Source organism: Glycomyces sp. NRRL B-16210, from assembly GCF_000719515.1.
GTDB lineage: Bacteria > Actinomycetota > Actinomycetes > Mycobacteriales > Micromonosporaceae > Glycomyces.
The window spans coordinates 227,587-282,764 of sequence record NZ_JOGR01000006.1 but is presented as its reverse complement, the minus strand read 5'-3'; the positions used below and the strand labels follow the sequence as shown (position 1 = coordinate 282,764).

The following is a 55,178-nucleotide window of genomic DNA, read 5'->3' as shown; positions in this document are numbered from 1 at the left end:
ACGCGGCCAGGCGCACGATCACCGTGCAGCAGGCCGAGATCGAGAGCCTCGAACTCCACTTGGACCGGATCCTTTCCAGCGTCGAGGAGTAGGGAACCCGCCGTGAGCTACAGCAACTGGGGGCCGAGCTACGGCGACCCGTCGCACCCGACCACCGGTGAGCTGCCGCGCGTGGGCGACGGCCGGGGCACCGACGAGCTGCGGACGGTCCAGGTCGACACGGTCGCCGAGGAGCCGGAACCGGAGCCCGCGAGGCACCGCTACAGCTGGGAAGCCTCGGCGCCGAGGGCGGGGGCGCATTCGGAGCCGGGGAGCTGGTCGGTCCCGCGCGTGGGCCGGGAGGGCGCGGCGAGTTTCACGGGGCCGCAGCAGCGGGTCCGCGCCGAGGAGGCGGTCCGCCCTGACGACACGACGCAGTTCGCGAGGGTGGGCGACGGGCTGCGAGGCTCGGTCGGTCCGGTCACCGTGCAGGTGGACCGGGTCCGCACGGGCGGGGGCGTGCACGGGGACACGCAGTTGTTGCCGACGGCGGCGTTCATGCGCCCGCGGCAGGAGGAGATGCCCGAGGCGGTCGAGTCGCCGCAGCAGGAGCCGGGCACCGGTTCGATGCCGGCGATGCGGCGCCAGATGGGCCCGGACTGGACCCAGACGCCGCTGAGGCTCCTCGCAGCGGCGGCAGTGGCGACAGCGGTCCTGGGCCTGTCGGCAGCAAGCCTGATCTCCATAGGAGCCTGGATCAACCCCTGACAACAACAAAGGCCCGAAGCGCACCGCGCCCCGGGCCCCGCTGGTCATACGGCATGAACCGAGTCAGTCGAAGAGGTCCTCGACCCGGGAGGCGCTGAAGGCAGTGGTGAACCAGCGGTCCGCCTGATCCGAATCGGTGCAGGCCAGAATCCGCACACGAGCGGCATCCGGAACCTCGATACCTCTCATTCTCAGCAGGTCGAGCACCGACTTGGCCTTCCCGCGCGCTTCGCCACGCGCTTCGCCACGTGCTTCACCGCGCGCTTCGCCTTTGAGTTCCAGCTTGCCGGCCGGGCTCTCCAGGTACTCCTGGTACGTCATGCTCATGTATTCCTCCAGTACGTTGCATGCTTCGGTCGAGAGAAGTTGCATCGCCCATCCAGCATACTGCTGGCGGTCGGCCTCGGAAAGCTCGTTGAGCCTCCGGCCGAGCGTGTGGGCGATCGGCACGGCCTGTGGGCCCTTGCCGCAAGCCGCCTTGAGGATCAGGATCTCCACGGCGTCCATGGGGTCCTCATCCGTGTCCGCCTCCATGAAGTCCTCCGGGTCGATGACATCCGCGAAGAGCGTGAAACCCGGTGGTCCGACCTCGATCGGGCCCCTCGCCCAGGCGGCCGTCGCCGTATCGGTGCAGAACACCAGCAGTCGCACCGGGCACTTGAGACGGGCCCGGAGAATCGTCAGGTACATCGGCCAGCTGTACTGCTTCCGATTGTCCTGGCTCCGTTGGACCTCGGTGATGACCGCGAAGACGGGCACCCCCGCCTCGTCGCGGAACACGGCCGCGTTGTCGCAGTTGAGTTCGAGCGGATCGTTGTTGGTGAGCGCCTCGGACTCGGAGAGGGCGCCTGCGTACGGCGGCAGTGCCGCCCCGAGCGTTTTGACGAGCAGCTTCGCGGCCAGTTCCGGACGGGCCTGGAACAAGCGGATGGGGACTTCATGGGAATGGGTGACCATGACATGAAACGGTATTGAAGCTCAACACGCGATTCGTGTTTCGACACTCCGACTCGAACCCGCGCGCGGATATGACTCCTGTCACTAAGCAGGACAATGCATCTGGGCCCGGACCGCCAAGCGGTCCGGGCCCAGATGCGTTGTCCTGTCTAGACGATGATGCCTGCGGCCACGGTTCGGTTGTCGGCTTCGTCTATGACTATGAAGCCTCCTGTGGAACGGTTGCGGCGGTAGTCGTCGCACAGCAGCGGCTTGGTCGTGCGGAAGGTGACCCGCCCGATCTCGTTGAGCCGCAGCTCGTTCGCCGACTCGTCGCGGTGGAGCGTGTTCACGTCGAGCTGGTACTGCACGTCCTTGACGATCGCGCGCACGTCCGCGGTGGTGTGCTTGATGGCGTACTTGCCCCGCACCCGCAGCGGCCTCGCCTCGTCCATCCAGCACACCATCGCCTCGATGTCCTGCGAGACCCGCGGCTGGTTCCCCGGACGGCACAGCATGTCGCCGCGCGAGACGTCGAGCTCGTCCTCCAGGCGCACCGTCACGCTCAACGGCGGGAAGGCCTCGTCCAGAGGTCCGTCGGCGGTCTCGATCGAGGCGATCTTCGAGGTGAACCCGCTCGGGAGCACCGTGACGTCGTCGCCGGGCTTCATGACGCCCGAGGCGATCTGGCCCGCGTAGCCGCGGTAGTCGTGGTTGTCGCTCGAATGCGGCCGGATCACGTGCTGGACGGGGAAGCGCACGTCCACGAGGTTCCGGTCCGAGGCGATGTGGACCTTCTCCAGGTGGTGCAGCAGGCTCGGGCCCTGGAACCACGGCATGTGCTCGGAGCGGTTGACCACGTTGTCGCCCTTGAGCGCCGAGATCGGGATGACGGTGAGGTCAGGGACCTCGAGCTTGGTCGCGAACGCCTTGAACTCGTTCTCGATCTGCTTGAAGACCGCCTCGTCGTAGTCCACCAGGTCCATCTTGTTGACGCACAGGACCATGTGCGGCACGCGCAGCAGCGAGCACAGGAACGCGTGGCGCCTTGACTGCTCCACCAGGCCCTTACGGGCGTCGACCAGGATCAGCGCCAGGTCGGCGGTCGAGGCGCCGGTGACCATGTTGCGCGTGTACTGGATGTGCCCGGGCGTGTCCGCGATGATGAACTTGCGCTCGGGCGTGGAGAAGTAGCGGTAGGCCACGTCGATCGTGATGCCCTGCTCGCGTTCGGAGCGCAGGCCGTCGGTCAGGAGCGCGAGGTCGGTGTACTCGTCGCCGCGCCCGGCGCTGACGGCCTCGACGGCGTCCCACTGGTCGTCGAAGAGCGCCTTCGAGTCGTACAGGAGCCGCCCGATGAGGGTCGACTTGCCGTCGTCCACCGAACCGGCCGTGGCGAAGCGCAGCAGCTCGTGCGTGTCCTCGCGCGAGACCCTGCTGTCCTCGGGGGGCGACATGGTGTCCGTCATCAGAAGTAGCCTTCCCGTTTCCGGTCTTCCATCGCGGCCTCGGAGGTCTTGTCGTCCCCGCGGGTCGCGCCGCGCTCGGTCACGCGCGTGGCCGCGACCTCGGCGATGATCTCGTCGATCGTGGTCGCGTGCGAGCGCACGCCCGCGGTCAGGTTCGCGTCGCCCACGGTGCGGTAGCGGACGGTCTCCTTGAAGACCGTCTCGCCCTCGCGGAGCTTGATGAACTCGTTGACGGCGTAGAGCATCCCGCCGCGGTCGACCACTTCGCGCTCGGAGGCGAAGTACACCTCGGGCAGCGGGATCGACTCCGAGCCGATGTAGCGCCACACGTCGAGTTCGGTCCAGTTCGACAGCGGGAAGACGCGGATCTGCTCGCCGGGGTGCACCCGGCCGTTGTACAGGTTCCACAGCTCGGGCCGCTGGTTCTTGGGGTCCCACTGGCCGAAGTCGTCGCGGAAGGAGAACACGCGCTCCTTGGCGCGGGCCTTCTCCTCGTCGCGGCGGGCCCCGCCGAACAGGGCGTCGAACTGGTACTTCTCGGCCGCTTCGAGCAGGACCGGCGTCTGGATGCGGTTGCGGGTCCCGTCCGGCGGCTCGGTGACCATGCCGCGGTCGATCGCGTCCTGCACGGAGGCGACGAGCAGTTGCACGCCCGTCTCGGCCACCCGGCGGTCGCGGTAGTCGATGACCTCGGCGAAGTTCTGCCCGGTGTCGACGTGCATAACCGGGAACGGCACCGGCGCGGGCGCGAACGCCTTCTGCGCCAGGTGCAGCATCACGATCGAGTCCTTGCCCCCGGAGAAGAGCAGCACAGGGCGCTGACAGGTGGCCGCGACCTCACGGAAGATGAAGATCGCCTCGGCCTCCAGCGCGGCGATGTGGCTGATGCGGTAGTCGCTCACCGGCGCAGTGCTCCTCTCAGCTCGACCCCGTACGGGGTTGCGTGTCGTTCTCGGTGACCCGGCCCTGAAGGCCGGGTTGGTCAGTGCGATCCTGCGACGGCCTTGAGCACGGGCTCGGCCAGGTCGGGGCGACAGACCAGCAGGTCCGGCAGGTACGGATCGGGGTTGTTGTACCGCAGCGGATCGCCGTCGATCCGCGAGGCGTGCCAGCCAGAGGCGAGCGCCACGGCCACGGGGGCGGCGGAGTCCCACTCGAACTGCCCGCCGGAGTGCACGTAGGCGTCCACGGCGCCGGTGACGACGGCCATGGCCTTCGCCCCGGCCGAGCCCATGGGGACGAGTTCGGCGCCGAGCGCCTCGGCCGAGGCGTGGGCCTCGGCGGGCGGGCGGGTGCGGGAGACGGCGATGCGCGGCCTGCCGGAGCGGGCCGCGGGGACCTCGTGGCGGACGTCGGTGCGCAGGAGGGTCCCCTGCGCGGGGAGCGCGACGGCGGCCGCGGTGAGGCCGAGGCCCCGCTGCCACAGGGCGACGTGCACGGCCCAGTCGTCGCGGCCTTCCTCGGCGTACTCGCGGGTGCCGTCGAGCGGGTCGATGATCCACACCCGGTCGGCCTCGAGTCGCGCGGTGCCGACGCGGCCCTGCTCGCCCTTGCCCTCTTCGGAGAGCACGGCGTCGCCGGGGCGCTCGGCGGCGAGGCGCCCGAGCAGGTAGGCGTCGGCCTCGCGGTCGCCGGCGGCCTTGAGCGCGCGCGGGTCGTCGAAGCCGAGTTCGGACCGGAGCGCCAGCAGCAGCTCCCCCGCGCCGGCGGCGAGGTCGGCGGCGAAGCCCACGTCGGCGGCAGCGGCGGCCTCGGACGTGGCTGTCGGGACTCCGGTCGCTGACGCGGAGTCGGGGGCTTCGTGCATGCCGGAAAGTCTACGCTGCGGCCCTTCCCCGTCCAAATGTTGGGCGAGGTGGTCCCGGTATACGGGAGACATTTTTCGCTTTCTGACGAGCAGGGTCCGGAACGTGCGAAAGGCTCGCGCCGGTCTCAGTAGGCGCCCTGGGGGCGCAGGATCGCGGTGACGGTGCGCAGCAGGATCACGAAGTCGAGCGTGAGGTTCCAGTGCTCGACATAGCGCAGGTCGAGGCGCACGGCCTCCTCCCACGGCAGGTCCGAGCGGCCCGAGACCTGCCACAGGCCGGTCATGCCGGGCTTGACGGCCAGGCGGCGGCGCATGTCGGCCTCGTAGGCGGCGACCTCGGTGGCCAGCGGCGGGCGCGGCCCGACCAGGCTCATGTCGCCGCGCAGCACGTTCACCAACTGCGGGAACTCGTCGATCGAGAAGCGGCGCAGGTACTTCCCGACGGCGGTGATGCGCGGGTCGTCCTTCATCTTGAACAGGACGGCGTCGCACTCGTTGCGGTCGGACAGGTGCGCCAGGCGCCGCTCGGCGTCGGTGTACATGGTGCGGAACTTCCAGATGGTGAACGGCTGCCCGTCCTTGCCGATGCGCTCCTGCTTGAACAGGGCCGGCCCCGGCGAGGTGCAGCGGATGAGGAAGGCCGTGGCGAGCAGCAGCGGCGAGAGCGCCAGGAGCAGTCCGGCGGCGCCGATGCGGTCGACGGTGCCCTTGGCCCAGCGGCGGACCCCGGTGAGACGCGCGTGGTCGAGGTGGAGCATCGGCAGGCCGTCGACGGGGCGGACGGTGGTGCGGTCCCCCGCCACGTCCACGAGCGCGGAGGCGACTATGAGGTCGACCTCGCTGCGTTCGAGCTTCCAGGCCAGGCGCCGCAGCGCGGTGCCGTCGATCTCGGGGCAGGACAGGACGATCACGGTGTCGGCGCGCTCGGCGGACACGGCCTCGGCGATGCGGTCGAAGCTGCCGCGCACGCGGGTGTCGAAGTCCAGCAGCGCCCCCCGCGGCCGTTCGGTCGGCAGGCACGCGGCGACGACGTTGAGGCCGTGGTAGTGCTCGCGGCGCAACTGCACGATGAGCGCGGCCACCGAGGACTCGTGCCCGACCAGGACCACCCGCTTCATACATCGCCCGCCGCGGCGCATCCGGTGCAGCCATTTGCGCCAGCCGAAGCGGGCGAGGATGGAGACCGCCGCGGCCGTGGGGATCGCGATGAGGACGAACACGCGCGAGGTCGGCACTTCGAGTCCGTAGGAGACGATGGCGACCGCGGCGGTCAGGGCCACCGCGGCGTGGACGACGCGCTGGTACTCCTCGGTGCCGACGAACAGGTACCGCTTCTCGAAGGCCCGCGAGAGGCCGAGGACGGCGACCCACACGGCGGGCAGCGCGATGAGCGCCAGCGCGTACACGCGGCTGTGCTGGTCGAGATGGCCGAAGCGGGCGAGGAAGGCGAGGCCGGCGCCGAGGAGCCCGGCGGCGATGTCGGAGCCGATGATCCCGGCGAAGTACTTGCGCTGCCAGGCGGGCGGGCCGCCGTAGGGGCGGGTCCCCTGGGGACCGATGGAGTAGACGCGCCCCCGCGCCTGCGTGTCCTGCGCGCTCCCGTGCGCCTCTGCAACCGTCACAACCGAACTAACGACTCAGTGGACGAAGAGTGACGGTGATGTCACGCTAAGGAGTACATGAGGATGCGTCCACTGAGGGCGGCGTATTCGGCAGGTTGAAAAGGGCGGGCCTAGGTGGGCGCGTTGAAGGCGTTCTGCGCCATGACGAAGCCCTTTTCGACGATGGCCTCGACGGCGTCGGCGGCGAGCTCGATCTGGAGGTCCACTTCGGGGCGTTCGGCCTTGGCGAAGTCCTTGAGGACGTAGTCGGCCGCGTCCTGGCGGCCGGGCGGGCGGCCGATGCCGAAGCGCACCCGGGCGTAGTCCTTGGTGCCCAGGACCTTCGAGAGCGAGCGCAGGCCGTTGTGGCCGCCTTCGCCGCCGCCGCGCTTGATCCGCAGCTGCCCGAAGGGGATGTCGAGCTCGTCGTGGACGGCGATGACCGATTCCGGTGCGACGCCGAAGTACTGGGCGAGCGGCCCGACGGCCTCGCCCGAGAGGTTCATGTAGGTCAGGGGTTTGACGAGGATGAAGCGAGGCCCGCCTACCCCCAGGCGGGCCTCGCAGACTTCGGCGCGGGCCTTGCGGGCCACGGCGAATCGGCCGCCGACGCGTCGGGCGAGCGCGTCGGCGACCATGAAGCCGACATTGTGACGGTTCGCGGCGTACTTCGGTCCGGGGTTGCCCAGGCCGGCCACGAGCGTCGGGGTGTCGGTCATCGTCGTCTCGACTACTCGGCGGCTTCGCCCTCGGCGGCCTCGTCCTCGGCGTCGGCTTCGCCGCGGGGCTCGCTGACGGAGGCGACGACCTGGTCGCCGTCGGTGAGGATGACGATGCCCTCGGGCACGGTGATCTCACGGACGTAGCGCTGCGAGCCGATCGCGAGGCCCTCGATGCTGACCTCGATGGTCTCGGGGATCGCGGTGGCGGCGACCTCGACGGTCAGGGTGTTGAGCTCGTGCACCACGAGCCCGCCCTTCTCGCCCTCGCCGACGTAGTTGATCGGGATGTCGGTGGTGATGGTCTCGCCCTGGCGCACGATCAGGAGGTCGGCGTGGACGATGTCGTCGCGGAGCGCGTCGCGCTGGATGTCCTTGGGGATCACCAGGACGCGGGAGCCGTCGGAGACCTCGACGCTGATGAGCTGGTTGGCGCCGCCCTTGCGGATGGCGGCGGCGAACTCGAGCCCGGGAAGGGAGATGTGGGTCGGCTTCTCGCCGTGGCCGTAGACCACCGCGGGAACCTTTCCAGCCCGGCGCGTACGGCGGGCACCGCCCTTCCCGAAGTCAGTGCGAGGCTCGGCGCTGATACGAACTTCGGACACGGAAATACTCCCCTGTTTTTCAAGCAACATTTCATGCGGCGCTCGACGCTCACGTCGGCATTCAGAAGGGCGGTCAGCCCTGAAAGAGACCTACGCCTCGCGTCGATTACGGCGCCCTCTGGAGGACACCCTCGCCGTCGGCAACCCCACCAGAGTACTACGCGCGTCGGATCGGGCTTGACACGGGCGTCGCGGTGTGACCTACGAAAGACCGCCGAAGAGGGTCGTGACCGAGCCGTCGTTGAAGACCTCCCAGATGGCCTTGGCGACCAGCGGGGCGATGGAGAGGACGGTGAGCTTCTCGAGGTCGGCGGCTTCTTTGGGCAGCGGCAGCGTGTTGGTCACGATGACCTCGCTGACGGGGGCGGCGGCGAGGCGCTCGGCGGCGGGGCCGGACATGATCGGGTGGGTGGAGGCGATCACGATGTCCTCGACGCCGGACTGGTGGAGCATCTCGGCGGCCGAGCAGATGGTGCCGGCGGTGTCGATCATGTCGTCGATGAGCAGGCAGGTGCGGCCCTCGACGTCGCCGACCACCTTGTGGGCGACGACCTGGTTGGGCTTGAGCGGGTCGCGGGTCTTGTGCACGAACGCGATGGGGCAGCCGCCGAGGCGGTCGGACCAGCGCTCGGCGAGGCGCACGCGGCCGGTGTCGGGCGAGACGATCGCCATCTGGCGGTCGGCGTACTTCTCTTCCACGTAGCGCGCGAGGATGCCCATGGCGAAGAGGTGGTCCACGGGGCCGTCGAAGAAGCCCTGGATCTGGGCGGTGTGGAGGTCGACGGTGAGGATGCGGTCAGCGCCGGCGGTCTTGAGCAGGTCGGCCATGAGGCGCGCGGAGATCGGCTCGCGGCCGCGGTGCTTCTTGTCCTGGCGTGCATAGGGGTAGAACGGCAGCACGACGGTGATGCGTTTGGCCGAGCCGCGCTTGAGCGCGTCGATCATGATGAGGGTCTCCATGACCCATTCGTTGATCGGCGCGGGCATAGACTGGACGACGAAGGCGTCGCATCCGCGTACGGACTCCTGGTAGCGCACGAACAGTTCGCCGTTCGCGAACGAGTAGGCGCTCATCGGGGTCGGCGCGACCCCGAGGTGCTTGCCGATCTCCTCAGCCAGCTCCGGGTAGGCGCGCCCGGAGAACAGCATGAGCATCTTGGAGTTGGAAGCGGACATGCTCGCCATTGGGCTCCCCCATAGGTCGTCTCACCTGAACCTGTGACGGCTCCAGTGTCCCCTGCCCGGTCCGCAGGCGCGAGGGGACCGGGTCTTTAAGTGTCGCGTCACCCTCCGGACACTCCCTTGGCGCGCTTCGCGGCCTTGTCGGAGACCGTGCCGGGGCGCTTCATGGCGACCCAGCCGGGGAGGGAGGCCTGGCGGGCGCGGGCGACGCCGAGGTCGCCGGGCTCGACGTCCTTGACGATGGTGGAGCCGGCGGCGACGTAGGCGCCGTCGCCGACCGAGACGGGGGCGACCAGGACGCTGTCGCAGCCGATGAAGGCGGCCTCGCCGATCTCGGTGCGGTGCTTGTTGACCCCGTCGTAGTTGGCGGTGATGACCCCGCAGCCGATGTTGGCCTTGGCGCCGACGGTGGCGTCGCCGAGGTAGGCGAGGTGGTTGGCCTTCGCGCCGGGGCCGATCTCGACGTTCTTGGTCTCGACGAACGCGCCGACCTTGGCGTCCTCGGCGAGTTTGGAGGCCGGGCGCAGGTGCGCGAAGGGGCCGACGTGGGCGCCTTCGCCGACGGTGGCCTGGTCGGCGTGGCTGCGCACCACGACCGCGCCGGCGCCGACGATGGTGTCGGTCAGGGTCGTGTCGGGGCCGATCTCGGCGCCGGTGTCGACGGCGCTGGCGCCCTTGAGCTGCACGCCGGGGTGGATCAGGACGTCGGGGGCGACCTTGGCGGTGGCGTCGATCCAGGTGGTCTCGGGGTCCTCCATGGTGACGCCGGACTTCATCAGCTCGGTGTTGATGCGGCCCTGGAGGATGCGGCGCAGGGCGGCGAGCTGGGCGCGGTCGTTGCAGCCGAGGACCTCGGTGGGGTCGTCGACGACGACCGCGCCGATGGCGTGCCCGGCCTCGCGGGCGAGTTCGAGCACGTCGGTGAGGTATTCCTCGCCCTGGTCGTTGGCGGTGTCGAGGCGGGCGAGCTGGGCGCGCAGGACCTCGGCGTCGAAGGCGTAGATCGCGGAGTTGACCTCGTCGATGGCCAGTTCCTCGGGGTCGGCGTCGCGGTGCTCGACGATGCGCAGCACGCTGCCGTCGCCGTCGCGCACGATGCGGCCGAGGCCGTGCGGGTCCTCGACCACGGCGGTCAGGACGGTGGCGGCGTTGCGGTTCTTCTCGTGGACGGCGAGGAGTTCGGCGAGGGTCTCGGCGCGCAGCAGCGGGGTGTCGCCGGCGGCGACGAGGACGGTGCCGGTCAGGTCCGGGTTCGCCTCCATGGCGACGCGCACGGCGTGGCCGGTGCCGAGCTGCTTGTCCTGGAAGACGGTCGCGGCCTCGGGGGCGTGCTCGGCGAGGTGGGCGCGGACCTGGTCGGCGGCGGCGCCGACAACCACGATCTGGCGCTCGGGCCCGGCGGCCTTGACGCTGCGCAGGACGTGCCCCAGCAGCGAGCGGCCGAGCAGCTCGTGGAGGACTTTGGGACGGGTCGACTTCATGCGGGTGCCCAGGCCAGCGGCCAGGATGATCGCCGAACGCTCACTGCTCATGATGGGCCATGGTAGTCGGTTGCGGGGAGGTGTACGGGCCCGGTCGACCGACGCGCCCCGAAGGGGTTCATTACCGAATCGTTACGCATGGAACACGTTCTCCACACCGCTGAGACTTGTGCGATCTGCATCACGCGTCATATGTTGCAGTCAACAACAAATACTGGAGGCACCTCTCATGCACTTTCTGAGAACGCACAGTCCGAAAGCCGGCCGCTCCTTCGGCCGGGCCGCGATGGGCACGGCCGCCGCCGCGGCGCTCGCCCTGACCCTGACCGCCTGCGGCGGTGGGGACGACGACGCCGACGGCGGCGGCGACGGCGACACCCCGTTCATCGGCGTCATCCTCCCCGACTCGGCCTCGTCCGACCGCTGGGAGACCGCCGACCGCAAGTACCTCGAAGCGGCCTTCGAGGCGGCGGGGGTCGACTACGACATCCAGAACGCCCAGGGCAGCCGCGAGGACTTCCAGACCATCGCCGACCAGATGCTCACCAAGGGCGTCAACGTCCTGGTCACCGTCAACCTCGACTCCGGCACCGGGGCCACCGTCATCGAGAAGGCCAGGTCCCAGGGCGTGGCCACCATCGACTACGACCGCCTCACCGAGGGCGGCGGCGCCGACTACTACGTGAGCTTCGACAACGAGCAGGTCGGCGTGCTCCAGGGCCAGGGCCTGGTCGACTGCCTCGAAGGGGTCGAGAACCCGCTCATCGCCGAACTCAACGGCTCCCCCACCGACAACAACGCCACGCTGTTCAAGAACGGCTACGACTCGGTCCTCGACCCGCTCTACGAGGACGGCACCTTCACCAAGGGCCCCGACGAGTGGGTCCCCGACTGGGACAACGCCCAGGGCGGCACCCTCTTCGAGCAGATGCTCACCGACACCGGCACTGAGATCGACGGGGTCCTGGCGGCCAACGACGGCCTCGCGCACGCGGTCATCACCGTCCTGGAGCGCAACAGCCTCAACGGCACCGTGCCCGTCACCGGGCAGGACGCGACCGTCCAGGGCCTCCAGAACATCCTGCTGGGCGACCAGTGCATGACCGTCTACAAGGCCGTCGAGAAGGAGGCCAACGCGGCCGCCGAGCTGGCCGTGGCCCTCGCCAACGGCGAGAAGCCGGAGACCGACGCCAGCGTCGTCGACCCCGTCTCGGGCGACGAGGTCGCCTCGGTGCTCCTCGACCCGGTCGCCGTCACCGCCCACAACATCCAGGCGGTGGTCGACGACGGCTACGTCGACGCGGCCGAGCTGTGCGCCGACGACTTCGCCGCGCTGTGCGACGAGCACGGGATCGGTTAGGGGCTGCACGTGCTGCTCGAACTCACCGGACTCTCGAAACGCTTCGGACCGGTGGAGGTCCTCTCCGACGTCGATCTGTCGATCGACGCCGGAGAGGTCTGCGCCCTCGTCGGCGACAACGGCGCCGGCAAGTCCACCCTCGTCAAGTGCGTGGCCGGCATCCACGGCATCGACGGCGGCACCATCAGCGTCAACGACGAGGTGCGCACCATCTCCGATCCGCGCGACGCCGCCGCGCTCGGCATCGAGGTCGTCTACCAGGACCTCGCCCTGTGCGACAACCTCGACGTGGTCGAGAACCTCTTCCTCGGCCGCGAGAAGCGCCGGGGCCTGGTCCTCGACGACGACGCCATGGAGCAGCTCGCCGCCGAGACGCTCAAGTCGCTCGCCGTGCGGACCATCCGCAACCTCCGCCAGCCGGTCGCCAGCCTTTCGGGCGGCCAGCGCCAGACCGTCGCCATCGCCAAGGCGGTCCTGTGGAACTCGCAGCTGGTCATCCTCGACGAGCCGACCGCCGCGCTCGGCGTGGCCCAGACCCGCCAGGTGCTCGAACTCATCCGGCGCCTGGCCGACCAGGGCCTGGCCGTCCTCTACATCTCCCACAACCTCAACGACGTCTTCGCGGTGGCCGACCGGATCGCCGCGCTGTACCTGGGGCGCATGGCGGCCGTGATCGACGCGGCCGACGCGACCCAGTCGCAGGTGGTCGAGCTGATCACCAGCGGACGGTCCGGAACGTCGGGTCTCATCGACACCAACGGCACGAACGGAGCCCGGCAGTGAGCGCGCCTGTGCAAGCGGAAGACGCCGAGGCCCCGCCGGGGGCCGGCACCGAGCCGGGCGCGGTCCGCGCCGTGCTCGACCACGTCAAGGGCTACTGGTCCGAGGTCCGCTCGGGCGAGGTCGGGGCGCTTCCGGCCGTGGCCGGGATCATCGCGCTGTGCGCGTTCTTCGGGGCCTCGCAGCCGGTGTTCCTGTCGGTGGGGAACCTCGCGAACCTCTTCGGGCAGGGCGCGGCCGTGGCGTGCATCGCCATGGGCCTGGTGTTCGTGCTCGTCATCGGCGAGATCGACCTGTCGGCGGGGTTCGCCTCGGGCGTGTGCGCCTCGATCATGGCGGTGGTCCTCACCAACTGGGGGATGCCGTGGCCGGTGGCCATCGGCGCGGCCATCGCCACCGGGGTGGTGATCGGGCTGGTGCTGGGCACGCTCGTGGTCAAGCTCGGCATCCCCTCGTTCGTGGTGACGCTCGCGGCGTTCCTGGCCTTCCAGGGGATCGTGCTCATGATCCTCAAGGAGGGCACGAACATCACGATCCACAACGACACGGTCAAGGCCGTCGCCGGCGGGAACCTGGAGCGGTGGCAGGGCTGGGTGCTCCTGGTCCTGGCGGTCGCCGGTTACGCGGCGCTGCAACTGAACCGGTGGCGCCGGCGGGTGGGCCGCTCGCTCGTGCACGAGCCGCTCGCGGTGGTGCTGGCGCGGATCGCGTCGCTGACGGCCCTGCTGACGGCGACGGTGTTCCTGCTCAACCTGGAGCGCTCGGCGAACCCGCAGATCATCTCGCTCACGGGCGTGCCCGTGGTGGTCGTGATCCTGGGCGGGCTGTTCGCGGTGTGGACGTTCGTGCTGCACCGCACCAGGTTCGGGCGACACCTCTACGCGGTGGGCGGCAACGCCGAGGCCGCGGTGCGCGCGGGCGTCAACGTCGACCGGGTGCGGATCGCCGCGTTCGTGATCTGCTCGGCCATGGCCGCGGTCGGCGGCATCGTCGCGGCCTCGCGGGCGGCGTCGGTGGACCCGAACACCGGCGGCTCCAACGTGCTGCTCTTGTCGGTGGGGGCGGCCGTCATCGGCGGCGCGAGCCTCTTCGGCGGCAAGGGCACCGTCCGGGCCGCGCTGCTGGGCGGAGCGGTCGTGGCGATCATCAACAACGGCATGGGCTTGATGGGATTGAGCTCCGGCGTGCGCTTCGGCGTGACCGGGGCGGTGCTGCTGCTCGCCGCGGGCGTCGACGCCATGTCCCGGGGCCGGGGCAAGCTGTTCGGCAGGCACTGAGCGGTGGCTCGGCCAGGGACCGAGGAGCTGCGCAGGCGCAACCGGGCGGCACTGCTCGAACAGCTCCACCGGCATGGTCCCCAGACGCGCGCCGAACTCACCGAGGCCTTGGGGCTCAACAGGTCCACGATCGCCACGATCGCCGCGGACCTGGCGGAGTCGGGCCACATCCAGGAGACGACGGGCCGGTCGACCGGTTCGGCCGGCCGGCCTTCGACCCTGGTCGCCTGCGTTCCCAAGGCCGAATCGGTGGCGGCGGTGGAGATCCGCGCCGACCGGGTCCGGTTCGCGCTGTACGGACTGGGCGGGGAGGTGCTGGAGCGGGCCGAGACGCCTCTGCTGACGGGGGTGGAGGCGTCTGCGGCCGCCGCCGCGGCGGCCGCGCTGGTGGAGGGCGCGGGGGCCGAGGCGGTCGCGGCGGTGCCGGGGCTGGTCGACGCGGGCGAGGTGGCGCATTCGACGGAGCTGGGTTGGGCCGGCAGCGATGTAGCGGCGGACCTGGCGGACGCGACCGGCCGGGAGTGGCTGGTGGTGGACACGGCGACGGCCGCGGCGGTCGGCGAGTGGACTCGGGGCGACGCCTTCGAGGCGACGAAGCTGCTGTACCTGCACGGGGGCCGGGGCGTGACCGCTGGGCTGGTGGTGGAGGGCCGGTCGCAGCGCGGCGGGTCGATCCAGTTGGGGCACATAGTGGTGGAGCCGAACGGTCAGGAGTGCGCGTGCGGGCTGCGGGGGTGCCTGGAGGCGGAGATGGAGGCCTTCGGGTACGCCGAGGACATCGAGCGCGCCACGATGGCGGCGGGCATGGGCGACGCGTCGGCGAAGGACGGGCTGCGCAGGTCCGGTCAGGACCTGGGGCGGGCGCTGGGCGCGGTGGTGACCGCGACGGGCCCGGACGAGATCCTGTTCGGCGGCTGGCTGCGGGAGCTGTACCTGTCGGCGGCGGCGCCGGTGCGGTCGGCGCTGGCGGAGACGACGCTGCCGCATCTGCGTTCGCGGCTGCGGCTGCGCACGCCGGTGCTGGGCCAGGAGGGCCCGCTGATCGGTGCGGCGGAGACGGGCTTCGCGGCCCTGTTCGACCGGATGCGGTGAGCGCGAATGCGACCGGAGCTCGGGACTTGTTCGAGACCGGCACTGTCGGACCCGCCGGGGATGTTTGAAATGGGGCCCCCAGGTGTCCGTTTTGAAGGCTGATGCCCTGGTTCGCGAAGGGGTGTGGATGGCTGGCCCGCCAGGACTCGAACCTGAAATGACTGAACCAAAATCAGTAGTGTTGCCAATTACACCACGGGCCACCGCGGGCGGCGTCGATCGAATCGACCGTCCCGCGCGGAGCCATTCTAGCAGCAGGGCGACACCGGCCCGTTCCCGTCCGTACCCGGCCGCCGCGCCATAGGGTGGGCCCATGCCTCGATCCGTCTCCAGGAGCCGTTGGGCGGCAACCGTCCTCAGTGCCGCCGCCCTCGCTCTCGCCGGCGCCTGCCAAGGCCCGCCGGAGTCCTCGGAGGAGACCGGCGCGGTCGACGCGCCGCCGAGCCTGGCGGTGATCGTCGCCCGCGACTCCACGGTGGTCGCGGTGTGGGACGGCGAGGCCCGCCCGCTCGAAGGCTCCTTCGCGACCCCGGGCCAGCGCGTGCTGTGGTCCCCCGGCGGCGGCCTCATGACCGTCAACGTCGGCGGCGGCTTCTGGCAGTGGGCCGGTCCGGACGGGCCCGCGCTGCACCACGAGTGCGGCCCGGGCTGCCAGGGCGTCTACCTCGGCGACGACCAGTTGTTCGCGTACGGCGACGGCGAGATCCGGTGGCTCCCGGCCGACGGCTCGGACGGGACCGAACCGGTGCCGGTCGAGGCCGAGCAGGCCCGCGGCGGCAGCGTGTGGGGCGCGGTCGAGGGCCGCATCCTGGTCGGCGAGGAGGGCCCGCAGTCGCGCACCGACACCGAGGACCTGTGGCTCCTCGACCCGGGCACCGGCGAGGCGGCCGCAGTCGGCGACCTCCCGTCAGGGCAGGGGCAGTGGACGCAGCGGACGGCGCTGAGCGCCGGCGGCGGCGCCCTCGCGGTCGAGTACGAGGGCGACGGCCAGGACGGGTGCCCGGTCAACGAAGGCGTGGTCGTGGTCGACACCGCCTCGCTGGAGGCGGGGCCGGTCGTGGCGCCGCCCGAGGCGAGCCGCGGCGGGCAGGTGCTGACCTGGGACCTGTTCTTCAACGGCGGCAAGCTGTACGCGGTCTTCGCCGAGCTGTACGACGGGTGCCTCGAAGACGAGCCGATGGGCCTGTGGCGCCTCGACGGCGACTCCTGGGATCGGGTGAGCGAGGGCGGTTTCTACGCCGTGCGCCCGCTGGAGGGGCTCGACGGCGGCGCGGCCGCTCTCGTGGTCGACGCCGACTTCACCTGCAAGGTCGTGGCGCTGCCGGGCGGCGAGGTGCGCACCGACCTGGGCGCGTGCGGGCCCGAGGTCTGGTCGACCCCCACGTTCGGCGAAGTGGACTTGTCGGGGCTTTCAGCGCGCTGAGGGGTTCGGGTCCGACCACACGTGCGCGGGCACCTGCCCGAGGACGGCGTGGAGGAAGTCCGCGTAGTGGAAGACCTGGTCGAGGTCGTGCCCGCCGGTCCGGAAGGTCATGAGCCAGGAGCCCTCGAAACGCCACTGGTAGGAGCGGGCGCGCTGGTCGGCGAGCATCCACTCCATAGTGCGCGGGTGGATCACGTCGTAGGCGAACCGCGGACTGTCCGACTCGATGCGGTACTCGTCGTTGAACGCCTGGTTCTCGAAGTCGAGGTCCTTCTCGAAGCGCCTGGACAGGGCGTTCTCGTGGCGGATGTCGAGGTACGGGCGGCTCTTGGGGAGGCTGATCGCGTAGACCTGGTAGGTGTGCGTGGTCCGGCTCCGGCCGCCGCCGGTGACGAACACGTACTGGAAGCAGTGCAGGTGCGCGTCGCGGTAGCGCCCGCGCAGGACGTCGTACGCGCGGCGGGAGTGGCCGAGGTCGAACGGGTTGTGCCCCGAGATCCCCAGCGCCGTGGGGTCGTCGGGCCAGTACTGGAATCCGTGCCGGGCCGCCCAGGCCGCGCACTGGGCGATCCGGGCGTTGCGGGCGCGGCGCGTGTAGAGGACGAGCAGGACGGTCCCGCCGACGAGGGCGACGCAGCACGCGAGCGGTATCGCGAGCGCGGCGGCGGCGCCGGTGATCGACATGGGACTCCCGTGTGCACGGCGACGGGCCGCGCCCTCCGGCGCGGCCCGTGCCCGTCGCTAGTTGTTGGACCAGACGTGCCGGGGCACCTGGGCGAAGACGTCGATGAGGAAGTCCGCGTAGAAGAAGACCTCTTCGAGCTTGAGCGCGCCGGAGCGGAACGTCATGAGCCAGGGGCCCTCGAAGCGCCACTGGTAGGAGCGGGCGCGCTGGTCGGCGAGCATCCACTCCATGGTCCGGGCGTGGATGACGTCGAACGCGAAGCGGCGGTTCGGCGAGTTGATCTTGAACGTGTCGTTGAACGTCTGGTTCTCGAAGTCGATGTCCTTGGAGAACCGCTTGGACAGGAAGTTCTCGTGCCCGATGTCCAGCAGCGGCCGCGGCGTCGGCAGGCCGATCGCGACGACCTGGTGGACGTGCGTCTGCGACTCCTTGCCGCTGCCGGTCGTGTACTGGTACTGGAAGAACACGATGTGCATGTTCTTGTACATGCCGCGGAAGACGTCGATGCCCTTGCGGGAGTGGCCCTCGTTGAACGGGGACTCGGTCGACAGCCCGGCCACCGAGTTGTCGGTCGGCTCGTAGTGGAAGCCGTACTGGGCCGCCCAGGCCCGGTACATCGCGATCTTCTTCTGGCGGGCGCGCCAGGCGAAATAGGCGCCGACGCCGACGACCACCAGGCAGAGGACATAACCCCACCACGGAAGGCCGTCGCTACTCGTATTGCTCACTGGGGTGAATCCTTCTTACGGGCGTTGGGGATCGTGCGCGCGGCTACCGGCCGTAGGGCTGCTGTCCGTATCCGGGCTGCTGCGGCTGCTGCGGCTGCTGGGGCTGCTGCGGGTAACCGGGCTGGGGAGCGCCGTAGCCGGGCTGCGGGGCGCCGTAACCGGGCTGCGGCGCCTGCGGCTGCCCGTAGCCGGGCTGCTGGGGCTGCTGGCCGTAGCCGGGCTGCGGGGGCTGGTAGCCGACCTGCTGGGGCTGGCCGTAGCCGGGCGGGACCTGGCCGGGCGCCGCCTGCGGCGGCAACTGCTGCTGCTGAGGCTGGGGCTGCTGCATGAAGCCGGGCCCGCCCATGTCGCGCATCTTCGGCGCGGTGCGAGCGGCCGGGTTGTCGAGCTCGAAGTACTCCTCGGGCTGGAACCCGCCCATCCGCGCCGAGATCGACCCGGGGAAGACCTGGAGCGCGGTGTTGTACTCGCGCACGTTCGCGTTGTAGAACCGGCGCGGGGCCGCGATGCGGTTCTCGGTCTCGGCGATCTCGGTCTGGAGCTGGAGGAAGTTCTGGTTCGTCTGCAAGGCCGGGTAGGACTCCTGCATGTGGATGACGCCGCGCACCGCCTGCGTCAGCTGGCCCTCGGCGGCGCCCTGGCCGCCGTGGCCCACGTTCGGGTCCTGCCGCGCCTGCATCGCCCTGGACCGGGCGTCGGCGACCTGGCGCAGCGTGGCGTTCTCGGCGCCGGCGGCCTGCTGGACGACGTACATCAGGTTGTCGAGGAGGTCGTACCGGCGCTGGAGCTCGACATCGATCTGCGCCCACGACTCCTGAGTGATGTTCCGCAATCGCACCAGTTTGTTGCGCCCGCCCAGGGCGGTGAACACCAGGATGAGGGCGATCACCAGAACGACTACGAGGATCACGATGACAGTGGTCATGGAATGAGAGCTTAGTGCATCTATGCCAACCGGAGGTCCCAGCCTTGCCCCAGCTCGGGGCGGTGAACGGTCCCCCATCGGCGCAGCGCGGACGACGCATTCGCGCAAGCGCGCGACGCGGCTCGCAAGCGCTGGAGGCGTACGGAATCGGCGCCGATAGGAAGCGGTGAATGGGGCGAGTCCCGGCGCGGTCCGCCGGCCACAAGCGAGTCCGGCCGGGCCGTCCGGGCCGGCCTACGCCAGAGCGTGCTCGACGACGGCCGCGAGTTCGGCCGCGACCGACTGGGCGACCGGCTCCTCGGAGGCCTCGACCATGACGCGCACGAGCGGTTCGGTCCCCGAGGGCCGCAAAAGGACCCGTCCGTCGGTGCCGAGCTTCGCCTGCCACAGCGCGACGGCGTCGCGCACCGACTCGTGGTGGATGACGGACTTGTCGGCGACCCGCACGTTGAGCAGCACCTGCGGGGCCGGGGTGAAGACCGAGGCGAGCTCGCCGAGGGTCTTGCCGGTGGCGGCCATGCGCGCGAGCACCATGATGGCGGTGAGCGTGCCGTCGCCGGTGGTGGCGTGGTCGGACAGGATGATGTGCCCCGACTGCTCGCCGCCGAGCGAGAAGTCGCCCTCGCCGAGGCGTTCGAGCACGTAGCGGTCGCCGACGCCGGTGACCACGAGGTTGATCCCGGCCGCGCCCATGGCCTGGTGGAGGCCGAGGTTCGACATGACGGTGGCGACGAGGGTGTCGCCGCGCAGCGTCCCGGCCTCGCGCATCGCGAGCGCGAGGATCGCCATGATGGCGTCCCCGTCCACGTAGTTGCCCTCGGCGTCCACGGCCAGGCAGCGGTCGGCGTCGCCGTCGAGGGCGATCCCGGCGTCCGCGCCGTGGGCGAGGACGGCCGCGCGCAGCCCCTCCATGTGGGTCGAGCCGCAGTTCTCGTTGATGTTGAGGCCGTCGGGGTCGTCGTTGATGGTGACGACCTCGGCCCCGGCGCGCCGCAGCGCCTCGGGGGCCGCGCCGGTGGCCGCGCCGTTGGCGGGGTCGAGCACGACCTTGAGGCCGTTCAGGGGATTGGGGCAGACCTCGACGAGGTGCTCGATGTACGCCTCGACGGGGTCGACCGAGCGGGCGATGCGCCCGACGCCCTCGGCCTGCGGCAGCGGGGCCGGGCGGGCCATGGCCGCCTCGATGGCGTCCTCGACCTCGTCGGGGAGCTTGCGGCCGCCGGCCGCGAAGAACTTGATGCCGTTGTCGGGCATGGGATTGTGGGAGGCGGAGACCATGACGCCGAAGTCGGCGCCGGTCAGGGCCGTCAGGTGCGCGACCGCGGGGGTGGGAAGGACGCCCAGGTCGATGACCTCGGCTCCGGCGGCGGCGAGCCCGGCGGCGCTGGCCGCGGCGAGCATCTCGCCGGAGGCGCGGGGGTCGCGGCCGATGACGGCGACGGTGCGCCGGTCGGCGGCGCCGAGCACCCGGGTCGCGGCGATGCTGAGGCGGAGCGCCAGGTCGGGCGTGAGGTCGGCGTTCGCCCGCCCCCGTACGCCGTCGGTGCCGAACAGTCGTGACACGGTGTGGTTTCCCATCTTGGCGGTGCCGGTGCGGGTCAGGCCCTGCTCGGCGACGCTTGCGAGCCGTGTGGGGGCTCTGTCGCGGCGTGCTGTACCCGGGACCGGTCCTGTGGCTGTTTGACGATGCCGTGCGGTTTACCGGACTGCGAAAGGAGTCGGGGCCGCCGAAGATGTCCTCCTCGGCAGCCCCGTCGCCTGTGCAGACTAGCGCGTTTCCCCGCGGGCGGGGAAGGCGTGCTAGCGCTTCGAGTACTGCGGCGCCTTGCGCGCCTTCTTGAGACCGTACTTCTTGCTTTCCTTCTCGCGGGCGTCGCGGGTCAGGAAGCCGGCGGCCTTGAGGGCCGGGCGCATGTTCGGGTCGACCTCGAGCAGCGCGCGGGCGATGCCGAGGCGCAGCGCGCCGGCCTGGCCGGTGGCGCCGCCGCCGTGGATGTTGACCAGGACGTCGAAGTTGTCGCCGGCCTCGACGGTCACGAAGGGCTCGGCCACGGTCTGCTGGTGGACCTTGCTCGGGAAGTAGTCCTCGAGGCTCTTGCCGTTGACGACGTACTTGCCGGTGCCGGCCACGAGGCGGACGCGGGCGATGGCGCGCTTGCGCCGGCCCACGGTCTGGATCGGGCGGTCGGCCGGCACCGCGGGGATGCTCGGCACGGACGGCGCGGCGGCGACGTCGGCGGGGACCTCGACCGGCACCTCGACGGGCGCTTCGGCGGGGGTCTCGACGGCTTCGGCGACTTCGGCCACCTCGACGGGGGCCTCCGCGGCCGCGGTCTCGGGGGTCTCGGTCTCGGCGGCCTCGTTGGCCTGGATCTCGTCACTCATATGGTTGCTCCTGTTCCGCCCGCGCCTACTGCGCGATCTTCTTGATCTCGTACGGCTTCGGCTGCTGGGCGGCGTGCGGGTGGCCCGGACCCGGGTAGACCTTCAGCTTCTTGGACACGGCTCGGCCGAGCTTGTTCTTCGGCAGCATGCCGAACACGGCCTTCTCGACCACCTTGTGGGGGGCCTTCTCCATCAGGTCGGCGTAGGACTTCTCCTTGAGACCGCCCGGGTAGCCGGAGTGGCGGTAGGCCTTCTTGGTCTGGAGCTTGTTCCGGGTGAGCACGACCTTCTCGGCGTTGACGACGATGACGTAGTCGCCGCCGTCGGTGTTCGGCGCGAAGGTGGGCTTGTGCTTGCCGCGGAGCAGATCGGCTGCGTGCGTCGCGAGACGACCCAACACCACGTCGGTCGCGTCGATCACGAGCCACTGCGGGTCGAGGTCGCCCGCTTTGGGGCTGTACGTCGGCACAGTGTTACCTAGCTTTCGTTGTCGGTGTGGAACGAATCCCGCAGATGTGGGCGGGACCGCCTGAATCCCCGCGGCCCGACACGGGCGCGCGCCCGGCGGTGCGGCTCTCGGTGAAGACCTCGGGCCGCGGACCGATCGGGCGTGGGATTCGTTGGACAGCGCCTCCGCGGTGATGCTCGCGGGCCGGGAATCGGCCCTGGTGCGGAGGTACTCGAACAACAGCCGCTAAGTCTACGCGGTCACGGCGGCCCCCCTGACGGCGGCCGCCGTGACCTCGGATACAGCATCGGAACTGATTTCGTACGCAGTACATTGTACTAAGTGCGGCGTGCGAGGCACTTCGTACGGCGAACAATGTGCGTTGTACGACCTAGAACGCACGGGACACGTTCTACATCGTACAACGTACGTTGTACGGCTTATTTGGCGTCGACGACCGGGAGGTAGACCTTCCCGCCGGAGCCGAGGAACTCCTCGCTCTTGTCGGCCATGCCCCGCTCGGCGTACTCCTTCAGCTCCTGGCTGATCTTCATGGAGCAGAACTTGGGGCCGCACATGGAGCAGAAGTGCGCGGTCTTCGCCGGTTCGGCAGGGAGGGTCTCGTCGTGGTACTCGCGGGCCCGGTCGGGGTCGAGCGAGAGGTTGAACTGGTCCTGCCAGCGGAACTCGAAGCGGGCCTTGGAGAGCGCGTCGTCCCATTCCTGCGCCTTGGGGTGGCCTTTGGCGAGGTCGGAGGCGTGGGCGGCGATCTTGTAGGCGATGACGCCCTCCTTGACGTCCTCGCGGTTGGGCAGGCCGAGGTGCTCCTTGGGGGTGACGTAGCAGAGCATCGCGGTGCCGAACCAGCCGATCATGGCGGCGCCGATCGCGGAGGTGATGTGGTCGTAGGCGGGCGCGACGTCGGTGGTGAGCGGGCCGAGGGTGTAGAACGGGGCCTCGCCGCAGATCTCCTGCTGGAGGTCGACGTTCTCCTTGATCTTGTGCATGGGCACGTGGCCGGGGCCCTCGACCATGACCTGCACGTCGTACTCCCAGGCGATGTGGGTGAGCTCGCCGAGGGTGCGCAGTTCGGCGAACTGGGCCTCGTCGTTGGCGTCGGCGATGGAGCCGGGGCGCAGGCCGTCGCCGAGGGAGAAGGCGATGTCGTACTCGGCGAAGATCTCGCACAGCTCGCGGTAGTGGGTGTAGAGGAAGTTCTCCTGGTGGTGGGCGAGGCACCAGGCGGCCATGATCGAGCCGCCGCGCGAGACGATGCCGGTGACGCGCCGGGCGGCGAGGGGCACGTGGCGCAGGAGGACCCCGGCGTGCACGGTCATGTAGTCGACGCCCTGCTCGGCCTGCTCGATGATGGTGTCGCGGTAGACCTCCCAGCTGAGCTTCACCGGGTCGCCGTTGACCTTCTCGAGTGCCTGGTAGAGCGGGACGGTGCCGATCGGGACGGGCGAGTTGCGCATGATGTGCTCGCGGGTCTCGTGGATGTGCTTGCCGGTGGAGAGGTCCATGACGGTGTCGGCGCCCCATTTGGCGGCCCAGGTGAGCTTCTCGACCTCGGCGGCGATGGAGTCGGAGACGGCGGAGGTGCCGATGTTGGCGTTGATCTTGGTGAGGAAGTTCTTGCCGATGATCATCGGCTCGGTCTCGGGGTGGTTGACGTTGGCGGGGATGATGGCGCGGCCGGAGGCGATCTCGGAGCGCACGAACTCGGCGGAAAGGCCCTCGCGGACGGCGACGAACTCCATCTCGGCGGTGACGATGCCCTGCTTGGCGTAGTGGAGCTGCGTGGCGCAGGGGAGGTCGGCGCCGTCACGGGAGAGGCGACTGGCAGGGAGCGGGCGGCGCTCGGCGATCCAGGCCTCGCGGAGCTTGGGGAGCCCGACCTCGGGGTCGGAGCCGGGCCCGGAGGTGTCGTAGAGGCGCACGGGCGCTTCGCCGCCGTCGAGGGCGACCTCGGTGAAGGGGACCTGGATGTCGGCCCGGGGCCCTTCGACGTAGACCTTGCTTCTAGCGTTCATGTTGTCTCCTGAGAATCACTCGAAGGCGCGGCGGAACCGCCGCGCCGAAACCCGGTCGCGAATAAGGGCCGCACCAGAAACCGAAGCGTCGAACACCGGCCGAAAAGCGATGTCGGACCCGGCGGGCACAGTTGATTCGGGGGCGCTCCAGATCGCGCAAACCTTCGCGCCATGTCCAAAAGCCGCCGCTTCGAACAACCCCCGCGAAGCCATGTCACACCCGGCAGGCACAGTTGAATCGGGGGCGCTCCAGATCGCGCAAACCTTCGCGCTATGCCCGAAAACCGCCGCATCGAACAACCGCCCCGAAGCGATGTCGGACCCCGCAGGCATCGTTGATTCGGGGGCGCCTCGATTCGCGCAAACCTTCCCGGCATGCCCGAAAGTCGCCCCATCGAACAACCGCCCCAAAGCGATGTCGGACCCCTCGGGCACTGTTGATTCGGGGGCGCCCGGAATCACGCAAACCTTCTCCGCATGCCCGAAAACCGCCACCGCTCCCCCGCCTCCCCTCACAGCGCCGCGCTCTTGCGGCCGTGATGGTGGTGGACCGGTCCGGGCCCGGTGCCCAGCCGCCATTCGGCGGCCGCCCGCAGCGCCTCGGTCACATACGCCTTCGCGCCCGCCACCGCCTGCGTCAGCGGATGCTCCAGCGCCAGCCGCGCCGCGATCGCCGAAGCGAGCGTGCAACCGGTCCCGTGGTCGTTGCGGGTCGCGACCCGCGGCGCGGCGAGGTCGAGCATCTGGCCGTCGCACCACAGCACGTCCACCACCGCCGCCGAACGCGTATCGGCGCCGTGCCCGCCCTTCACCAGGACCGCCCGCGGCCCATAGGTCGCCAGCGCCCGCGCGGCCTCCCTCATGTCGTCGAGCCCGTCGACGTCGCGGCCGAGGAGTTGCCGCGCCTCGACCAGGTTCGGCGTCAGGACCGTCGCGAGCGGCCCGAGCTCACCGAGGTACGCCGCCGGGTCGCCGGCGAACAGCGAGTCTCCGGTGGTGGTGACCATGACCGGGTCGACCACGAGGTTCGGCAGCCGGTCGGCCTGCCCGTAGGCGGCGACTACCGCGAGCAGTTCGTCCCCGCCGAGCATCCCGGTCTTGACGGCCGCCACAGGGAAGTCGGTGAGCACCGCGTCGAGTTGGGCGCGGACGAGGTCCGCGCCGATCGACTGCGCGGCGGTGACGCCGCGCGTGTTCTGGGCCGTGATCGCGGTGACGACGCTGGTGCCGTGCACCCGGTGCGCGGCGAAGGTGTGCAGGTCGGCCTGGATGCCGGCGCCGCCGCCGGAGTCGGAGCCGGCGATGGTGAGCGCGACCGGCGGTTGCGGCCATTCACGACGTGCGCGGTTCACAGTTCGGCCAGCCCTTCGAACGTGGAGGAGGCTTTCGCCAAGTGGCGCTTGGGGATGCGTCCGGCGAGGCGCGCGGCGCGCCCGGCGTTGACGGCGTCGCGCATCGCGGCGGCCATGAGCGCGGGGTCGGCGGCGCGGGTGACGGCGGTGGCGAGGAGCACCGCCGAGCAGCCCAGCTCCATCGCCAGCGCGGCGTCGGAGGCGGTGCCGATCCCGGCGTCGCAGATGACGGGGACCCCGGCGTGCTCGCAGATGAGGGCGAGGTTGTGCGGGTTGCGGACGCCGAGGCCGGTGCCGATGGGGGCGGCGAGCGGCATGACGGCGGCGCATCCGGCGTCTTCGAGTCGGCGGGCGAGGACGGGGTCGTCGCTGGTGTAGGGCAGGACGGTGAAGCCGTCGGCGACGAGCGCGTCGGCGGCGTCGAGGAGTTCGACGGGGTCGGGCAGGAGCGTGTCCTCGTCGCCGATCACCTCGAGTTTGATCCAGTCGGTGCCGAAGGCCTCGCGGGCGAGTTTCGCGGTGCGCACGGCCTGCTCGGCGGTGAAGCAGCCGGCGGTGTTGGGGAGGAGGTCGACGCCGCAGGCCTCGATGACGTCGAGGAGGGAGCCGGGCGCGCCGGGGTCGACGCGGCGGAGGGCGACGGTGACGAGTTCGGTGCCGGAGGCGGTGATCGCGTCGGCGAGTTGGGCGTGGTTGGCGGCGCCGCCGGTGCCGAGGATGAGCCGGGAGGTGAAGGTCTTGTCGGCGATCTTGAGGTCGGCGAGGCCGGGCGCGGGTCCGGGGGCCTGTCGCGGGTCGTGGTGCGGGTCCATGGCTAGCCTCCTTGGGTCGCGGTGAGCACTTCGACGGCGTCGCCGTCGGTGAGCGGCCGGTCCCATTCGGCGCGGGGCACGACTTCGCCGTTGAGGGCGACGGCGATGCCGCGCCGGGCTTCGGTGACGGCCGCGACGGCGTCGGTGATGGTGGCGATGCCTTCGCGCGCTTCGCCGTTGATGTGGATCTTCACGAGTCCGCCTCCTCAGTGGTGGGTTCGGGAACGGGGCGTGTGGTGGTGTTCGGTGCGGCAGTGAGAGTTCGCGTCCTGGCCTCACTTCGGTTGAAGCGCAGGGGATCGAAGGCCGCGAGCGAGTCGGGCTCCTCCCCCGCGATCAGGGCCGCGACCGCTGTCGCGGTCGCGGGGATGAGCGCGATGCCGTTGCGGTAGTGGCCGGTCGCGGCCACGGTCCGCTCGTCGAGCCGGCCGATGAGCGGCAGGTTGTCGGGGGTGCCGGGCCGGAAGCCGACGCTGACCTCTTCGAGGTGGTACTCGGCGATCTCGGGGACCAGTTCCACGGACCAGCGCAGCAGGTCGTGGACGGCGCCGGCGGTGCCGGTCCGGCGGTCGAAGCCGCGTTCGTCGCTCGTCGCGCCGACCACGACTTCGCCGCTGTCGCGCGTGACGATGTAGACCGAGTGGCCTTTCACATAGCCGCGCACGGTGGTTCGCGGCACCGGCTGGTCGCCGACCGCGCGCAGGCGCAGGACCGCACCGCGGACGGGGCGCACCGGGATGCTCCATTTCGGACTGAAGTTCGCCGAGCCGCATCCGGCGGCGAGCACCACCTGGTCGGCCTCGATCGCGTCGAGGTCGTCGACGCGGTCGCTCCGCAGTTCGACGCCGGCGTCCTCGACGGCCGCCAGCAGCGCGGTGTGGACGGCGCGCGGGTCCACCGCGCGGTCCTCGGTCGCGAGGACGGCGGCGCGGACGCGGTGGCTGAGCAGCGGCTCCGCCTTGCGGGCGGCCCGCGCGGTGAGCGTCTCGACGTGCCTTGCGGTGCGGCGGTAGAGGTCGACCTGCCGCTGGAGTTCGGCGCGGTCGCCGTCCTCGACGCAGGCGACGACGGTCGGCACGTCCCGGAACCCGACCCCGAGCCCGGAGGCCGCCTCGAGCTCGCGGGCGAAGGCGGGCCAGGCGTCGGCGGACGCGGCAATGAACGGCGTCAGGGCCTCTTCGCCGTAGTGGGCTTCGGTGACGGGAGCGATCATGCCCGCGGCCACGCGCGAGGCGCCCGAGCCGGGTTCGGGGTCGTGCACGACGACCTTGGCCCCGGCCTCAGCGGCCCGCCACGCGACGGCGAGTCCGATGGAACCGGCGCCGACGACGGCGACGCGCATCAGTGCCCGCCCGTCCCTCGCAGGGCCTCCGGTGGTTCGTGCGGGTCCTCGCCCACGGCGGCGAGGAGTTCGGCGGTGGCCCGCTTCGGGTCGGCCGCGGCGGCGACCGCGCCGACGACGGCCACGCCGTGCGCCCCGGCCTCGCGGCACCGCGCGGCGCGTTCGGCGTCGATGCCGCCGATGGCGATCACGGGAAGGTCGACGGCCTCGCACACGGCGGCCAGGCCGTCGAGTCCGATCGGTTGCGGCAGACCGGTCTTGGTCGCGGTCCCCCAGACGGGTCCGACGCCGAGGTAGGTGGCCCCGGCGCGGCGCGCGGCGCGCGCCCCTTCGGGCTCGCGGCAGGTCCCGCCGATCACGGCGCCCGCGGGGAGGATCCGGCGCGCGGCGTCGACCGGAAGGTCTTCGGCCCCAAGGTGAACGCCATGGGCGCCGATCGCTTGGGCGATGTGGACGCGGTCGTTGACGAGGCACACCGCGTCGTACGCCTCGCACAGCGTTCTGACGGCGACGGCGAGGTCGAACGCGGCGCGGTCGCTGTAGTGGTCCTCGGGCCGGATCTGGACCAGCCGCGCCCCGGCGGCCAGCGCCGCGGTGACGACGGCGAGCGGATCGTGAAGCGGGGCAGTCGATTCGGGGGTCACGCGGCGCGTGTCGGTGATGACGTGGAGTCGCGGTAGACGAGTAGCGTTCATGGCTCCTTCTCCCTGCGCCAGCATGACCTGGATCAGGTTCGACGGTCGGGACTACCAAGTCCCCTCTCAGCCCGATGCATCGGACTCCCGTGGGTTTCGTTCGCTTACGGCCGTCACGCTACGCCATCGCGGGGCTCCGCGACAAGTGCGTGTCAGCATCCGGACACCGCCCGGTCAGTCGGCGCGGCGCTGGCCCTCCTCGGCGCGGTGCTCGCCGCGCTGCCGCATTCCCTTGGCGGCCAAGTGGACGCCGATGCCGGCGAAGACGACGCCGGGGATCATCGTGAGCACCATCGCACCGTTGGCGCGGGCGCGCTGCTCGTCGGCGCTCAGCCTGGTCTCGCCGCGGCTGACCCCGTCGACCACGACGACGCAGCGGATCGTGGCGCTCGGTTCGCAGATGTCGGCGCTCACGCGCGCGCCGATCGCGGAGGCGAGGAACGCGAGGCCGACGACCAGCAGGAGCACGCCGGCCCAGAGGGTCGCGGAGCCGCGTTCCCTCGCGGCGCGGACCGTTTCGGGGGCGGCCGGGCGGATCGCGCGGAATTCGACGAGGAGGTCGCCGCGTTCGTCGGACCCGCGGGAGACGGGCAGGCCGAGGCCGATCAAGCGCAGTTCCGCGCCGTCCGGGGTGCCTTGCGGGACACGGAGTTCCACCTCGCCGTCGAGGGTGTCCACGTCGAGGACGTCGCCGCGTTCGAGGGTCTCGGGTTCGACGTCGATGACGGTGCGCAGGTCCGAGCCGTCCCGGGTGAGGGTCGGGTCGCGCCGTTCACGCACAATGGCGAGCACGCCGCCTTCGGGGCCTTCGACGGGGACGGTCACCGTGTCGCCGTCGGCGAGTCCGGGTTCGAGGCGCACGGTGGCCTCGCGTTCGGTCACCATCGAGCCGCCGCCGTCGCAGAAGGCGCAGGTCTCGCCCTCGTCGAGGCCCGAGCCTTCGCAATTGACGCAGGGCCCCGAGGCGTCGACCCGCACGGTCCGCTCGCCGCCGAAGGCGAGCGCCTCCAGGTCCAGGGGCAGGTCGACTGCGCCGTTCCGGTCGCCGGTCATGGGGACCTCCGAGGGTTCGCTCGAACACGGGATCGCGAACCCATCGTAGGGCGAGCGAGTCGGAGAGGCCAGGGCGCGAAGGCGGGCTCAGTCGGCGGCGCGGTCGATCCGCAGGACCCGGTAGCCCTTGGCGCTCGCGTGCTTGTCGACGGTCCAGCCGCGCTCGGTCAGCCAGCGCGCCAACGAGTCCGCGCCGAGGTGCTTGGAGACGACCAGCCACGCGACGCCGTCGTCCTTGAGTCGCGGCAGCCAGGTGTCGAGCAGTCCGTGGAGGGCCTCCTTGCCGATCTTGATCGGCGGGTTGGACCAGATCTCGTCGAACCGTACGTCCTCGGGCACGTCGTCGGGCGCGGCGACATGCACGGTCCCGGGCGCCTTCTCGGTGTTGCGGCGGGTCAGGTCGAGGGCGCGCCGGTTGACGTCGACGGCCCAGACCTCGGCGTCCGCGCGCTGGGCGAGCACCGCGCTGATCGGGCCGTAGCCGCAGCCGAGGTCGAGGAAGGTCCCGGCGGCCTCGGGCGGGACGACCTTGTGCAGCAGCACGCTCGTCCCCGGGTCGAGCCGGTTGCCGGAGAAGACCCCGGTGGAGGTCGTCAACTCGTACTCGACGCCGTCGAGTTCGAACCCGATGGTGCGCTCGCGGTCGTCGACGGCGGGCTGCTCGCTGAAGTAGTGCTCTGGCTGGTCGGACACATCCGCTATTGTCACCCGGCCCGCCGGCCGGAGATACCCGGATCGGCCGGGAGAGACCTGGGCGGCGGGGCCGCAACTCGGGGCACTTGGACCACTTGCGTCACTGTCGCCTCGCTGGCGTCGCCCGGGAGGGGAAACCGGACCCGGGGCGTCCATCTCCCGAGGGAACATTTCCCGGTTTCGCTCTGTCACGGGTCTAAGCTGCCTCCATGGCACATGGCCCGTCCCCTTTCGGGGTCCCCCAGCAGACGCAGGGGCGCCGCGACCAGACCGATCCGGGCATCGACTGGCCGGAGTACGACGAGCGCGCGCGGATGCACGCCACGACGGCGCGGCTCGGCCCGGAGTCGCTCGCTCCGGCCTCGACCGGGCACACGCCCGAGGCGGATCTGGAGGCGCAGCTGGAGCACCTCCACGCCTCGCGGCCGCTGCGCCGCGCCGCGCAGAAGGCCCGGCGGCGCACCAAGTGGTGGCTTGTCGCGCTCGCGATCGTCAGCGCCCTGGCGGTCGCCGCGGCCTGCGCGGCGGGGGCGTTCATCGTCATGCGCGGCGGCGATCCGGACGCGGGGGCCGACATCGCGCCAACCGAAGGCGAACAGCAGTCCTCAGTGGAGGATGCTTCGGGCGCGCCAGAGGTGGTCGACCCGATCGCCGCGAGGGAGACCGACGCCGAGCCGATCTCGGTCGCCGAGCTGTTCGGCGCAGAGGCGATTACACCGGCGGGGGCCGCGGGGCCGTACGCGGTGCTGGATTCGGAGGAGCTGGCCGACTGCGCCGAGGCGGGGCTGGACGAGCTCGCCGATCTGCTCGCCGACTCCGGCTGCACGCAGACCGTCCGCGCGACGGTGGTGAGCCCGGACGGCGAGTTCGCGGCCACCGCGGGCGTGCTCAACCTCGCCGATGCCGATGAGGCCGAGGCGATGCGCGAGGCGATCGACGCCGGACTCGAAGGCGGCTTCGCGGCTCTACGGACCGACGGCGAGGCCGCGGAGCTGGGCCGGGCCGCGACCATGGTCGGCTACAACACCTACGGGCACTACCTGATGTACGTGGTCATCGGCCGCACCGACGGCGAGGCCATAGAGGACGCGGGCGACGAGGTCCGAACCATCGTCGGGGACCTCGTGGACGTGTGGTTCGTGGACCAGCTCAAGCCCCGCCGCGACGTCCAGTAGCGCGAGCCGCGGTTCGTCAAGGCCTACAACGGCACACCGCCGGCGAGACGCCGAGGGCGCTCGCCGGGGCGGTCGTGTCCGGAAATTGTGCGGCCCTTCCTCGGGTCGGCACTGGCGTTGCGCCGCTCGGGTTTTCGGCGAATACCGTGCCGATTCCGGTCTTACGGTTCATGTCAGGCTTATGAACAATCCTTCGCATCTCTTGCCATAACCGATCATCCCATGTTTTGATCGATGCAGGTCGATGACCCGATCCCCCGTCGGCCACTCCCCACGACCGGTGACCCCGGTTCCCCGAATACCTCGCTCAGGAGCTGCGCATGTCTTCCTGGACCCTCAACCTCCGCCGCGCCATGGCCGCGCTCGCCGCGACCGCACTGGCCCTCGTCCTCGTCCTCGCCGTCGATGCGGCTCCGGCCCAAGCGGTCCGGCCGCCGGGCATCCCGACCACCGCCGCCGCGCAGACGCAACTCAACGCGCTCACCGTCGCGGCCGAGTCCAACGGCTCGAGCTACGACCGGAGCCTGTTCCCGCACTGGTCGAGCGTCGGCGGCGGCTGCACCGCCCGCCAGCACGTCCTCCACCGCGACGGCAGCAACGTCGTCAACGGCTCGGGATGCCAGCCCGCCTCGGGCAACTGGCAGTCCGATTTCGACAACACCTGGACGACGAACGTCTCCAACGCCACGATCGACCACGTCGTCGCGCTCTCCGAGGCCTGGGCCTCGGGCGCCTGGTCCTGGTCCACCGCGCAGCGGCAGGCCTTCGCCAACGACATCAACTCGCCGCAGCTGTGGGTGGCCACGAGCTCGGTGAACAGCTCCAAAGGCGACAAGGACCCCGCCGAGTGGATGCCGCCGAACACGGGCGTGCGCTGCGACTACACGAAGGCGTGGATCCGCGTGAAGTACCTGTACAACCTGAGCGTGGACTCGGCGGAGAAGAGCGCGCTCCAGTCGCACCTGAACAACTACTGCTGACCGGCTCCCGATGACGCGCGGAGGGCCGGGTGACGACGCACCCGGCCCTCCCTTCATCCACCGCAGGATCCACTATGGCCTACGCCGTCCACTTTCGATGCGTCGGCTCCAGTGGGCCGCCCGGCCCGCCGGGACGCCCGCCTCGTTCCATTGCGGCGACTGGGTCAGGTAGAGCAGGTACCCAAGGGCCGGAACGACGACGAGCGCCGCGATCGCGACCGCCACGAGCAGACCCTGCAAGGTGGCGCTCGCTCCGGCGCCCTCGTGCACGGTGACCTGGTCGACCAGGACCCACGGGTACTGCCCGAGACCCCAGCCGGCCATCACCGCCGCCACCGCGGTCACCGCGGTGACGCGTGCGAAGCCGAACCGCCTGCGCCACAACAGGACGAGCGTGGCGATGCCGCCGAGGGCCGACAGCGCCATGACGGGCGCGGCCCGGCTCATCAGGCCCTCCCACAGGGTCGGCGCGTCGCGCTCGATCGGGATGAGCGCGGCGAAGACCACCGCGCCGGTGACCGCGCCGACGATTAGTGATCGGATTCGGAGTTCGGCGGCGAGCGCGTCCTGGCCGCGGCGGGCGGCGTCGGCGGTCAGGAACACTCCGGCGAGGAACGCGCAGGTGCCCACCGAGATCGCGCCGGTGAACAGCGGTGTCGGTGCGAGCCAAGAGGACCAGGGGTCGCCGTTCCCGGCGGCGGGCACGCGCCCGGAGGCGAGGGACCCGGCGATCGTGCCGAGGAAGAACGGGGCGAGGACCGAGGAGGTCGCGAAGACGATCCCGAACAGCTTCGCCTGGGCGAGGGTCTCGCTGTACTTGCGGAAGGCGAAGCTCGCACCGCGCAGGACGATGCCGACGAGCGCGAGCACCAACGGCACATGGAGAGTCGTCATCGTGGCGGCGAAGGACTTCGGGAACCCGGTCCACCACATGACGAGCACGTAGATGAGCCAGACGTGGTTGGCCTCCCAGACCGGGCCGATGCTGTGGTCGATGAGCGTCCGCAGTGGAGCGCCGCGGCGGCTGCCGCCGGCGGTGAGGTCGTGGAAGCCCGAGCCGAAGTCGGCCCCGCCGAGCACGGCGTAGCACAGGACCCCGGCGAACAGCGCTGCGGCGACGGCGAACTCGAGGCTCATCGGGCCGCCTCCTTCGCGTGGTCCCGCTCGTCGCCGCACTCACGCACGGTCGCGGCGTCCGCGAGCGGCGAGCGCGGCCCGTAGGGGCTCGGAAGGTCGGCGGCGCCTTCGCGCCAGCGCCGGGCCATCGACCGGAGCACCACGGCCGCACCGACGGTCATGGCTCCATAGAGGAGCACCGAGGCGCCGTAGACGCCCCAGAGCCCGGCCGAGTGGTCGGCGGCGGCCTCGGTGGTGCGCATGACGCCGAAGACGATCCACGGCTGGCGTCCGACCTCGGTGGCGATCCAGCCCGCCTCCATCGCGGCGACGGCGAGGACCCCGGTGGTCGCCATGAACCGCAGGAACCAGCGGTTGTGCAGCAGGTCGCGTTTGCGCCAGCGCAGGAACCAGTACAGGACCACCGCGCCCATGAGCAGCAGGCCGAGACCGATCATGGCCTGGAACGCCAAGTGGGTGAAGTTGACCGGAGGGTGGTCCTCCTCGGGGATCTGGTCGAGCCCGGGGACGGGCTCGGTGAGCGATCCGAGCGCGATCATCGAACCGAGGTAGGGGATCTCGAGGGCGCCCTTGACCTCGCCGTCGATGAGCACGCCGCCGATGCGCAGCGGCGAGGCGCCCTCGTCGGTGGTCGCGGCGAGTTCGAACGCGGCGAGCTTCGAGGGCTGGCGCTCGTCCAGGCCCTCGCCGAGGAGGTGGCCGACGAAGGGCTGGGCGAGGGCGGCGACGGTGGCGAAGGCGAAGGGCACCATGAAGCCGAGGCGGTGGTGGCGGTCGCGGCGGCCCTTGAGCATCCCGGCGGCGTAGACGGCGGCGATGGAGAACCCGGCGACCATGTAGGCGGCGACCCACATGTGCGCGAACTGCATGAAGGTGTGGGTGTTGAACAGGACCGCCCACGGTTCGATGTTGGTGATCGCGCCGTCGATGACGTCGAAGCCGACCGGGTGGTTCATCCAGGCGTTGACGGCGATGACGCAGTAGGTGCCGATGATGCCGGTGATCGCCATGGGCACCACCATCATCAGGTGGAGTCTGGGCGGCATCCGGCCCCAGCCGTAGAGGTAGATGCCGAGGAAGATCGCCTCGAGGAAGAACGCGAGGCCCTCGAAGGCGAAGGGCAGGCCGAGGACGTCGCCGTAGGTGCCCATGAGGCCGGGCCACAGCAGGCCCATCTCGAAGCTGAGGACGGTGCCGGAGACCGCGCCGATGGCGAAGAGCACGGCCGAGACCTTGCCCCAGCGCTTGGCGAGGTCGAGGGAGACGGGGTCCTTCTTGAGGAGGCCCCGCAGGTGCATCGCGAAGATGATGGCCGGGAAGGCCACGCCGAAGCAGGCGAGGATGATGTGCCAGCCGAGCGAGAGCGCCATCTGCTGGCGCGCGGGCATGAGGCCCGCGGGGTCGGCGGCGGCCACCGCGTCGGCGGCCTGGGCGAGGAGCTGGGTTGCGTCCATGCGTTGAAGGTACGTGCCGGAACGTCCGGATCAACGTTCTTGTGAATGCTTTCACAAGGCGTGTCGAGGCCAGACCGAACGTGTTCAAAAACGCCGGGACCAGGTATCGAGCACCGGAACCTGCGAAGACGCCGACCGGGGTCGGCCCCAAGGCGGCGAGCGCTCAAATCCGAAATTCCCGTCCCGCCGCACTCGAACGACCGGCGAAAGACCGTCCGCACCGGCGCCTGACGCCGCGGGGCCCGGCGCGTGCGCGCCGGGCCCCGCGGACATGCCCTACGCGCCCAGATCCGAGGCCCAGGCGACCAGCTCGGCGAGCTCCTGGACGTCCGGGTCGTCCGAGTCCTCGGCGACCGACTGCGCCGCAGGGAGGATCGCCGCGCAGTCGAAGCCTGCCGCGCTGCCGCGCAGGACCTCGGCGAACGCCGCCGCGACCATGTCCACCTGGAGGCTCGGCAGGGCGCTCTCACCGAACGCGCCGGCCTCGAACTCGCCCGAGGCCGTGTCGATCTCACCGGTCTCGGGGTCCTGCCAGCGCACGTCCACCTGCGCCAGCTCCCCCGCTTCGCCGGTCAGCGAGAGCGCGTACAGGGCCGTGACGCTGTGGCCGGGGCCGACCTCGCCGCCGTCCACGCTGTCGTTCTCGAAGTCCTCGTCGGCGATGGCGCGGTTCTCGAAGCCGATGAGCCGGTACTCCGCGACGGTGTCCGCGCTGAAGGTGACCTGGATCTTCGCGTCCCGGGCGGTGACGCCGAGCGTCGAGGTCAGGCGGTCGCCGAAGACCCGCTGGGCCTCCTTCTCGGTCGCGAAGTAGACGGCCCAGCCGTTCCCGTTGTCGGCCAGTTGCTCCAGGAGCGCCTGGTTGTAGGAGTCGCCGACGCCGACGGTGAGCAGGGTGATGCCGTCGGCGATGTGGCCTTCGAGCCGGTCCAGCATCGCGTCGTGCTCGGTGAGGCCCACGTTCGCGGCGCCGTCGGAGAGGAGGATGACCCGGTTGTCCTTCCCGGTCTCGAAGGCCTCGGCGGCGAGTTCGTAGCCGTCCTCCAGGCCCGCCTGCATGTTGGTGGAGCCGCGGGCGGAGAGGTCGTCGATCGCCGCGTGCAGGTCTTCGCCGTCGCCGACGTCGGTCATGCCCTTGAGCACCTCCGAGTCGGTCTCGTAGGTCACGATCGCGACCGAGTCGGTGGGGCGCAACCGGTCGACGAGGGTGTGCAGCGAGTCGCGGACGATCTGGATGCGTTCGCCACTCATCGAGCCGGAGACGTCGATGACGAACGTCAGGTTCACGTCCGAGCGCTCGGAGTCGGGCACGGTGCGGGTCTGGAGCCCCACGCGCATGATGTGGGTGGCGTCGCCCGAGTCGTACCATTCGGGCAGCTCGGCGCCGTCGACGCTGACGGCGAAGCCGTTGCCTTCGGGCTCGGCGTAGCCCTGGTCGAAGTAGTTGACGAACTCCTCGGGCCGGACCTGGTCGGCCGGGGGCAGCGACCCTTCGCCGATGGCGCGGCGGGCGTAGTCGTACGAGGCGGTGTCCACGTCGACCGCGAAGGTGGACTCGGGGTCGTCGGCCGGGGAGGTCGGTTCGTTGAAGGCGTAGGCCTCGCCGTCCTGGTCCTGGAGTGGGGCGGGCTCGGCCTGGCCGTAGTCCCCGGCCTCGGCGGAGGCGCCGGTCTCGCCGTTGTCGGAGCAGGCGGCGAGCGGCAGGAGGAGCACGGCGACCGGTATCGTGGCTTGCAGCAGGCGTCTCATGGGGGGTCCCTTCTCACTTGGCGGTAGCGGGGATTGCCTCCATGAGACTGCCTTTTCAGCGCCGTGGTTCCCGTCGTGTCCGAACCGTGATGGGCCGGTGAGCAATCAGGTCCGGCCCGTGACCGATCCGTCATAAAGTAACGATTCGGTCACTCCGGCCCGGAACGGCTTATCGCAGCTCTGCCTGGACGCGGTCGAGGGCGGTTCGACCGCGCCGTTGACGACGAACTCTCCGCCGTCCATCACCGACACGACGTCTCCCGGCATTCCCCCGATCCGCAGCCTGAAGTCCCCAGTGGCCTCCGGAACCCATGCTGTCGCGTCGAGGACGACCACGTCTCCGACCGCGTACTTCATCGCCGTCATTCCCTTCTCATGTCCTCAGAGCGGAGGTTCGGGCCGACGATCAGCGCCGCGGCGATCGCTACGACTGCGGCCGTGGCGACATAGGGCGTCAAAGCCGGGGCCAGTCTCCATGCGATCGTCTCTCTCGCGTCGCCGAGCTTGATGAGCACGCTTCCGAAGAGTATTGCGCAGGCGTACATCAGCCCGACCGCGCCCGCGATGCCGAGTCCGACTTCCACGACCTGCGACGCGCGCAACTGCGAGGGACGCACCCCAAGCACCATCAGCGCAGTCGAGTCCCTGCGCCGGAACGCGATTCGGTCCGCGAGTGCCATGGTGAAGGTCAGTGTCGCGAAGCCGAACGCGGTCCACAGCGCGAATCCGAGAGCGGTCGTCGCCTGCCTCGCCCATTGGTCCTGGTTGAGATCCGCCCGACTGGTCGCCAGATCGAGACCGGGCGCCAGCTCGTACAGCAGCGCCCGGTATTCGAGGGCCGAGCCCGCGCCCGCGTCGAGCACGGCGGACACGCGTGTCCATGCCCCCCAACCGAACGGCGGTGCATCGCCGGTGAAGATCACCGTGTTGCAGTCGAAGTGCGGGTCGTCGACCGACAGCTCCGCATCGGGAACGGTGACGACGATCGGCGCGCCGCTCTCCGAGTCGAAGGCGTGCTCGCTGCCCGCGGGCAACCGCGGCGCTGGTCCCAGATGGCAGCGATCGGCCCGTGCCGCATAGTATTCGCCCTCGGCGCAGTCCTGCCCGCGGATCCCGAGCGACTCCAGCGTCGTGCACGAGGCGGTCACCAGAACCGCGCCCTGGCCCGCGCCGGAGAGTTGGTCGACCCATTTCGGCTCCGGGGTCCGCTCCCAGAGCAGCTCCCGTGTGGCGACATCGGGGATCTGCGCCGGGTCGAACGAGGCGACGACCGCACCGCCGTCTTGGGAGTACAGCTTTGCGAACGTCTCCTCGGCTCCCTCGTTCGCTCCCGCCACCAGTACCAGCAAGGCGATCGCCGCGATCGATCGCAGATGGGCTCCCGGCGCGTCACCGACACGCCGGGCCGCGAGCCGCACCGGCAGCGCGACCTGGGGCCGATCGAGCATTCTGGCCAGGCCCCAGGTGATCGGCCGAGCGGCCCAGAGCAGACCGATCAAGCACACGGCGACTCCACCGACGAGCATCCAGCTGAAGGTCGAGCCGGCCGTCACGTCCTGCCCCGCTTCGGCGGGCGGACGGGTGAGGAGCGGAGGAAGCACTATGCCGATCCCAGCGGCCAGCGGAAGCAGGTGCCACCAGCGGGGACTCGGCTCACGGTGGTCCTGCCTGCCCCTGACCGGGTTCGCCAGAGCGCGGCGGGTGCCGCCGGCTCCGAAGCACGCTCCGATGAGGGTCATGAGCGCGCAGAAGCCGAGCGAGTACTCCCACCCGAAACCGGCGCGGCCGTGGAACCAGGTGAACCCGAGCAGATCCGAGACCGCGAGCCGGCTCAGCACCACCCCTGCGAGCAGTGCCGCTCCGAGCGACCCGAGGAGGCACGGCAATGCCGACTCGATCGCCGCGCCGGTCAGCACCTGCGAACGCCGCACTCCGAGGATTCGCAGCGCCGACCAGCGTTTGACGGTCGAACGCGCGGCGAGTCGCAGACACAGCCACATCGCCCCCAGGGCCGCGGGCAGGACCAGCAACATCACTGCCGGGGCCGTGCCCCGATCGCGTTGCGCCAGGTCGTCGGCCCATCCCGATCCCCACCCGACCCCGGGCGCGCCTTCGGGAAGGCGACTCGACGACACACCCACATAGGCGATGCGCTCGTCCGGCCCCAGCAGGCCCTCCTCAGTGATCTCCCCGATCGGGGCTCCCGGCAGCAGGCCCGCCACGGACCGATCCGACTCGGAGAGGGTTGCGAGTGCGGGCGACACGAAGTATTCGCCCGGTTCGGGCATTCGCTCGATTCCGGGCGGAGCCGTGGCGAACGGGCTGACTTCGGCGAGGTACACCACCGTGATCGGTCGGTCCTGCCAGAGTTCCTGAATGGTGCTGTGCTGGAACACGCTCGCGGCGCCCGGCGGCGGCAGGCTCGCCTGCCGGTCGTCGAACACCCGTTCCCGATCGGCCAACACGGCGGGGACCGCGAAAGCGGTGAGGATGCCGAGTGAGACTAGCAGCAGCACGAACACGATGCCGGCGGATCTGAGCCGGCCGGTCGGTCCGGACCCAAGAAGCAGTCGGCCAATGAGACGCATCGGCATAACGAGCGGGTCTCCCCGTCGCGCACGGCGACCACGCGATCGGCCCGCGCCGCCACTAGATCGCTATGGGTGACCAGCACGACCGCCGCTCCGTCCTCTTCGGCGTGGGCGAGCATCGCGCCGAGGACCACTTCACCGGACTCGCCGTCGAGCGCGCCGGTCGGCTCGTCCCCGAACACGACCGCCGGGCGATGCGCCATCGCCCGCGCGACCGCGGCCCGCTGCGCCTGCCCTCCGGACACGGTGGCGGGCCGGCGGTCGGCGCAGTCCTCCAACCCGAACCGGGAAACCAGATCGGCGACCCGCGACTTTCGGGACCGGTGGCTGACCTTGTTGAGCGACAACGGAAGTTCGACGTTCTCGCGCAAGGTGAGTTCGGGGACCAGCTCGGCGAACTGGAACACGAATCCGAACCTCGACCGCCGGAGGTCCGAACGCTCCCAGTCGGTCAACCGGTGGACATCGATCACCCCATCGAGCAGGACGCTCCCCGAATCGGGGACGACGAGCCCCGAGAGGCAGTACAGCAGGCTGGTCTTGCCCGACCCGCTCGGGCCGGTGATCGCGAGGGTCTCGCCCGGCGCGACGGTGACACTGGCAGATCGCAGTGCCACCGTCGATCCATACCTGAGCGCAAGACCGGAAGCGCTGAGCATGGTCGCCGATCAGCTCCGGTATTCGGTCGAGGAGGTGTTGCAGGGGTCAGCCAGGATCGGGACGTCGACCTTGCCCTGGCCGTAGGCGGTGCCGCCGTCCTCGCCCGTATCGCAGATCTGGCCGTTCACCACGAAGCCGCCATTGCCGACAGTGGAGACGTTGAAGCGCCACGTCCCGTTCCTGAACTCGGCGCCCTGGCTCACCGTCTTGATTCGATTCCGATTCACGAGAGGAGTGGCTTCCTTCCAAGATCGAGTTGCATCCGCCGCAGCCACAGATGATCTCATGGACATCCGCATCAGATCGATGTATTCCCATATCTTGGTATATCTGCGGCCATGGAGCACGACATGGGGTGTGCGAACGCAATGTCATCGCATTTCCGAAAGGAGTTCAAGCGGCTCCGGGAGAAGCATGGACTTCCGACGAATTTGCAGTTGGCCGTCTTCGCATCAGCCTGTGGAGCCGTGGATTTCCGAAAGGTCTTCCCTGTGCAAGAGGTGCGGCGGTTAGAGGGTGCGGACTCTGCGGGTGAGGTCGATTCGGGACTGCCAGTCGGTCGGGTCGTCCGAATAGGAGACTTCCTGGAGCGTCAGGCCGTGCGGGCCGACCACGTGGACGTCGTTGGCTCTTTCTCCTATGTGGAGGATCGAGGCGAGCCAGGCCTCGTCGCGGCGGCCGTCGCCCACCGCGAGCGCGGCCCCTACGAGGCTGCGGACCATCGAGTGGCAGAACGCGTCCGCGCGGACGGTCGCGACGGCGATGCCGTCCTCGTCGCGGGCCCAGTCGTACTGCTGGAGCTCGCGGATGGTCGTCGCGCCCTCGCGCTGCTTGCAGAAGCCCACGAAATCGTGCTCGCCGAGCAGGCGCTGGCACGCCTCGTGCATCCGCTCGACGTCGAGAGGCCGGGGCCAGGCGAGGGTGTCGAGTCGCCGCAGCGGGTTCACGCCCCAGGTCGCGTCCGCGACCCGGTAGCGGTAGCGGCGCCACTGGGCCGCGAAGCGCGCGTTGAAGGACGGGTCGACCGCCTCGGCGGCGGTCACGCGCACGTCCGGCGGGAGAATCCCGCGCAGGCGCCACAGGAGCCGGTCGCTCAGGGCCTCCCACTTCGCGGTCGGCACGTCGAGGTGCACGACCTGCCCGGTGGCGTGGACCCCCGCGTCGGTCCGCCCGGCGACGGTGAAACCGCCGATCTCGCCGAAGAGGATCTCCAAGGCGCGGATCACTTCGGAGGCGACGGTCCGGCGGCCCGGTTGGAGGGCCCAGCCGGAGAACTCGGCCCCGTCGTAGGCGACCCCGAGCCGGAGCCTGGTCGTGCCTTCCACCTGTTCCTCCTCGTCGCCGCTTCCGAATGCGGCCGGAAATGCGAAACCGCGCGCAGGGCCGGGGCCTTGCGCGCGGTTCACGCGGTGCTAGTCGACCAGCTCGATGATGGCCATCGGCGCGTTGTCGCCCTTGCGGTTCCCGGCCTTGATGATCCGGGTGTAGCCGCCCTCGCGGGCGGCGAAGCGCGGGGCGACCTGCTCGAACAGGTCGTGCGTCGCGTCCTTGTTGCGCAGCTTGGCCAGCGCCAGGCGGCGGTGGTGCAGCGTGCCCTTCTTGCCGTACGTGATGAGACGCTCGGCGTAGGGGCGCAGGCGGCGGGCCTTGGTCAGCGTCGTGGTGATGCTGCCGTGCTCGAACAGGGAGGCCGCCAGGCCCGAGAGCATGAGCTTCTCGTGCGCGGGCGAACCGCCCAGACGCGGGCCCTTGGTGGGCTTAGGCATTTCTTACTCCTCTTGGGTTGACGCGGCCGGCCGTCTGACGGAACCGACCGCCGTATTCGCGCAGCTAGAGCTGCTCGGTCTCGCGGAGGTCCTCGCCGTCGTCCTCGTACTCGTCGGACTCGGCGACCGGCGACCCGCCGTAGGCCACTGCGGCCTCGCTGGGGTCGAAGGTGCCGGGCGAGTCCTTCAGGCTCAGGCCCATGCCGGCGAGCTTCATCTTGACCTCGTCGATCGACTTCTGCCCGAAGTTGCGGATGTCGAGCAGGTCCGCCTCGGTGCGGTTGATGAGTTCGCCGACGGTGTTGACGCCCTCGCGCTTGAGGCAGTTGTAGGAGCGGACGGTCATGTCCAGGTCCTCGATCGGCAGGGCCAGATCGGCGGCCAGCTGCTGGTCGGCCGGGCTGGGCCCGACGTCGATGCCCTCGGCCTCGGTGTCGAGCTCGCGGTACAGGCCGAACAGCTCCACCAGGGTGGAGCCGGCCGAGGCCAGCGCGGTGCGCGGCGTAGTGGACGGCTTGGACTCGACGTCGACGGTCAGCTTGTCGAAGTCGGTGCGCTGCTCGACGCGCGTGGCGTCGACGGAGTAGGCCACCTTGAGCACGGGCGAGTAGATCGAGTCGACCGGGATGCGGCCGATCTCGTTGGTCTCGCCCTTGTTGGCCGGCGACGAGACGTAGCCTCGGCCGCGCTCGACCACGAACTCCATGTCGATGCGGCCCTTGGAGTTCAGGGTCGCGAGCTTGAGTTCGGGGTTGTGGACCTGCACGCCGGCGGGCGGCTGGATGTCGCCGGCGAGGACCTCGCCGGGGCCTTCCTTGCGCAGGTACATGGTGGCCGGCTCGTCGCTCTCGGAGGAGACGCAGATCTGCTTGACGTTCAGCACCAGTTCGACGACGTCCTCTTTCACGCCGGGAATGGTGGAGAACTCGTGCAGGACGCCGTCGATCTTGATCGACGTGACCGCCGCGCCCGGGATGGACGACAGCAGGGTGCGCCGCAGCGAGTTGCCGAGGGTGTAGCCGAAACCGGGCTCCAGGGGTTCGATCGTGAACTTGGAGCGGGTCGGGCTGATCTGCTGCTCGGTGAGCGTGGGCCGCTGAGTGATAAGCACTTTGCGATGTTTCCTTTGTTCGGGGCGCCCGCTATTTGACGCCTGAAACTCATGGACTCGGTGAGGCCTTCGCCGAGGCGGGCTGTGGGAGCCCCGCCTCGGCTGCGCTTCGGTGGCGCGTCGCTAGACGCGGCGGCGCTTGGGCGGACGGCAGCCGTTGTGGGGCTGCGGGGTCACGTCGTTGATCGAGCCGACCTCGAGGCCGACGGCCTGGAGGGAGCGGATCGCGGTCTCGCGGCCGGAGCCGGGGCCCTTGACGTAGACGTCGACCTTGCGCACCCCGTTGTCCATCGCGCGGCGGGCGGCCGACTCGGCGGCCATCTGCGCGGCGTACGGGGTCGACTTGCGCGAGCCCTTGAAACCGACCTGGCCGGAGGAGGCCCAGGCGATCACGGCACCGGTCGGGTCGGTGATCGACACGATGGTGTTGTTGAAGGTGCTCTTGATGTGCGCGTGCCCGTGGGGCACGTTCTTCTTCTTGGCGCGCGGGTTCTTGGAACCGCCGCGAGTCTTCGGTGGCATCTGCTGCTCTCCTAACGTGCCTTCTTCTTACCCGCGACGGTCTTCTTCGGACCCTTGCGAGTTCGGGCGTTGGTCTTGGTCCGCTGACCGTGGACCGGGAGACCGTACCGGTGACGAAGACCCTGGTAGCAGTTGATCTCGATCTTGCGGCGAATGTCGGCCTGCACCTCGCGGCGCAGGTCGCCCTCGACCTGGAAGTGCTCCTCGATGTAGTCGCGGAGCTGCACCATCGCTTCGTCGGTGAGGTCCTTGACCCGCGTGTTGCGGTCGAGGCCGGTCGCCGCGATCGTCTCGAGCGAGCGCGTGCGGCCGATGCCGTAAATGTAGGTGAGTGCGATCTCCAGGCGCTTGTCGCGCGGGAGGTCGACTCCGACCAGGCGTGCCATGCAGGCATACTCCTAGCGTTGTCGGAGGTCTGACCACTGCCTTCTCGTCGGGGTCTGATCCCCCTGCCCTGATGGGCGATGCGAGCCTCGGCCTCCGAGCCGAGGGTTGTGCGTGAGCACTGGCGGCGGTTTCCCCTTCTGGGGCCTTACTTGGGCGTATGTGGTCTGCTTAACCCTGACGCTGCTTGTGTCGCGGGTCGGACGAGCAGATGACCATCACTCGTCCGTGCCTGCGGATCACGCGGCAGTTCTTGCAGATCACTTTGACGCTCGGCTTGACTTTCACGAGTCCTACTTACGTGTAGTCGTCAGGTCAGCGGTAACGGTAGACAATCCGCCCGCGCGACAGGTCGTACGGCGAGAGCTCCACCACGACCCGGTCCTCGGGGAGGATTCGGATGTAGTTCTGTCGCATCTTGCCGCTGATGTGAGCGAGTACTTTGTGGCCGTTGGTGAGCTCCACCCGGAACATTGCGTTCGGGAGGGACTCGACGACCTTGCCTTCAATCTCGATGGCACCGTCTTTTTTCGGCATGTCCTCCGCTACCGTGACACCTCGGTCTGAAAACCCCGCACCCTCGACGGGCCGGAGCTACTGGCACACCGACCCGAGGTTTCGGGCGGCGTAAGAATGGTGCGGCGCTTCGCCGGATGCGTCCTGGCGCGCCTATCGGCGACGTTCGGACCGCATGGCGCCCACGAGGGGCGCACTGCACCACTGAGCGAGTCTACTCGCGTCCCAATACCGCCTACCAGGGGGTTGACCGTGACAGAGGGCACTGTGCGGACGCGGGCGCCGGGTGCCGCCGCCGCGGATCGGTCCGGGGACCGGCGGGCGGCGGCATCCGGCGATGCTCGCTCAGGCTTTACTTCGAGTAGTACTCGACGATGAGCTGCTCGTCGCAGATCACGGGGATCTGCTTGCGCTCGGGCACCGCCAGGAAGCGGGCGATGAGGCCCTCGAGGTGCGACTCGATGTAGGCCGGGGTCGTCTCGCCCGCCCACGCGCCGGCGGCGGCGAGCTGGAACGGCGTGGTGGCGCGGGACTTCTTGCGCACCTGCACGAAGTCGCCGGCCTTGAGCCGGTAGGAGGCGATGTCGACCTTGCGGCCGTTCACGGTGAAGTGGCCGTGGTTGACGAACTGCCGGGCCTGGTAGATCGTGCGGGCGAAGCCGGCGCGGAGCACGAAGGCGTCCAGGCGGGATTCGAGCAGCGAGACCAGGTTCTCACCGGTCTTGCCGGTGCGGCGCACGGCCTCGGCGTAGGCGTTGCGCAGCTGGCGCTCAGAGATGTTGTACTGCGCGCGCAGACGCTGCTTCTCGACGAGCTGGTTCTTGTAGTCCGATTCCTTCTTGCGGCCGCGGCCGTGCTGCCCCGGAGGGTAGGGACGGCGCTCCATGTACTTGGCGGCCTTCGGCGTCAGAGCGATGCCGAGGGATCGGGAAAGCTTGACTTTCGCCTTAGCTTGCAATGATCTCTCCAGTAATTCATGCGTCGCCTCGAAGGAGATCCGAGGCAGAGTACGTCTCCGACCTGCGGAAACGCGTGAGTGTAGCGCGCTCAGGATTGCACCCGCATGGCTGCGGGGCCTGGCGCGCACACGGTGATGCGGTCGCTTCGCCTCCCGAACCGGGGGGCAAAGCTCACGACCAGGTTACGCGGCGTCCTTCGCGTCGCCCACCCGGGCCGCCGCGAGAGTGACCAGGCGCTCCACGAGCTCGCCGTAGGAGGTCCCCGCCGCGGCGAAGGCCTGCGGGACGCCGCTCATCGGCGTCATGCCCGGCATGGTGTTCACCTCGTTGAGGTAGACCACGCCGTCCTCGCCGAGGAAGCAGTCCACGCGGGCGAGGTCGCGGCAGTCCAGGAGCCGGAAGACCTTGCGGGCGAGGGCCTGCGCCTGCTCGGCGACGCCCTCGGGGTAGTCGGGGCGCAGGTTGAACGGCTCGGGGTTGTCGAGGTACTTCGCCTCGAAGTCGAACCAGCCGTCCTCGCCCTTGGCGAGCACCTCGAGCGGGAAGGTCACCTCGAGGTCGCCCTCGGGGGTCTCCAGGACGCCCATCTCGATCTCGCGGGCGTTCTCGAACGCCGCCTCGAAGACGACCTTGTCGTCGACCTGGCGGGCCTTCGCGACCGCCTCGGCGAGTTCGGCGCCGGAGTCGACCTTGCTGATGCCGAGACTGGAGCCGGCGCGGGCGGGCTTGACGAAGATCGGCAGGCCGAGCTTCGCGATGACGGCCTCGGTGTCGAGCTCCTCGCCGGGCTTGAGGACCGCGAACGCGCCCTGCGGGACGAGCTCGGCGGCGAGGAGGCGCTTCGAGAACTCCTTGTCCATGCACAGGGAGCTGGAGAGCACGCCCGAGCCCACGTACGGGGTCCCGGCCATCTCGAACAGGCCCTGGATGGTGCCGTCCTCGCCGAAGGGGCCGTGGAGGACCGGGAAGAGGACGTCGGCGATCGGTCGCGCGCCCGGGCCGAGGTCCACGGCGACGGCCTTGCCGGCCTCGGCGGTGATCTCGGGCAGGGCCTCGGCGGACTCGATGGCGAACGCGGCGTCCGGGTCGAGCTCCACCCACTCGCCCGAGCGCGTGATGCCGATGGTGGCGACCTCGTACCCGCGCTCGCGGAGTGCTTTGGCGACACCGGAACCGGACGCGCACGAGACGGGCTGCTCCACGCTGCGCCCGCCGAAGAACACGGCGACGGTCGGTTTAATCATTCTCGGACCTCAAACTGTCGGTTTCTGGTTTGGTCTCGCGCCCCATGAGTTCGGCGACCGCGGCTCTGGGGTCGAGTCCTTCGTGGCAGACCCGCTCGACGGCGTCGCAGATGGGCATCTCGACGCCGACCTTGCGGGCGAGGTCGGTGATCGACCGGCAGCTCTTGACGCCCTCGGCGGTCTGCCTGGTGACCCGGGCGGCCTCTTCGAGGGTCGCGCCCAGGCCCAGCTGCTCGCCGAAGGTGTGGTTGCGCGACAGGGGTGAGGAGCAGGTGGCGACCAGGTCGCCGAGGCCGGCGAGGCCGGCGAAGGTGGTCGGGTCGGCGCCCAGGCGCAGCCCCAGGCGGGTGGTCTCGGCCAGGCCGCGGGTGATGATGGTGGCCTTGGTGTTGTCGCCCATGCCCATCCCGGCGGCCATGCCGTAGGCGAGGGCGATGACGTTCTTGACCGCGCCGCCGAGTTCGCAGCCGACCACGTCGGTGTTCGTGTACGGGCGGAAGTAGGCGGTGGTGACGGCCTTCTGGACGTCCACGGCCCGGCCGTGGTCGATGCACGCGACGACCGAGGCGGTGGGCTGCTCCTCGGCGATCTCGCGGGCGAGGTTGGGGCCCGACAGGACCGCGATGCGCGACTGGGGCGCGCCGGTGGCGCTCGCGATGACCTCGGTCATGCGCTCGGTGGTGCCCAGTTCGATGCCCTTCATGAGGCTCAGGAGGGTCGCGGTGGGCTCCAGGCGCCCGGACCAGTCGGCGAGGTTGCCGCGCAGGGTCTGGCTGGGGACCGACAGGACCACGAGGTCGGCCCCGCGCAGGGCCTCGGCGGCGTCGGCGGTGGCCGAGACGAGCGCGGGCAGCTCGATGTCGGGGAAGTAGTCGGGGTTGCGGTGGCGGTCGTTGACGGCCTCGGCCACCGACGCCCGCCGGGCCCACAGGACGGTGGGCGTCCCGGCGTCGGCGAGGATCTTGGCGAACACGGTCCCCCAGGAACCGGCCCCCATGACGGCTGCTCTCACTCGCTCGGCTCGCTTTCTTCGCGGCGGTCCTGGTCGGCGGGGCGCGGGGCGCTGTCAGAGGCAGTGCCGTCCGAGGCAACGCTGTCCGAGGCGGTGCCGTCCGGCGTCTCGGCGCGCTGCTTGCGGAGGTCGAACAGGCCCGGCGGCGGCTCCTCGCCGCGGATCTGGGCGAGGCCGTCGCGCAGGGTCTCCATGATGCGGTCGGTCGCGGCGATGAGGTCCGCGCGGGTGGCCTCCCCTCCGCGCCATTCGGAGAGGTCCACGGCCGGGAGGGCCCTGACGGTCACAGGTTTGCGGCCGAGCTTGAACTTGGGGCTGCGGCGGCGGTCGTGGATGCCGAGCGCTCCCCATTGGACGATGGGCACGACGGGGGCCCCGGTCTCCAGGGCGAGGCGGGCCACGCCGGTCTTGCCGCGCATGGGCCAGTGGTCGGGCTCCTTGGTGACCGTGCCCTCGGGGGACATGACGACGGTGCGGCCCTGTTCGAGCTGCTCGGACATCACCCGGAGGGCGTCGGCGGCGTCGGCGCTGCCGCGCTTGACCGGGATCTGCCCGGTGGACTTGATGATCGGGCCCAGCACGGGGATCTTGACGAGCGACTCCTTGAGGAGGAAGCGGGGGTGGCGTCCGGCGTTGAGCACGTAGTGGACGACCACGAGCGGGTCGATGTCCGAGTAGTGGTTCCACACCAGGATCACCGGGCCGGAGAGCGGGATGTGCTCCATGCCGCCCCAGTCGCGTTTGGAGAGCGCGAGGATCACGCCTTTCGCGAGGTTGCCGCAGACGTGGATGAACGGGGACATGGGTTCGCCACCGCGGCGGCGGCCGGTGTACTGCGCCACGGGCGTCGGCTCGGTCACCTGATGACTCTCTTTCTCGGCGGGGCCGTCCGGGGCCGCGGGGCGGTCCCGGCGCGCCTGCGGGCCGTGGGCCGGCCCTGTTCTGCGACGCGCGCGAGCCGTCCGTCGGCTCGGCCCGTGCCGTTGTGTACGGATCGTCAGTGCATTGCACTCTAACGCCCGGCCCGGGCCGCGCCCGCGACGGGAAGCCGGAGGTGGGGTTCGACCCATCGGCGCCGGTGAGGCGATACGCCAAGTGAACTCCCAGGTACACGCCGCGCGCGCGGCGAGCCCCGACCGGCGGCCCGCGGCGCCCGAGGGTTGCGCCCCTTCCACTATGATGTCATCATAGAGTCACAATGACATCTAACGCGCCGACGGAGTGTCGGCTCGAACTTTCGACCCGACTCGGAGTGAGTGACATGAACTGGCGTCTCTTCGGCTGGCTCGCGGCCCTGTTCGGCGGGGCGGTCCTGGCCCTCATCATCGTCGTGAACGTGGTCCAGTTCGCCCTCGGCGCGATCAGCGGCGTGCTTTCCTTCGCCTTCGGCCTCGCGGTGTTCGTCGGCGTCGTCGGCGGCCTGATCTGGCTCGGGGTCAAGGCCAAGAAGGCGCTGGGCGGCGGCAACCGCCCCGAGATCCGCCGCTGACGGCCCGTCCCCCTGGCGTTCGGGCCGGTCTTGGTCCAAGCTGGGACCATGCAGGGCACCGTCGCGACATTCAACGAGGACCGCTCCGGCGAGATCGTCCTCGACGGCACTGACAATGCGGGCCGCCGCGTCGCCTTCGACGCGGCGGCCTTCGACGTCTCCGGGCTGCGCTTCCTGCGCCCGGGGCAGCGGGTCGCATTCGACTGCGACGCCGGGGGAAAGGTGGTCGCCGTCCGCATCCTCACGATGCACTCCTAAGCGGCCGCGGGGGTTTCGTCGCGGTTCGGACCGGAATGGGGTTTCCCGCCACCGCATCGGAGTCCTTCGCACGAGTGGCGCGGTTCCCGCTATTGGGTGCGCCACAGTACCGTATGAGGCGTGGGCGGGACGGGTCTTGAACGGAGCGCTGTCGTGGAACGAGGCACTGTCGTGAACGGGGCGCGGTCGTGAGTGGGCGGCGGGTGGCCGCGGCGGGCGGCCTGTTGTGGCGCAACGGCGAACGCGGACTGATCGAACTGGTCGCGGTGTGGCGGCCCCTGGTGGGGAACTGGTCGCTGCCCAAGGGCAAGCTCGACCCCGGCGAGCACGCGCTCACCGCGGCGTGCCGCGAGGTCGAGGAGGAGACCGGCATCCCGGTCATCCCGCAGATGTGGCTGTGCCGGCCCTCGTACGTCCTGTCGAACCCGGCCGGGGACGTGTTCAAGTACGTCGACTACTGGTCGATGCGCACCGAGAAGCCCGACGCGGCGTTCACGGCGGACGACGAGATCGGCGCGCGGCGGTGGCTGACGCTGGCCGAGGCCCGGGAGGCGCTGACGCGCCCGCGGGACCAGGAGGTGCTCAAGACGTTCGCCGCGCTGCCGGCGGTGACGGCGACGGTGCTGCTGGTCGCTCCGGCGGAGGTCGAGCGGTCCTGGGGCGGGCCCGAGGTGACGCGGCCGCTGAGCGCGCGCGGGCAGGACCAGGCGGTGCGGTTGGCGGCCTTGGCCTCGCTGTACCAGCCGGACCGGGCCTACAGCGCCACGGGGCGGGCGAGCGTGCAGACGGTGGAGCCGATCGCGCAGGCGGTGCGGTGCGGGGTCACCGGGGACTCGGCGTTCGACGCCGAGGCGCACGAACGCAATCCGGTGCGCTCCAGCGCGCAGGTGCGCGAGCTGGCTGGGGGCGGCGGTGCGGCGATCGTCTGCGCCGAGCCCGAGGTCATCTGCGACACGGTGGCGATCCTGGCCGACGAGGACGGGCTGGAGACCCCGGACGTGTCGACGCGTCCCGGTGAGGCGTGGGTGCTGTCGCTGTCGGGCCAGAAGCTCGTGGGCGTCGAACGGCTCTGAGATCGGTCGGCGATTCGGCGTGAGCGATGGCGGAGCGCGGTCTCGCGGCCGCGAGACCCGCGGCGCCCGCGGTGATCGAGGCGGCGCGGATCGGGCCCTTCGCAGCGTGCGGGGCCGTCCGACCCTCTGAACACGCTTTCGCGCGCTAGTGTTGCGTCCGCCATCGGATTCGAGCGCCGTCGTGCGCGTACAAGGAGGTAGGCACCAGTGCCGGACCGCGCCCCCACCGACCTTCACAACTGGGCCGGGAACATCCGCTTCTCCCCCAGCCGCTTCGAGCAGCCCGCCACGCTCGACGAGGCGCGGGCCGTCGTGGCCGCCGCCCCGAGCCTGCGGGTGCTCGGCTCGGGCCACTCGTTCAACACGATCGCGGCCACCGATGCGGTCATGCTCTCGCTCACCGGCATCCAGCCCGAGGCCCAGATCGACGCGCTCAACGGGACCGTGCGCGCCTCCGGCTGGCTCACCTACGCGGCCTTGGGCGCGGCGGTGCACCGGGCCGGCTTCGGCCTCCACAACATGGCGTCGCTGCCGCACATCTCGGTCGCCGGGTCGATCGCGACCGGCACGCACGGCTCGGGGAACGCCAACGGGAACCTCGCCACGGCCGTCGCCGCGATCGAGTTCATCGGCCCCGACGGCGAACTGCGGACCGTCGCCCGCGGCGACGAGGACTTCCCCGGCTCGGTGGTCCACCTGGGGTCCTTGGGCGTCGTCCACGCGGTAACCCTGGACCTGGTGGCGGGCTTCGAGATGCGCCAGTACGTCTACGACGGCCTGGGCTTGGAAGCGGTCACGGCGCACTTCGACGAGCTCACCTCGGCGGCCTACTCCACGAGCCTGTTCACGCCGTGGGGCGCCGATCCGGCCTTCCAGTTCTGGGTCAAGCAGCGCACCGCCGACCAGACCCACCCGTTCCCGCAGGCGAACTGGTACGGGGCGCCGCTGGCCGACGGGCCGCGCCACCCCGTGCCGGGCATGGACCCGGCCGCGTGCACGGTCCAGCAGGGCCAGACGGGCCCTTGGAACGAGCGCCTGGCGCACTTCAAGGCCGAGTTCACTCCGAGCGCCGGCGACGAGCTCCAGTCGGAGTACCTGATCGACCGCGCCGACGCTCCGGCGGCCATCGCGGCGCTCGCGTCCATCGGCGAGCGGCTCGGCCCGGTCACGCAGATCAGCGAGATCCGCACCATGGCGGCGGACGAACTGTGGCTCTCCCCGTCATACGGGCGCGACACGGTGGGGCTGCATTTCACTTGGGTGAGCGACTTCGCGGCGGTGCGACCGGTCATGCTCGCGCTTGAGGAGACACTGGCGCCGTTCGACGCAAGGCCGCATTGGGGCAAATTGTTTTCAATGCCGATTGGCGAAGTCCGTTCGCGTTATCCGCGAATGGGCGACTTCGAGAAACTACGCGAACGCGTCGATCCAGAGGGGAAGTTCGCCAATCGCTTCTCCTCAGCCGTCTTCGGCGGCGCGGCGCTTTAGGCATCGGCGCCGGCGCTTCGGCGGCGGCCCGGCCGAGCCTTCCCGGGAATGCAACGAGGGCATTCAGGCGGCCCCTGAATGCCCTCTCCCCGTGCGTGTCGGACGGGTGCTCCACCGTGCCCCGAACCGTTCGGGGCACGGCATCAGCTGCGTCCGCGCTTCGTGGTCTTCTTCGCCGCCGTCTTCTTCGCGGCCGGCTTCGCCGTGGTCTTGCGCACGGCCTTCTTCGCCGCGGCCGTCTTCTTGGCCGTGGTCTTCTTCGCCGTGCTCTTCTTGGCCGCCACGCGACCTGTGGCGACCGAGCGGCTGCCGGTGGAGGCGGCGCGCGTGGTCTTCTTGGCGGCCGACTTCTTCGCAGTGGTCTTCTTGGCCGCCGTCTTCTTCGCGGCCGCGGCCTTCTTGGCGGCCGAAGCCGACTTCGCGGCCTTGCGCTTGCCGGTGACGAGCTCCTTGAAGCCCGTGCCGGGTCGGAACGCCGGGACCACGGTCTTCTTGACCTTCACCGCTTCTCCGGTGCGCGGGTTGCGCGCCATGCGAGCGGCGCGTTGGCGCTTCTCGAAGACGCCGAAACCGGCGAAGGAGACTTTCTCCCCTTTCACCACCGCGCGCTGTATCTCGTCGATCGCCACATCGACGACTTCTTTCGCAGCGGTCCGGTCGCCAGTGCGAGCGGCGATCCGATCAACGAACTCTGCCTTGTTCACGAGTCCTACCCTCCCGATAAGTTCTGGAGCCATACCAGCTTGTTAAGCGCACGTTATGACGTTTCGAAAGCGAACGCAACTGTTTCCGCGAAAATAGACCCGTTGTGTCGCAGGGAATTTTTATTCGGGTGCCCGAAATCGACGCTCGCAACCCCGTTGGGAGGGACCCGAACACGCCTGGAGCCGGTGGCGACGCCACCGGCTCCGTACGTGAGGGCTAACTGGATCGGAATGCGGACGCTAGACCGCCGCGGGGAGAGTCCTAGGCCGCCAAGCATCCCGGTTCGATTCGAAGGCCGCGATCTTGTCCTCGTCGCGCAGGGTCAGCGCCACGTCGTCGAGGCCCTCCATCATCCGCCAGCGCAGGAACTCGTCGAACTCGAAGCCCCAGGTGCGGTCCCCCGCACGGACTTCGCAGGCGACGAGGTCCACGGTGACCTCCGCGTCGGGGCGGACCTCGGCGAGGAGCCACAGCTCCTCGACGGCCGCCTCGGGCAGCTCCACAGTCAACAGACCGTTCTTGAGCGAGTTGCCGCGGAAGATGTCGCCGAATCGCGGTGCGATGACGGCCTTGAACCCGTAGTCCTTCAGGGCCCAGACGGCGTGCTCGCGAGAGGAGCCGGTGCCGAACTCGGTGCCGGTGACCAGGATCGTGGCGTCGCGGTACTCGGGCTGGTTGAGCAGGAACTTCTCGTCCTCGCGCCATTCGGCGAACAGCCCGTCCTCGAAGCCGGTCTTGGTGACGCGCTTGAGGTAGACGGCCGGGATGATCTGGTCGGTGTCGACGTTCGAGCGGCGCAGCGGCGCGGCGGTCCCGGTGTGGGTCGTGAACTTGTCCATGTTCCTTGGCCTTCCTTACAGGTCCGCCGGGCTGGCGAGGCGTCCGGTGACGGCGGTGGCCGCGGCGACGGCCGGGCTGACCAGGTGCGTGCGCCCGCCCTTGCCTTGGCGGCCCTCGAAGTTGCGGTTCGAGGTGGAGGCGGCCCGCTGGCCGGGCGTGAGCTGGTCGGGGTTCATGCCCAGGCACATCGAACAGCCCGCGAAGCGCCAGTCGGCGCCGGCGTCGATGAAGACCCGGTCGAGGCCTTCGGCGATCGCCTGCTCGCGGACCTTCGCCGAGCCGGGGACGACCATCATGTTGACGCCGTCGGCGACCTTGCGGCCCTTGATGACCTCGGCGGCGGTGCGCAGGTCCTCGATGCGGCCGTTGGTGCACGAGCCGAGGAAGACCACGTCGACGCCGATCTGGCGCATCGGCGTGCCCGCTTCGAGGCCCATGTAGGTCAGGGCGTTCGCGGCGGTGGTGCGCTCGACCGGGTCCTCGAAGTCCTCGGGGGCGGGGACGGCGCCGGAGAGCTCGATGCCCTGGCCGGGGTTGGTGCCCCAGGTGACGAACGGGCTCAGGGAGGCCGCGTCGATGACGATCTCCTTGTCGAAGACGGCGCCCTCGTCGGTCTTGAGGCCGCGCCAGTACTCGACGGCGGCGTCCCAGTCCTCGCCCTGGGGCGCGTGCGCGCGGCCCTGGACGTAGTCGAAGGTGGCCTGGTCGGGCGCGATGAGGCCGGCCTTGGCGCCCCACTCGATCGACATGTTGCACACCGTCATGCGCCCTTCCATCGAGAGCTCCTCGATGGCCTGGCCGCGGTACTCGACGATGTGGCCCTTGCCGCCGCCGGTGCCGGTGATGGAGATGATCTTGAGGATGAGGTCCTTGGCGGACACGCCTTCGGGCAGGGAGCCGTTGACGGTGACGGCCATGTACTTCGGCTTCGCCTGCGGCAGGGTCTGCGTGGCGAGCACGTGCTCGACCTCGCTGGTGCCGATGCCGAACGCGATCGAGCCGAACGCGCCGTGCGTGGAGGTGTGGGAGTCGCCGCAGACGACGGTCATGCCCGGCTGGGTGAGTCCCAGCTGGGGTCCCACGACGTGGACCACGCCCTGCTCGGCGTCGCCGAGGGAGTGGATGCGGACGCCGAACTCCTCGCAGTTGGCGCGGAGGGTCTCGATCTGCTTGCGGCTGGTCGGGTCCGCGATGGTGAAGAGGTTGTCGGTGGGCGTGTTGTGGTCCTCGGTCGCGATGGTCAGATCGGTCCGGCGGACCTTGCGCCCGGCCTGCCGCAGGCCGTCGAAGGCCTGGGGGCTGGTCACCTCGTGGAGGAGGTGGAGGTCGATGTAGAGCAGGTCCGGCTGCTGGCCGCCCGTGCGTACCACGTGGGCGTCCCAGACCTTTTCGGCGAGGGTGCGCGGTCGCGTTTCCTCAGCTTCTTGTGGTGTACGTGACATCTCTGTTCCCAGTCGTTGGACTTCTCGAAATATGGGAGGTAGTGTTCAGCTCGTGAGAACGAATACTATCAGCGGAGTCGGCGTCCTTGACAAGGCGGTGCTCATCCTCACGGCTTGCACCAATGGCGCCAGCCTGGCTGAACTCGTGCACGAGACGGGATTGCCCCGGGCCACGGCCCACCGGCTCGCGCAAGCGCTCGAAGCCCACGAGATGCTGCAACGCGACCACGAAGGGCGATGGCGTCCCGGCCCCAAACTCGGCGAACTCGCCGGGTCCACCGCCGACGTACTCCTCAGCGCCGCCGAACCGGTCCTCAACCTCCTGCGGGACCAGACCGGCGAGTCGACGCAGTTGTACCGCAGGCGAGCCGATGAACGCGTGTGCGTCGCCGCCGCCGAACGCGCGTCAGGTCTTCGCGACACGGTCCCGGTCGGCGCCGCCCTGCCGATGACGGCCGGTTCCGGCGCCCAGGTGCTGCTCGCCTGGGAGCCGCCCGAAGGCATACTTCCACTATTGCCCAAGTGCCGCTTCTCGTCCAAGACGCTGGCCGAGGTCCGCAGACGCGGCTTCGCGCAGTCGGTCGCCGAGCGCGAGCCCGGCGTGGTCAGCGTCTCGGCCCCGGTGCGGGACAAGACCGGCCGCGTGGTCGCCGCGATATCGGTGTCCGGTCCCATAGAGCGCCTGGGAAGGCGCCCGGGAGACCGGCTCGGCATGGCCGTGATCCGAGCGGGCCAGAAACTCTCCGGCCTGTAACCCCGAACGACACCCGGCCCGACGGACCATCCCGTCGGGCCGCTTCCATGTCTGCGATGCGGAGCACCCGCCTGAGCGTCATGACGATCGGGGAGTTCCGGCTCGCGCGGCCGCGCCGGGGCGCAACGTCAAAAACTTCCGGCGGACGGGCGCGCGCCTGCTCGATCCGTTCGACCGAACCGGGCGGGGTGCCGCGGCGTCGTCCGGAACCGCCGCGCCCCGCCTGCGCTCGAACGAGC

The 55,178-nt window shown here is 70.2% G+C and carries 57 protein-coding genes, 1 tRNA gene, 2 pseudogenes and 1 riboswitch (1 of these 61 running past the window's edge); of the genes and pseudogenes, 14 read left to right on the top strand and 46 right to left on the bottom strand.

Annotated features, from left to right (window positions below; translation table 11 throughout):
* Both IF12_RS0110230 and IF12_RS0110225 read left to right on the top strand, forming a co-directional pair.
* Positions 1 to 92, top strand: partial view of a DUF305 domain-containing protein gene (locus IF12_RS0110230; protein WP_035748748.1) — the 3' end only. 526 nt of this gene lie to the left of the window's left edge; only the last 92 of its 618 coding nucleotides appear in the window; its start codon lies off the left edge, out of view; it ends in the stop codon at positions 90 to 92.
* A gap of 10 nt (positions 93 to 102) precedes the next feature.
* Positions 103 to 747, top strand: coding sequence for a hypothetical protein (locus tag IF12_RS0110225; protein WP_030157628.1), 645 nt, complete (start codon positions 103 to 105; stop codon positions 745 to 747).
* Between the two features lie 63 nt (positions 748 to 810).
* Here IF12_RS0110225 and IF12_RS0110220 read toward each other — a convergent pair whose 3' ends face one another.
* The 9 genes and pseudogenes from IF12_RS0110220 to glmU all read right to left on the bottom strand — a co-directional run bounded on the left by IF12_RS0110220 (position 811) and on the right by glmU (position 10,598).
* Positions 811 to 1,704 carry a hypothetical protein gene (locus IF12_RS0110220; protein WP_030157626.1) on the bottom strand — a complete coding sequence of 298 codons (894 nt, stop codon included), beginning with the start codon at positions 1,702 to 1,704 and terminating at the stop codon, positions 811 to 813.
* A 149-nt stretch (positions 1,705 to 1,853) separates the two neighbouring features.
* Positions 1,854 to 3,152, bottom strand: a complete 1,299-nt coding sequence (locus IF12_RS0110215) for a sulfate adenylyltransferase subunit 1 (protein ID WP_030157624.1) — start codon at positions 3,150 to 3,152, stop codon at positions 1,854 to 1,856.
* Positions 3,152 to 4,063 (bottom strand): annotated as a pseudogene (gene cysD / locus IF12_RS0110210) (sulfate adenylyltransferase subunit CysD); the annotation flags it as partial. The gene IF12_RS0110215 and the pseudogene cysD, both read right to left, overlap by 1 nt.
* A 71-nt stretch (positions 4,064 to 4,134) precedes the next feature.
* Entirely contained in the window at positions 4,135 to 4,959 is an 825-nt protein-coding gene (locus IF12_RS0110205; RefSeq protein ID WP_081913458.1) for a 3'(2'),5'-bisphosphate nucleotidase CysQ, read from the bottom strand.
* A gap of 125 nt (positions 4,960 to 5,084) precedes the next feature.
* A complete protein-coding gene (locus IF12_RS0110200) occupies positions 5,085 to 6,581 on the bottom strand; it encodes a sugar transferase (RefSeq protein WP_231492491.1) in 1,497 nt (498 codons plus the stop codon).
* 110 nt (positions 6,582 to 6,691) lie between these two features.
* Positions 6,692 to 7,279: an aminoacyl-tRNA hydrolase gene (pth, locus tag IF12_RS0110195; protein WP_030157619.1), complete on the bottom strand. Its 588-nt coding sequence runs from the start codon at positions 7,277 to 7,279 to the stop codon at positions 6,692 to 6,694.
* Between the two features lie 11 nt (positions 7,280 to 7,290).
* Positions 7,291 to 7,914 (bottom strand): 50S ribosomal protein L25/general stress protein Ctc, encoded by a 624-nt coding sequence (locus IF12_RS0110190; protein WP_231492489.1) that lies wholly within the window; start codon positions 7,912 to 7,914, stop codon positions 7,291 to 7,293.
* Positions 7,915 to 8,085: 171 nt separating this feature from the next.
* On the bottom strand, positions 8,086 to 9,069 hold the full coding sequence (locus IF12_RS0110185) for a ribose-phosphate diphosphokinase (RefSeq protein ID WP_030157617.1): 984 nt from the start codon (positions 9,067 to 9,069) through the stop codon (positions 8,086 to 8,088).
* A 98-nt stretch (positions 9,070 to 9,167) separates the two neighbouring features.
* The gene (gene glmU / locus IF12_RS0110180; protein WP_030157616.1) at positions 9,168 to 10,598 is read right to left on the bottom strand and encodes a bifunctional UDP-N-acetylglucosamine diphosphorylase/glucosamine-1-phosphate N-acetyltransferase GlmU; all 1,431 of its coding nucleotides are present in this window, start codon (positions 10,596 to 10,598) and stop codon (positions 9,168 to 9,170) included.
* Positions 10,599 to 10,833: 235 nt separating this feature from the next.
* Here glmU and IF12_RS0110175 point away from each other — a divergent pair, with 235 nt between their 5' ends.
* Genes IF12_RS0110175 through IF12_RS0110160 form a run of 4 tightly spaced genes read left to right on the top strand, consistent with a single transcriptional unit; the run spans position 10,834 to position 15,056 of the window.
* Positions 10,834 to 11,907 (top strand): substrate-binding domain-containing protein, encoded by a 1,074-nt coding sequence (locus IF12_RS0110175; protein WP_030157615.1) that lies wholly within the window; start codon positions 10,834 to 10,836, stop codon positions 11,905 to 11,907.
* Positions 11,908 to 11,916: 9 nt separating this feature from the next.
* The gene (locus IF12_RS0110170; RefSeq protein ID WP_231492485.1) at positions 11,917 to 12,690 is read left to right on the top strand and encodes an ATP-binding cassette domain-containing protein; all 774 of its coding nucleotides are present in this window, start codon (positions 11,917 to 11,919) and stop codon (positions 12,688 to 12,690) included.
* Positions 12,687 to 13,964: a sugar ABC transporter permease gene (locus IF12_RS0110165; RefSeq protein ID WP_081913457.1), complete on the top strand. Its 1,278-nt coding sequence runs from the start codon at positions 12,687 to 12,689 to the stop codon at positions 13,962 to 13,964. Before IF12_RS0110170 ends, IF12_RS0110165 begins: the two co-directional genes overlap by 4 nt.
* A gap of 3 nt (positions 13,965 to 13,967) precedes the next feature.
* Positions 13,968 to 15,056, top strand: a complete 1,089-nt coding sequence (locus IF12_RS0110160) for an ROK family protein (RefSeq protein ID WP_051704214.1) — start codon at positions 13,968 to 13,970, stop codon at positions 15,054 to 15,056.
* A gap of 128 nt (positions 15,057 to 15,184) precedes the next feature.
* On the opposite strand, the gene IF12_RS0110155 is transcribed toward IF12_RS0110160, so the two are convergent.
* Positions 15,185 to 15,259: transfer RNA gene (locus IF12_RS0110155), tRNA-Gln, on the bottom strand.
* Positions 15,260 to 15,369: 110 nt separating this feature from the next.
* On the opposite strand from IF12_RS0110155, the gene IF12_RS0110150 reads away from it, so the two are divergent.
* On the top strand, positions 15,370 to 16,479 hold the full coding sequence (locus IF12_RS0110150) for a hypothetical protein (protein ID WP_133884221.1): 1,110 nt from the start codon (positions 15,370 to 15,372) through the stop codon (positions 16,477 to 16,479).
* Here the strand turns inward: IF12_RS0110150 and IF12_RS0110145 are convergent.
* From IF12_RS0110145 to IF12_RS0110080, 15 genes are all read right to left on the bottom strand, one after another.
* Positions 16,468 to 17,163 carry a hypothetical protein gene (locus IF12_RS0110145; RefSeq protein WP_051704213.1) on the bottom strand — a complete coding sequence of 232 codons (696 nt, stop codon included), beginning with the start codon at positions 17,161 to 17,163 and terminating at the stop codon, positions 16,468 to 16,470. The two genes, IF12_RS0110150 and IF12_RS0110145, sit on opposite strands and share 12 nt — an antisense overlap.
* A 57-nt stretch (positions 17,164 to 17,220) precedes the next feature.
* Positions 17,221 to 17,892, bottom strand: coding sequence for a hypothetical protein (locus IF12_RS0110140; protein ID WP_133884220.1), 672 nt, complete (start codon positions 17,890 to 17,892; stop codon positions 17,221 to 17,223).
* 43 nt (positions 17,893 to 17,935) lie between these two features.
* On the bottom strand, positions 17,936 to 18,817 hold the full coding sequence (locus tag IF12_RS22915; RefSeq protein WP_051704211.1) for a LemA family protein: 882 nt from the start codon (positions 18,815 to 18,817) through the stop codon (positions 17,936 to 17,938).
* A gap of 234 nt (positions 18,818 to 19,051) precedes the next feature.
* Positions 19,052 to 20,380, bottom strand: a complete 1,329-nt coding sequence (gene glmM, locus IF12_RS0110130; RefSeq protein WP_030157600.1) for a phosphoglucosamine mutase — start codon at positions 20,378 to 20,380, stop codon at positions 19,052 to 19,054.
* 237 nt (positions 20,381 to 20,617) lie between these two features.
* Positions 20,618 to 21,202, bottom strand: a complete 585-nt coding sequence (gene rpsI, locus IF12_RS27185) for a 30S ribosomal protein S9 (RefSeq protein ID WP_035748747.1) — start codon at positions 21,200 to 21,202, stop codon at positions 20,618 to 20,620.
* A 25-nt stretch (positions 21,203 to 21,227) separates the two neighbouring features.
* Positions 21,228 to 21,671 (bottom strand): 50S ribosomal protein L13, encoded by a 444-nt coding sequence (gene rplM, locus IF12_RS0110120; RefSeq protein ID WP_030157596.1) that lies wholly within the window; start codon positions 21,669 to 21,671, stop codon positions 21,228 to 21,230.
* 419 nt (positions 21,672 to 22,090) lie between these two features.
* Positions 22,091 to 23,683: a phosphomethylpyrimidine synthase ThiC gene (gene thiC, locus IF12_RS0110115; RefSeq protein WP_030157593.1), complete on the bottom strand. Its 1,593-nt coding sequence runs from the start codon at positions 23,681 to 23,683 to the stop codon at positions 22,091 to 22,093.
* 15 nt (positions 23,684 to 23,698) lie between these two features.
* On the bottom strand, positions 23,699 to 24,178 hold the full coding sequence (locus IF12_RS25590) for a hypothetical protein (RefSeq protein ID WP_133884218.1): 480 nt from the start codon (positions 24,176 to 24,178) through the stop codon (positions 23,699 to 23,701).
* Positions 24,179 to 24,195: 17 nt separating this feature from the next.
* Positions 24,196 to 25,035 (bottom strand): bifunctional hydroxymethylpyrimidine kinase/phosphomethylpyrimidine kinase, encoded by an 840-nt coding sequence (gene thiD / locus IF12_RS0110110; RefSeq protein ID WP_051704210.1) that lies wholly within the window; start codon positions 25,033 to 25,035, stop codon positions 24,196 to 24,198.
* The gene (locus tag IF12_RS0110105) at positions 25,032 to 25,847 is read right to left on the bottom strand and encodes a thiazole synthase (protein WP_051704209.1); all 816 of its coding nucleotides are present in this window, start codon (positions 25,845 to 25,847) and stop codon (positions 25,032 to 25,034) included. The genes thiD and IF12_RS0110105 overlap by 4 nt, the downstream gene beginning before the upstream one ends.
* Before the next feature lie 2 nt (positions 25,848 to 25,849).
* Positions 25,850 to 26,041, bottom strand: a complete 192-nt coding sequence (gene thiS / locus IF12_RS0110100; protein WP_030157586.1) for a sulfur carrier protein ThiS — start codon at positions 26,039 to 26,041, stop codon at positions 25,850 to 25,852.
* On the bottom strand, positions 26,038 to 27,189 hold the full coding sequence (gene thiO / locus IF12_RS0110095) for a glycine oxidase ThiO (protein ID WP_081913456.1): 1,152 nt from the start codon (positions 27,187 to 27,189) through the stop codon (positions 26,038 to 26,040). Before thiO ends, thiS begins: the two co-directional genes overlap by 4 nt.
* Positions 27,189 to 27,884: a thiamine phosphate synthase gene (gene thiE, locus IF12_RS0110090; RefSeq protein ID WP_051704208.1), complete on the bottom strand. Its 696-nt coding sequence runs from the start codon at positions 27,882 to 27,884 to the stop codon at positions 27,189 to 27,191. Before thiE ends, thiO begins: the two co-directional genes overlap by 1 nt.
* Positions 27,877 to 27,983, bottom strand: a riboswitch (TPP riboswitch). (Overlaps the previous gene by 8 nt.)
* Positions 27,984 to 28,058: 75 nt before the next feature.
* Positions 28,059 to 28,937: a DnaJ C-terminal domain-containing protein gene (locus IF12_RS24000; protein WP_030157579.1), complete on the bottom strand. Its 879-nt coding sequence runs from the start codon at positions 28,935 to 28,937 to the stop codon at positions 28,059 to 28,061.
* Between the two features lie 87 nt (positions 28,938 to 29,024).
* The gene (locus IF12_RS0110080; protein ID WP_030157577.1) at positions 29,025 to 29,630 is read right to left on the bottom strand and encodes a class I SAM-dependent methyltransferase; all 606 of its coding nucleotides are present in this window, start codon (positions 29,628 to 29,630) and stop codon (positions 29,025 to 29,027) included.
* Positions 29,631 to 29,839: 209 nt separating this feature from the next.
* Here IF12_RS0110080 and IF12_RS0110075 point away from each other — a divergent pair, with 209 nt between their 5' ends.
* Together IF12_RS0110075 and IF12_RS0110070 are read left to right on the top strand one after the other, a co-directional pair.
* Complete coding sequence (locus tag IF12_RS0110075) at positions 29,840 to 30,805, top strand: hypothetical protein (RefSeq protein WP_030157574.1); 966 nt, start codon at positions 29,840 to 29,842, stop codon at positions 30,803 to 30,805.
* 320 nt (positions 30,806 to 31,125) lie between these two features.
* On the top strand, positions 31,126 to 31,785 hold the full coding sequence (locus tag IF12_RS0110070) for an HNH endonuclease family protein (protein WP_030157571.1): 660 nt from the start codon (positions 31,126 to 31,128) through the stop codon (positions 31,783 to 31,785).
* A 72-nt stretch (positions 31,786 to 31,857) separates the two neighbouring features.
* Here IF12_RS0110070 and IF12_RS0110065 read toward each other — a convergent pair whose 3' ends face one another.
* From IF12_RS0110065 to IF12_RS0109980, 18 genes and pseudogenes are all read right to left on the bottom strand, one after another.
* Positions 31,858 to 32,922, bottom strand: coding sequence for a cytochrome d ubiquinol oxidase subunit II (locus IF12_RS0110065; RefSeq protein WP_081913455.1), 1,065 nt, complete (start codon positions 32,920 to 32,922; stop codon positions 31,858 to 31,860).
* Complete coding sequence (locus tag IF12_RS0110060) at positions 32,919 to 34,376, bottom strand: cytochrome ubiquinol oxidase subunit I (RefSeq protein WP_051704207.1); 1,458 nt, start codon at positions 34,374 to 34,376, stop codon at positions 32,919 to 32,921. The genes IF12_RS0110065 and IF12_RS0110060 overlap by 4 nt, the downstream gene beginning before the upstream one ends.
* A gap of 276 nt (positions 34,377 to 34,652) precedes the next feature.
* On the bottom strand, positions 34,653 to 36,125 hold the full coding sequence (locus IF12_RS0110055; RefSeq protein WP_035748746.1) for a von Willebrand factor type A domain-containing protein: 1,473 nt from the start codon (positions 36,123 to 36,125) through the stop codon (positions 34,653 to 34,655).
* Between the two features lie 105 nt (positions 36,126 to 36,230).
* Entirely contained in the window at positions 36,231 to 36,482 is a 252-nt protein-coding gene (locus IF12_RS0110050) for a hypothetical protein (protein WP_133884217.1), read from the bottom strand.
* Positions 36,483 to 36,487: 5 nt separating this feature from the next.
* Positions 36,488 to 38,647, bottom strand: a complete 2,160-nt coding sequence (locus IF12_RS0110045; RefSeq protein WP_030157560.1) for a hypothetical protein — start codon at positions 38,645 to 38,647, stop codon at positions 36,488 to 36,490.
* Positions 38,629 to 39,333 carry an ABC transporter ATP-binding protein gene (locus tag IF12_RS0110040; protein WP_231492480.1) on the bottom strand — a complete coding sequence of 235 codons (705 nt, stop codon included), beginning with the start codon at positions 39,331 to 39,333 and terminating at the stop codon, positions 38,629 to 38,631. The genes IF12_RS0110045 and IF12_RS0110040 overlap by 19 nt, the downstream gene beginning before the upstream one ends.
* A gap of 51 nt (positions 39,334 to 39,384) precedes the next feature.
* Positions 39,385 to 39,603, bottom strand: coding sequence for a hypothetical protein (locus IF12_RS0110035; RefSeq protein ID WP_133884216.1), 219 nt, complete (start codon positions 39,601 to 39,603; stop codon positions 39,385 to 39,387).
* 282 nt (positions 39,604 to 39,885) lie between these two features.
* Positions 39,886 to 40,701 carry a tRNA pseudouridine(38-40) synthase TruA gene (gene truA, locus IF12_RS0110030; protein WP_030157553.1) on the bottom strand — a complete coding sequence of 272 codons (816 nt, stop codon included), beginning with the start codon at positions 40,699 to 40,701 and terminating at the stop codon, positions 39,886 to 39,888.
* Positions 40,702 to 40,794: 93 nt separating this feature from the next.
* A pseudogene (gene rplQ, locus IF12_RS22900) lies at positions 40,795 to 41,142 on the bottom strand (50S ribosomal protein L17); the annotation flags it as partial.
* A gap of 64 nt (positions 41,143 to 41,206) precedes the next feature.
* Entirely contained in the window at positions 41,207 to 42,253 is a 1,047-nt protein-coding gene (locus IF12_RS0110020) for a DNA-directed RNA polymerase subunit alpha (RefSeq protein WP_030157550.1), read from the bottom strand.
* A gap of 123 nt (positions 42,254 to 42,376) precedes the next feature.
* Positions 42,377 to 42,775 carry a 30S ribosomal protein S11 gene (gene rpsK / locus IF12_RS0110015; RefSeq protein WP_030157547.1) on the bottom strand — a complete coding sequence of 133 codons (399 nt, stop codon included), beginning with the start codon at positions 42,773 to 42,775 and terminating at the stop codon, positions 42,377 to 42,379.
* Between the two features lie 11 nt (positions 42,776 to 42,786).
* Positions 42,787 to 43,161 carry a 30S ribosomal protein S13 gene (rpsM, locus tag IF12_RS0110010; RefSeq protein ID WP_030157545.1) on the bottom strand — a complete coding sequence of 125 codons (375 nt, stop codon included), beginning with the start codon at positions 43,159 to 43,161 and terminating at the stop codon, positions 42,787 to 42,789.
* Between the two features lie 169 nt (positions 43,162 to 43,330).
* Positions 43,331 to 43,447, bottom strand: a complete 117-nt coding sequence (gene rpmJ, locus IF12_RS24885; protein ID WP_081913453.1) for a 50S ribosomal protein L36 — start codon at positions 43,445 to 43,447, stop codon at positions 43,331 to 43,333.
* A gap of 27 nt (positions 43,448 to 43,474) precedes the next feature.
* The gene (gene infA / locus IF12_RS0110000) at positions 43,475 to 43,696 is read right to left on the bottom strand and encodes a translation initiation factor IF-1 (protein ID WP_026929479.1); all 222 of its coding nucleotides are present in this window, start codon (positions 43,694 to 43,696) and stop codon (positions 43,475 to 43,477) included.
* Positions 43,697 to 44,027: 331 nt separating this feature from the next.
* On the bottom strand, positions 44,028 to 44,633 hold the full coding sequence (rpsD, locus tag IF12_RS0109995) for a 30S ribosomal protein S4 (RefSeq protein ID WP_081913452.1): 606 nt from the start codon (positions 44,631 to 44,633) through the stop codon (positions 44,028 to 44,030).
* A gap of 183 nt (positions 44,634 to 44,816) precedes the next feature.
* Positions 44,817 to 45,878: a D-alanine--D-alanine ligase family protein gene (locus IF12_RS0109990; RefSeq protein ID WP_035748745.1), complete on the bottom strand. Its 1,062-nt coding sequence runs from the start codon at positions 45,876 to 45,878 to the stop codon at positions 44,817 to 44,819.
* Positions 45,871 to 46,875: an NAD(P)H-dependent glycerol-3-phosphate dehydrogenase gene (locus tag IF12_RS0109985; RefSeq protein WP_030157535.1), complete on the bottom strand. Its 1,005-nt coding sequence runs from the start codon at positions 46,873 to 46,875 to the stop codon at positions 45,871 to 45,873. The genes IF12_RS0109990 and IF12_RS0109985 overlap by 8 nt, the downstream gene beginning before the upstream one ends.
* Before the next feature lie 11 nt (positions 46,876 to 46,886).
* Entirely contained in the window at positions 46,887 to 47,750 is an 864-nt protein-coding gene (locus tag IF12_RS0109980; RefSeq protein WP_197034674.1) for a 1-acyl-sn-glycerol-3-phosphate acyltransferase, read from the bottom strand.
* A 401-nt stretch (positions 47,751 to 48,151) separates the two neighbouring features.
* Here IF12_RS0109980 and IF12_RS0109975 point away from each other — a divergent pair, with 401 nt between their 5' ends.
* From IF12_RS0109975 to IF12_RS0109960, 4 genes are all read left to right on the top strand, one after another.
* Complete coding sequence (locus IF12_RS0109975) at positions 48,152 to 48,379, top strand: hypothetical protein (RefSeq protein WP_030157531.1); 228 nt, start codon at positions 48,152 to 48,154, stop codon at positions 48,377 to 48,379.
* A gap of 48 nt (positions 48,380 to 48,427) precedes the next feature.
* Complete coding sequence (locus tag IF12_RS0109970) at positions 48,428 to 48,637, top strand: cold-shock protein (protein WP_030157529.1); 210 nt, start codon at positions 48,428 to 48,430, stop codon at positions 48,635 to 48,637.
* A gap of 188 nt (positions 48,638 to 48,825) precedes the next feature.
* Positions 48,826 to 49,710, top strand: coding sequence for an NUDIX domain-containing protein (locus IF12_RS0109965; RefSeq protein ID WP_030157527.1), 885 nt, complete (start codon positions 48,826 to 48,828; stop codon positions 49,708 to 49,710).
* Positions 49,711 to 49,917: 207 nt separating this feature from the next.
* The gene (locus tag IF12_RS0109960) at positions 49,918 to 51,198 is read left to right on the top strand and encodes a D-arabinono-1,4-lactone oxidase (RefSeq protein WP_030157525.1); all 1,281 of its coding nucleotides are present in this window, start codon (positions 49,918 to 49,920) and stop codon (positions 51,196 to 51,198) included.
* Positions 51,199 to 51,341: 143 nt separating this feature from the next.
* Here IF12_RS0109960 and IF12_RS0109955 read toward each other — a convergent pair whose 3' ends face one another.
* The 3 genes from IF12_RS0109955 to leuC all read right to left on the bottom strand — a co-directional run bounded on the left by IF12_RS0109955 (position 51,342) and on the right by leuC (position 54,185).
* The gene (locus IF12_RS0109955) at positions 51,342 to 51,935 is read right to left on the bottom strand and encodes an HU family DNA-binding protein (protein WP_197034673.1); all 594 of its coding nucleotides are present in this window, start codon (positions 51,933 to 51,935) and stop codon (positions 51,342 to 51,344) included.
* Positions 51,936 to 52,142: 207 nt separating this feature from the next.
* Complete coding sequence (leuD, locus tag IF12_RS0109950; RefSeq protein WP_030157521.1) at positions 52,143 to 52,742, bottom strand: 3-isopropylmalate dehydratase small subunit; 600 nt, start codon at positions 52,740 to 52,742, stop codon at positions 52,143 to 52,145.
* Positions 52,743 to 52,757: 15 nt separating this feature from the next.
* Complete coding sequence (gene leuC / locus IF12_RS0109945; protein WP_030157519.1) at positions 52,758 to 54,185, bottom strand: 3-isopropylmalate dehydratase large subunit; 1,428 nt, start codon at positions 54,183 to 54,185, stop codon at positions 52,758 to 52,760.
* A gap of 67 nt (positions 54,186 to 54,252) precedes the next feature.
* On the opposite strand from leuC, the gene IF12_RS0109940 reads away from it, so the two are divergent.
* Positions 54,253 to 54,939 carry an IclR family transcriptional regulator gene (locus tag IF12_RS0109940; RefSeq protein WP_030157516.1) on the top strand — a complete coding sequence of 229 codons (687 nt, stop codon included), beginning with the start codon at positions 54,253 to 54,255 and terminating at the stop codon, positions 54,937 to 54,939.
* The last annotated feature ends 239 nt before the right edge of the window (positions 54,940 to 55,178 follow it).

What these genes read in the sequence shown, in the direction of transcription:
- IF12_RS0110220 (WP_030157626.1), bottom strand. Translation starts at nt 1,704, where the DNA reads ATGGTCACCCATTCCCATGAAGTCCCCATCCGCTTGTTCCAGGCCCGT.
- IF12_RS0110215 (WP_030157624.1), bottom strand. Translation starts at nt 3,152, where the DNA reads ATGACGGACACCATGTCGCCCCCCGAGGACAGCAGGGTCTCGCGCGAG.
- IF12_RS0110205 (WP_081913458.1), bottom strand. Translation starts at nt 4,959, where the DNA reads ATGCACGAAGCCCCCGACTCCGCGTCAGCGACCGGAGTCCCGACAGCC.
- pth (WP_030157619.1), bottom strand. Translation starts at nt 7,279, where the DNA reads ATGACCGACACCCCGACGCTCGTGGCCGGCCTGGGCAACCCCGGACCG.
- IF12_RS0110190 (WP_231492489.1), bottom strand. Translation starts at nt 7,914, where the DNA reads ATGTTGCTTGAAAAACAGGGGAGTATTTCCGTGTCCGAAGTTCGTATC.
- IF12_RS0110185 (WP_030157617.1), bottom strand. Translation starts at nt 9,069, where the DNA reads ATGGCGAGCATGTCCGCTTCCAACTCCAAGATGCTCATGCTGTTCTCC.
- glmU (WP_030157616.1), bottom strand. Translation starts at nt 10,598, where the DNA reads ATGAGCAGTGAGCGTTCGGCGATCATCCTGGCCGCTGGCCTGGGCACC.
- IF12_RS0110175 (WP_030157615.1), top strand. Translation starts at nt 10,834, where the DNA reads ATGGGCACGGCCGCCGCCGCGGCGCTCGCCCTGACCCTGACCGCCTGC.
- IF12_RS0110150 (WP_133884221.1), top strand. Translation starts at nt 15,370, where the DNA reads ATGCCTCGATCCGTCTCCAGGAGCCGTTGGGCGGCAACCGTCCTCAGT.
- IF12_RS0110145 (WP_051704213.1), bottom strand. Translation starts at nt 17,163, where the DNA reads ATGTCGATCACCGGCGCCGCCGCCGCGCTCGCGATACCGCTCGCGTGC.
- IF12_RS22915 (WP_051704211.1), bottom strand. Translation starts at nt 18,817, where the DNA reads ATGACCACTGTCATCGTGATCCTCGTAGTCGTTCTGGTGATCGCCCTC.
- rpsI (WP_035748747.1), bottom strand. Translation starts at nt 21,202, where the DNA reads ATGAGTGACGAGATCCAGGCCAACGAGGCCGCCGAGACCGAGACCCCC.
- thiC (WP_030157593.1), bottom strand. Translation starts at nt 23,683, where the DNA reads ATGAACGCTAGAAGCAAGGTCTACGTCGAAGGGCCCCGGGCCGACATC.
- IF12_RS0110105 (WP_051704209.1), bottom strand. Translation starts at nt 25,847, where the DNA reads ATGGACCCGCACCACGACCCGCGACAGGCCCCCGGACCCGCGCCCGGC.
- thiO (WP_081913456.1), bottom strand. Translation starts at nt 27,189, where the DNA reads ATGCGCGTCGCCGTCGTCGGCGCCGGTTCCATCGGACTCGCCGTCGCG.
- thiE (WP_051704208.1), bottom strand. Translation starts at nt 27,884, where the DNA reads ATGAACGCTACTCGTCTACCGCGACTCCACGTCATCACCGACACGCGC.
- IF12_RS24000 (WP_030157579.1), bottom strand. Translation starts at nt 28,937, where the DNA reads ATGACCGGCGACCGGAACGGCGCAGTCGACCTGCCCCTGGACCTGGAG.
- IF12_RS0110075 (WP_030157574.1), top strand. Translation starts at nt 29,840, where the DNA reads ATGGCACATGGCCCGTCCCCTTTCGGGGTCCCCCAGCAGACGCAGGGG.
- IF12_RS0110070 (WP_030157571.1), top strand. Translation starts at nt 31,126, where the DNA reads ATGTCTTCCTGGACCCTCAACCTCCGCCGCGCCATGGCCGCGCTCGCC.
- IF12_RS0110065 (WP_081913455.1), bottom strand. Translation starts at nt 32,922, where the DNA reads ATGAGCCTCGAGTTCGCCGTCGCCGCAGCGCTGTTCGCCGGGGTCCTG.
- IF12_RS0110060 (WP_051704207.1), bottom strand. Translation starts at nt 34,376, where the DNA reads ATGGACGCAACCCAGCTCCTCGCCCAGGCCGCCGACGCGGTGGCCGCC.
- IF12_RS0110055 (WP_035748746.1), bottom strand. Translation starts at nt 36,125, where the DNA reads ATGAGACGCCTGCTGCAAGCCACGATACCGGTCGCCGTGCTCCTCCTG.
- IF12_RS0110050 (WP_133884217.1), bottom strand. Translation starts at nt 36,482, where the DNA reads ATGAAGTACGCGGTCGGAGACGTGGTCGTCCTCGACGCGACAGCATGG.
- rpsK (WP_030157547.1), bottom strand. Translation starts at nt 42,775, where the DNA reads ATGCCACCGAAGACTCGCGGCGGTTCCAAGAACCCGCGCGCCAAGAAG.
- rpsM (WP_030157545.1), bottom strand. Translation starts at nt 43,161, where the DNA reads ATGGCACGCCTGGTCGGAGTCGACCTCCCGCGCGACAAGCGCCTGGAG.
- infA (WP_026929479.1), bottom strand. Translation starts at nt 43,696, where the DNA reads ATGCCGAAAAAAGACGGTGCCATCGAGATTGAAGGCAAGGTCGTCGAG.
- IF12_RS0109990 (WP_035748745.1), bottom strand. Translation starts at nt 45,878, where the DNA reads ATGATTAAACCGACCGTCGCCGTGTTCTTCGGCGGGCGCAGCGTGGAG.
- IF12_RS0109985 (WP_030157535.1), bottom strand. Translation starts at nt 46,875, where the DNA reads ATGGGGGCCGGTTCCTGGGGGACCGTGTTCGCCAAGATCCTCGCCGAC.
- IF12_RS0109975 (WP_030157531.1), top strand. Translation starts at nt 48,152, where the DNA reads ATGAACTGGCGTCTCTTCGGCTGGCTCGCGGCCCTGTTCGGCGGGGCG.
- IF12_RS0109970 (WP_030157529.1), top strand. Translation starts at nt 48,428, where the DNA reads ATGCAGGGCACCGTCGCGACATTCAACGAGGACCGCTCCGGCGAGATC.
- IF12_RS0109955 (WP_197034673.1), bottom strand. Translation starts at nt 51,935, where the DNA reads ATGGCTCCAGAACTTATCGGGAGGGTAGGACTCGTGAACAAGGCAGAG.
- leuD (WP_030157521.1), bottom strand. Translation starts at nt 52,742, where the DNA reads ATGGACAAGTTCACGACCCACACCGGGACCGCCGCGCCGCTGCGCCGC.
- leuC (WP_030157519.1), bottom strand. Translation starts at nt 54,185, where the DNA reads ATGTCACGTACACCACAAGAAGCTGAGGAAACGCGACCGCGCACCCTC.